Below are 57671 nucleotides of genomic sequence, written 5' to 3'. Positions count from 1 at the left end.
AGGAAAAAAACGGTTAAATTCAACTTGACACTCTTTTTCAGCATGTTACTATAGGAACCGTTGAAAGAAACGAGAACAAAAATACGAACAAATGACAGGGGAGATTTGATGGATAAAAAACAAAAAGTTGCTTTTTTAGGTGCTGGATCAATGGCAGAAGCGATGATTTCTGGTATGGTCAATGCAAAGAAATTACCTGCTGAAAATATTATCGTAACAAATCGCAGCAATGATGCGCGACTGCACGAACTTGAAAATAGATATGGTATCAAAGCAGTAAAGCGCAGCGAGCTGAAAACAGATGACATTGACGTTTTTATTCTAGCGATGAAGCCAAAAGGCGCTGAAGAGGCATTAAACGAATTAAAGCCTCAAATCAACAAAGACCAGCTTGTCCTATCTGTTCTTGCAGGGATTTCATCTTCTTACATGGAAGAGTTATTGCATGATGAACAGCAGGTCATTCGAGTGATGCCGAATACATCAAGTATGATTCAGCAATCAGCAACGGCTATATCTCCAGGTCAATATGTTGCAATGGATGCTGTGCTAACAGCAAAAGAGCTGCTTTCTGCAATCGGAAAAGTGTACGTGATTGATGAGCCTCAAATGGACATTTTCACAGGAATTGCCGGAAGTGGACCCGCTTATTTTTATTTCCTTATGGAGCATATCGAAAAAGCAGCTAAAGAAGAAGGTCTTGATCCTGAGCTAGCACGTGAAATTGGCGCCCAAACCATTTACGGTGCAGCAAGAATGATGATGGAAAGAGATGAAACGCCGACGGAGCTTCGTGAAAATGTGACGTCTCCAAACGGTACAACAGCAGCTGGTTTAGACGCCTTAGCTAAACACGGCGGCGGAGAAGCAATGATGCAAGCAGTCAAAGGAGCATCAAAGCGTTCAAAAGAAATGAGTGCTCAACTACAAAAAGTGGCAAGTACTAATTAATTCGTCACTTACCTTCTTCGTGAATTCCTCACCACAAAAAAATAATCATAAACAAGAAAACATACAGAACACACTAGGAGTGATTTGATGAGTCCCGACAATAAGAAGCGGGTTGTAATTAAAATTGGAAGTAGTTCATTAACAAGTTCACACGGTGAAATCAGCAGACGGAAGCTCGAGCGCCTTGTGGATCAAGTCGTAGACTTAAAAGATAGCGGTCATGAAGTGCTATTGGTTTCATCAGGAGCTGTAGCTGCAGGATACCGCAAGCTTGGCTGCTTAGAGCGACCTAGCTCTTTACCTGAAAAACAAGCAGCTGCCTCAATTGGTCAAGGACTGTTAATGGAGGCTTATTCAGAACTGTTTCTATCACATGGATACGTTGCTTCTCAAATCTTAATTACGAGAGACGATTTTTCAGACGAAAATCGTTACAACAATGCACGAAATACAATTAATGTGCTGTTAGAACGTGGTATCGTACCAATTGTCAATGAAAACGACACGGTAACCATCAATCGATTAAAATTTGGCGACAATGATACACTTTCAGCTAAAGTTGCTGGACTAGTGGATTCCGACCTGCTTATTATTTTATCGGATATCGATGGCTTATACAGCGCAGACCCTCGTCAGGATCCAAATGCAAAATTAGTTCCTCACGTAGGGGAAATCACGCAAGACATCGAAGAATCTGCAGGAGATTCAGGAAGTTCAGTTGGAACAGGCGGCATGCGCTCGAAAATTGACGCGTTCAAAATCGCTATGGCGTCAGGAATTCCAGCATTTTTAGGAAGAGCTGGCGTGCCAAACATTTTAACACAAGCGGTTGACGGGGATGCAACAGGAACGTATTTTGAATCTGAAGATGATTCTGCGAACCTTAATCAGAAAAAGCAGTGGATTGCGTTTAACTCTGGTCCTGAAGGGGAAATAGTAGTCGAAGATGCCGCGAAACGTGCAATTATTGAAGATAAAGAGCCTTTACTTCGCGAGCATGTTAAATATATTAAAGGCCACTTTAGTGAACGAGCAGTTGTACGTATTCTAGATAAAGATGACAATGAGCTGGCTCTTGGCGTGACAAATTATTCATCTGATGAACTTGCACTGAATGAGCCAATTGATCAACCGATTGTTGACAGCGAAGGTCTAGTGTGTCACTTAGAAATTCCAGTACCGGTCGGTTTGTAAGCAAACATGCTGTAAAGAAAAGGAGCCCTTCCTTTTCTTTGCATGATTGCATTTACCTCTTATGCCTCACACTTTAAAATCAAACAAAACTAAAACGAATCCAGGAGTGATTTGGTGTTACAAACAAACGAAACGTATTCAGTAGAAGAACAAGCTATTTTAGCAAAAAAAGCAGCTAAGCAATTAAGTTTACTAACAACAAAGCAAAAGAACGATGCTCTGTTAACGATTGCTTCTACACTTGAAAGCAACACGGAGTATATTTTAAAAGCAAATGAAGTAGACTTGAAAAACGGGAAAGAAAAAGGTTTTGACGAAGCGCTTATGGACCGCCTTGCTCTTTCAGCGGAACGTGTAAAAGAATTTGCAAACGGCCTTCGTGAAGTTGCTGAGCTAGATGATCCAACAGGCGATATTTTATCAAGCTGGACATTGGATAACGGTCTAGATGTAAAGCAAGTACGGGTGCCTCTTGGCGTGATCGGAATGATTTATGAAGCACGTCCAAACGTAACGGTAGATGCAACAGGGCTAGCGTTGAAATCTGGAAATGCTATTGTGTTAAAAGGCGGCTCTTCAGCTATTTCATCTAACCAAGCTATCGTGGACATTATTCATAAAGCTCTTGATGAAACGCCAATTCCTAAAGAAGCGGTACAGTTTATTTCAAGTACAGATCGTGCGGCTACGCAAGAATTATTTACAATGAAAGAGCATATTGACGTGCTGATTCCACGCGGAGGGGCTTCATTGATTCAAGCGGTCGTCAATAACGCAACCGTTCCCGTGTTAGAAACGGGAGTCGGAAACTGTCATATTTACATCGATGAAAAAGCTGACGTTAAGAAGGCCATTCCGATTTTGATTAACGCAAAAACAGATCGACCAGCAGTGTGTAACGCAGCAGAAACGGTTCTTGTGCACAAAAACTGGCTCGATTCTCATAAAGATGAATTGATTCAAACATTCAACGATCATAGTATTGAAGTATATGGTGACAAAGCGACAGTAGGTGAAATTCCTGGAGCAAAACCAGCGGCTGAAAAAGACTGGGCTGAAGAGTATTTGCGCTTAGCGATTGCGATGAAAGTAGTAGAAAGTGTGGATGAAGCGATTGACCATATTGAAACATATGGAACAAAACACTCCGAAGCCATCATTTCAGAAGATGAACAAGCCGTTTCACGCTTTATGTCATTAGTTGATGCAGCCGCACTGTATCATAATGCATCTACGCGCTTTACTGACGGAGGAGCTTTAGGATTTGGAGCTGAAATTGGGATTTCAACTCAAAAGCTTCATGCACGTGGTCCAATGGGACTTCCTGCACTTACGACAATTAAATATATTATGAGTGGAAACGGACAAACTCGATAAGAAATCAAAAGCGAGCCTAATCATGTGCTCGCTTTTTTTTTATGAAAAGCAAAACAAGTAAATGGAAGCTGATTTGTAAAAAATTATAAACTCTGTTATAATAGTAAAATATATAATTTTTGTGATCTTCATTTTTGTTCTTTTCAGACTATCCCGTTGTTTTAAGAAAAGCAACTGCTATCTGCTTTGTTATAACTTCATTTTTATTTTAGTCTTTCAAGACGCCGTATTATTCCTCAAAGATTGATTTACGGATGTATAGTATCACTTTATCTTGCACCATTTACCGCATTTACACGCTAAGTTAATCTTCATTTATTATCCACTTAAAAAGTACTGTTTAAAGGAGACGATGTGTATGTATAATCGTAAAAATTTAGAGCCGGCTGTTATTGAAGAAACAAAAGTTTGGGAATGTACATCAGATACGTGTAATTGTTGGGTTCGAGATAACTTTAAAAGCGGAGATCAGCCAACTTGTCCAATTTGCAAAAGCGAAATGAAGCAAGCTGTAAAAGAGCTGCAGGTTATTCATAATCCTAGAGTCATTGATTAATAACTTTTAGGAAGACGTTTTTTGAAAGGGGTTTGTGGATGTTTCTGGGAATTGATCATGTTCAGCTTCTTGGTCCAGAAGGATGCGAGCAAGAAGCAAGAAATTTTTATGAAAATCTTTTAGGAATGAAAACTGTTCTTAAGCCGGAAAATTTAAGGCACAGAGGCGGCATATGGTTTCAATGTGGGACTCAAGAAGTGCATATCAGTATTCAAGATGACTACATACCTGCTAAAAAAGCGCATCCAGCTTTTGTCGTGGAAGATATCAAGACGCTTAGACGTAAATTGGCACATTCGGGCTGCGTTCTTTCAGAAGAAGAGCCTATTGCAGGGAGAGAGCGTTTTTTTGTCCATGACCCGTTTGGAAATCGATTAGAATTTTTACAATATGACAAATAAAAGACCTCCAAGCGGAGGTCTTTTATTTTAGGGCTTTATCTAAATAGGTATATACCGTTTCTTTGCTAATTAATACTTCGTTCTCTCGGTCTTTATCTTTTTGCCATTTTTCTCGCGCTTTTGCTAATACTTCTTCGGCTTGCTCCTTGGGAATGACAATCACTCCACCGTCATCACCTGCAATAAAGTCCCCAGGACGGATTTTTACGCCCCCGCAGGAAATGATCTCGTTTACCTTTCCTTTTTCTTTTTTGCTGCTTGCTGCGATCGTAGAGCCCTTACAAAATACGGGGAAATCGAGCTTTTCGATGTCTTCTTGATCTCGTATAACCCCATCTAGTACAATACCGCTTATTCCAACAAGCTTCGCCATGGCTACTACGAAATCTCCTGCTAAGGCACGGTTACAGTAGCTTTTACCATCAATAACGAGCACACTTCCCGGCTCCGCTAGTCGAATCGCTTCAAGCACTGAGTAATTATTGCCAGCGGGCGTATCTACGGTAAGAGCCGGCCCGAATAGTTTGTAATGACGCTGCAAGGGCTTAATAGAAAAGTCTAAGTGGTTGGCACCTTCCATTGCATCTGATAAATTTGCTGTTGATAATGGGAGCTGTTCATTCAACATCATATCTCTCCTTTGTAACTTTAGTTTATCTATACATATTCATATAAGAGAAAGCTCTTATTTATGAAAGGGGGAGTATATAATATGAAGTATTGAAGACGAATTAACTACAAACGTGCAATGTTAGAAGCTTTCAGAGACAAATTTCATCCATTCATTAAATCTTTTTCCTATATGTTATTCGTTATATAAGTATATAGATCCTTTAATGTTACTGTTTGAATGTCTCTATTTCCAAGAATTTCTTGAATCTTTTTAAACTTCAACCAAGAGGGAAGTAGTTGTGGGAAGCAAAGAATGGAGTGTAACAATTGTATTCCAGGATGTTTTTTGTACAGGTTTTAATAGGGAAAGAACAGAATTTCTTCTGGAAATCTAAGAATGGAGCAGAGAAATTTTGATTATAATGAAAGGAGAGTTAGTTATTTAGGAGATGACAAGATGATTTATATTTATAACTGCTACGGAGGCACACATTCATCAGCATTGGCAGCTGCTTACCATCTGAAAAAGCTCCCTGCTAATAGAGAACCAACTGATAAAGAAATATTAAATATTGATGTTTTTAATAAATTGACTTCTAAGGATATGGGGAAGTTAATTTTTCATGGATATGATGAAGAAAAAAATGAAGTATATACATTAGGGAGAGGGTCTTCAAAAGTAGTAGTTCCTGCTATGTATGAGTTAGCCAATTTGCTAAATAAAAAAGGAGAATTACAAACGAAAATACTTTTTTCCAATACATCTCCCACCGTACCTTTATCTATGACACTAGGAGGTTTGTTTTCAAGAAGGTTAAAGATTAATGTAATAGGTGTTCCTTTATTAATAATAGGTGCTAAGCAGGCCCATAAAGACATTATTAAATTAGTGGAGCAAACAAAGAATTCTGCAAAAGTCACTACCTCAAAAATAGAAATTTTAGATAATGTTTTCGGCGAAGTGTAAAATAAGCTATATATAATAAAGATGAAGGACCTTTGTTAGTTTTATGAATGCCTTTGATTTATACTTAACTGATGTTATATAAGCACGAAATACGTGCAAATGTTTAATCCTGTGAACATTTAATGGAGCTTTATGCATTTTTATATAAAAAAGTGAAACCTTTTGGTATGATGAAACGTAGGAACATATATGGAAATCATATATGAAAAAACATATGTGACGTTAGTCATTTAGTGGAGGGAAAGCAATGATAAAAAAATTATTGGCCGCATTTATCGCATTAGCGGTTGTGTTTTCACCAATCGGTGGATCACTTATTCATGACGGTTCAAACGTAGCAAGTGCAAAAGGGTATAAATCAGGAAAGCGCTCTTTTGACAGCGGAAGCAATAACCAATCAAGCTTATTTAAAAACAATAACAGTAATTCGGTTAAGCAAAACAATACGTCTAAAAACTCATCATCTAAAAGTACAGCGGCTGGTTCAAAGCGCGGCGGCTTAATGAAAGGTCTTTTAATGGGAGGAATTGCGGGCTTATTATTTGGAAGCTTATTATCTAGCTTAGGACCATTAGGCCCAATTTTAGGCTTTATGGTAAATATGCTTGTGATTGTAGCTTTAATTCTTCTTGTAGTAAAGTTATTCCAAAGCGTACGTAGCAACAAGCGTAAAAATGAGGAAGTGAAATCTTGGAGACAATAAAAATTTCTGAACAAGATATTATCAATGCGATGTGTTTGTATATCGCAGAAAAAAAACAAGTTCAGCCTCAAGAAGTAGAGATTGAGCTAATGTATGATGATGACTACGGTTTTTCAGCAGAGTCATACGTGCATGATCGTAAACAGGTTCATATTACTTTGAACATTATCGAAGCCCTGCGCTATTGGCTGGATACGGAAATGAACGTAGACCCATACGCAGCAGGACTAGAACTGGAATTAGACGATGAAGAAGGCATTATCGCTTTTGCTAAATTAAGTCGATAAAGAAATCATAATAAAAAAACCCGCTCAAGTGAGCGGGTTTTTTTATTATGATTTTACCTGTTCGTTGGAACTGGACTTATCGCTTTTTTTAGTGAAAAACCACCAGTTGGCATCTCCAAGCAATTTCATAAGAGAAGGGACAAGAAGCATTCTGACAATCGTTGCATCGATAAATATAGCTAAAGCAATTCCTACACCCATTTGTTTAACAGGCGTTACGTCTGTAAAAGCAAAGGCTCCTGTAATGACAATCATGATTAAAGCAGCGCTCGTAATGATTTTACTAGTGGAAGCTAGGCCTTCTACCGTTGCTACATTGTTATCCTTCGTTTGATGATACACTTCGTGAATGCGTGAAATCAAAAAGACTTCGTAGTCCATGCTAAGCCCAAATACAAGGCCGAAAACAAAGACCGGCAGCACTAAAGCGATATTGGATTGGGTAAGACCTAAATGTCCATTTTGAAACAGCCATACAAGTAAACCAAACGTAGCTGTTAAGCTTAAAATATTCATAATGATAGCTTTTAAAGGAATCAGGACGGAACGAAAAGCAATCATTAAAATGACATACGTTGAAAATAAAACAAGAGCCAGGCCACAAGGCGCCTTTTTATAAATTTCATCAAATATTTCTTGTTCGAATTTTGGATAGCCGCCAATATGAACGGTGAAAGGTGAACGTTTCTCTTTCCATTTTCGAACAAAATCTTTTGCTTGATCTGAATTTTGGTCTGTATCTAGCGTAGCTTTTATGAGCATATAATGTTCGTTAATAAACGAATCTACAGCTGGCTTTGTCTGCACGCTTATCTGCGGGTTGTTCAGCATAGCTTGAAGCTGATTACTGGATTTTACGTTTAAAGCGGTAGAAATAGAATCAACTTGCTTAACTAACGAATCTTCTTTTAATTGTTTTATAAAAGTAAAGGCATTTGTTAAAGGCTTTTCCTTCAGCATATCTTGCTTAGCTTCTAACACAAAATAAACGTCTGCCGTGTTTTTATTTATAAACGTATCGTTATACGTGTCAAAAGCTTGACGAGACTCGTATTTTGTTGGCAGTGCTTCTGAAGACGGTATTTCTAGATGCATGTCTCGAACGGGAATAAGTGCTACTAACAGAATAATAAGAGAAACAATCGTCATAGCTACAGGCTTTTTCATGACAAATGTAGCGAATGAACGCCACCTAGATTGACCGCCTTGTTCACTGATTTTTAAGATGCGTAAACGATTGATGCGTGTACCTAATATAGCCAGTATGGAAGGAAGCAGCGTAAGAGCTGAAAACACAGCAATAAAAACAACAGCCATTCCTCCAAGAGCGACGTTTTGAAAAATATCAACTTGAATAAACAGCATTCCCGCTAATCCAATAAATACGCATAATCCTGAGAAGATGACCGAGCGTCCCGCTGTTTGAATGGTGATTTTGATTGCTTGTTCTACCGATTTCGTTTGAATTTCTTCTTTAAAGCGATTAATAAATAAAAGGGCAAAGTCAATACTAAGAGCTAATCCAATCATTGGAATCACGTTTAAAATGAAGATGGACAGCTCTGTGTACGGATGAAAGAAATAGACAACGCCCATGGTGGTAACGACGGTTACAATTCCTATCATAAGAGGAATTGCAGCGGCTACCACGCCGCCAAAAGCTAGAAGAAGCACAACTAAAGCAACAGGAATACCAATGGCTTCTGCTTTTGCTAAATCTGCTTGGCTTGCTGTATTCATATCTTTTTCAATAATAGGACCACCGGTTAATTTTACACTAACTTCTTTTTCTTCAGATGAAAGAGTTCTGATCTTTTCCACTCGTTTATCCATCGTTCCATCATCGTGATTAAAGTGGATAATTCCATACGCTGTGCTTCCTTTTATCATCTTGTTAGAAGCCGTTGGTATGTCAACTTTCGACGCGTCTGATTTGTCCTTTGCTTTTTGCATATACTGAGCGATCGTTTGCTGGAATTTCGAGTCAGAAACTCCGTCTTTTTTTTCAAACAAAACGATGATCTGAGCTTCGCTAACATCAAATTTATTAACTAAAAGCTGCTCGGTATCTTTATACATTCCTTTCATTTCAAATCCGTTTCCTCCAAGCACAGAAGGAAGCTTAGCCGCATAAAAGCCAAATCCGACAATTAGGATGACCCACAGTAGTAATAAAATTTTTCTGCCCGCATATAATGCGTTCGCTATTTTATTCATATTTACCTCCAATTTTTTGTACAGTTACTAGACTATTTTATACTAACAGTTATTGTAATTAGAAGAAGTATTGTGTTTTTTTGTTTTTCTTGCCTGAAAAAGCTTTTCAGATAGATGAGCAGGGGTGTTTCCTTAGCAAAATCGTGTTTATGTTTCAGGAGATTTAGGGAACACTGTACATAAATGCACGAAGGGGGATTTAAAAAGATGCAAATGAAACAGCCAGCTAAAATGACGAATAGTTATGGATGTAAAAATGAGTATGATACATTAAAACGTGTGGTCGTTTGTCCACCTACATATATGAAAATTGAAGAAATTATTAATGAAACACAAAAGCATTATGCGGACGAAAACATTGATGAGAGCTTAGCTTCAAAGCAGCACCGTCAATTTGTCGAATGTCTTCAAAAAGAAGGGATTGAAGTCATCGGACTATCTGCACAAGAGCCATTTCCAGAACAAGTATTTACACGGGATATTGGCTATACGCTCGGAGATACCGTTATTGTCACGAAAATGGGCAGCGAAATTCGAAGCGGAGAAGAACAAGTGCTAGCCGATTGGCTGCAGCAGCAAGGTATTCCTTTCCATCAGGTACCGGACCACTCCATTGAAGGTGGAGATGTGCTGATTGATGGACAAGCTATTTTTATTGCACTCAGCGACCGTACAAGTAAAGAAGGCGTGGAGCATATCCAAGAGCTGCTTCCAGCGTATGAGGTTGTTCCGATTCCTATTGATCGGTCTTATCTTCATCTTGATTGTGTGTTAAATATTTTATCACCTACAGAAGCGCTTGTATTTTCACCCGCTTTACATGAGAAAGAATTAAATTTACTTCGCATGAAATATGACTTAATTGAAGTAACAAAAGAAGAGCAGTTTACGATGGGAACCAATGTATTATCCATCGGTAATCAACGGGTGATCAGTCTGCCAATAAATACAGAAGTGAATGAAGAGTTAAGGAAACGAGGCTATAAAGTGATTGAAGTTGATATATCTGAAATTATTAAGTCCGGCGGTTCTTTCCGCTGCTGCACAATGCCTCTTGAACGAGTGTAGAAAAGCTTAAAAAGAAAAAAAGATCTAGGCGATAGCCAGGGATCTTTTTTTTTGAAGGATGTTGTATAAAATTTCAAGTGAAAGGAACATTAACCTATATAAGCTGTTGAAGGAAAGGAGTGATAAACATGGCAAATCGTAATCCTATTTTAGTTCAAGGTGCTGAACAGCTTCTTGATCAGTTAAAAACGGAAATCGCGGGAAGACTTAACGTTCAGCTTGGCGCTGAGCAGACGGCTCGCGCAAATGGTTCTGTTGGTGGAGAAATGACGAAGCATCTTGTTGCAATGGCGCAGCAGCAATTAAGCGGTGCACAAGGACACATTCGCTAGTCTGCTCTACATAAATACTTTGATGAAAAGTTCTGGCTCTTTTGAGCCGGAACTTTTTTTGTGTAGGAAACATCATTCTACTTTCTCATGGTCGCTTGATTTGAGATTTTGCTCGAAATTCTCCACTTTCAAGGTTGAAAAGTGCATAAAATGGGAAAAGAACAAAAAAAAAGAAAGTAGAGGTTTATCATGAAAAAGCTATTATCATTCGGAAAAAGTCTTGGTAAAGAAATTCAAGAAGATCAAGCAACGGGACTAGCAGCTGAGCAAGCCTATTATTATATGCTATCATTATTCCCTATGCTTATTTTACTGATATCGATTGTTCCGTATCTATCTATTAAACCGGCAGAGGCAATCGATCTTCTTCAAAGCGTTATGCCGGGAGAAACGGCTGCAATCTTTAAGGATAACGTAGCTCAATTTGTAAGCCAACCAAACGGCGGGTTACTGACTGTAGGGATTTTAGGAACCATTTGGTCCGCTTCAAACGGTATGAACGCCTTTATTCGTGCAATGAACCAAGCCTACGACGTGAAAGAACAGCGCTCGTTTATTAAAGTAAGAGGCTTGTCCATTCTTTTAACAATTGGATTAATTGTAACAATTGTTGTATCGCTTCTTTTACCAGTGTTCGGAGGGGTTTTGTTAAATTGGATAAGCGAATGGTTTTCTCTTCCTTCAGGTACAACAGTGGTTTTAAATATTCTGCGCTGGATTGTTGGTGTCGGCATTATGGTACTTGTTTTATCCGTATTATACAGATTAGCGCCAAATAAAACATTTCCTTTTGCTCATGTATGGCCCGGAGCACTCGCTGCTACGCTACTATGGCAGCTGACATCTTTAGGGTTCTCATTTTACGTAAGCAACTTTGGCAATTATTCTGCTACTTATGGAAGCTTAGGAGGCGTAATTGTTCTGATGCTTTGGCTATTTTTAACGGGGTTAATTCTCGTCATTGGAGGAGAGATTAATGCTATTTATCACCGAAACAAAACGGCTGCACCTCCTAAAGATACGTCTCAGGCGATGTAATAAAAAAGGAAACCTTTATAAAGGTTTCCTTTTTTAACGTTTAAAGCTATTCACAAGCTGTTTAAATGAGTTGGCTGTATATTTGACTGAATCTTTTTTGTACTGTATATCCGTTTTAATCGCTGCTTGTGTTACTTTTAAATGGTTTGTTTTTTCTTTAATATGATCAGTTTCGTTTTGAAGATGTTGAGAAGTGGCATTTACAGAGTTCAAAGTTGGCTTGATTTTTTTATTAAATGATACGCCTGCGTAAATAAGATACGCAAGTGATGCCAAAACAACAGCTAAGCTTATATAAACAATAATCATCATTGTTCCTCCTTTGTACGTATTTATATTTATATAGGTGAGAATAAAATATATACGAATATCATCCTCTTTATTTAATTGTTATACCCATTTTTAATTAAAGCAAACAAAAGCCTGCCGAGAAGACAATATATTGGATTTTTTCTGAAATTTCATTCATCATTACATATAGAGTTACCTTGAAAGGAGAGAGAAGAAGAATGCCGTTAGATCCGCATATTCAAATATTTCTAAATCAATATAACGAAATGCCCCGTCCTTCTTTAGAGGACGTTACACCCCTGCAGCTGAGGGAAATGGAAAAGATGTCTTTAACTCCTTCTAAAGAAGCAGTTAAAAAAGTATATAATGAAGAAATCCAATTAGATGAACGTACCCTCACTATACGAGTGTATGAGCCTGAAGGAACAGGGCCATTTCCCGCTCTTGTTTATTATCACGGAGGAGGCTGGGTATTAGGAAGCCTGGATACTCATGACTCCATATGCAGGTCGTATGCAAATGAAACAAACTGTATTGTAGTGTCTGTTGATTACCGCCTTGCTCCTGAGAGTAAATTTCCCGCTGCGGTGAACGATGCCTATGACGCCCTGGATTGGATTTCAGCTCACGCGTCTCAATTAAATATCGATTCAAACAAAATTGCCGTTGGAGGAGATAGTGCTGGTGGCAACCTTGCTGCGATTGTAAGCATTTTAGCAAAGCAAAGACAAGGTCCATCCATTGTTCATCAGCTGCTTATTTACCCGTCTGTAGGATTTAAAAATCAGCATCCTGCCTCTATGAAAGAAAACGCCGAAGGATATCTTCTTTCAAAAGATCTCATGGATTGGTTTCGCCTTCAGTACTTAAATAATAAAGAAGAAGAACAGCATCCCTATAATGCTCCGGTATTACTAGAAGATTTATCGAGTCTACCAAGCGCTACCATTATTACAGCACAGTACGACCCTCTAAGAGATAGCGGAAAAGACTACGCGGACGCATTAAAAAATCACGGTGTTCCCGTCACCTACGAAAATTATGAAACGATGATTCACGGATTTTTAGGGTTTCATGAATTTGTCCCACTTGCTCAGCAGGCGATCAATAAAAGCGCAGCTCAACTGCGTCAAGTATTTGATTCTATTTAAGTTGAAAAGATGTACAGTGTCATAAATCATATGAACTTGAGGGAAACAGCACATGGATGTGCTGTTTTTCTTTATTGATAGGTAGAAAAGATTGACAAGAATTTCAAAAAATAGCCCATTATCTCTTTTAAAGTCATTTTATTTGGAGTATAGTAGAAAAGTAGGATAAAAACATTTATTTACATTAAGTAAGGTGATTTTTTGAATGATAAAAAACAAGTAGGTCAGCTGATTCAAGATCTGCGAAAGATTGCGGAAATGACAACTGTCGAGTTATCAGAAGGAATTTGTACAGAAGAAGAGCTACATCGATTTGAACAAGGTGAAATTCATGCATGCAGTGAAGTTCTCTATCATTTATCGAAACGCTTAGGGGTTCCGATGAATTATTTCTTTGAAGCAGGAGAGCTAACGCCCAACGATTATTCAAAAGAAATTAAATCGACCATTAGGCATTATATACGAAAACGCGATTATGAAACCGTGTTACATATGGTGGACAAAGAAAAAGATAATCCTATGTTTCAAGATCCTTTTCACGCACAATTTTTCCTATGGCACGAAGCCATATGTGATTATTATATCGGAAATAAATTTGAACAAGCGCTTCGTAAATTGGAAAAAGCCATTGCGTTCACGCGTACGAGCGAACAGTTTTATTCAGAGAAAGAGATTGCTATTTTAAATAGTATTGCCATTATTTACGAAGAAGAAGGTCATTTAAAAAAAGCGTTCAGTACGTTTATGGAAGGATTGCAGCATATTGCTTTGCTTCCTAAGTTAAAAGATCCTCTTGTCAAAATTCGAATTTTATATGGATTATCACATGCGCTTTTGCAAATGGAACGTTATGAAAAGTCGGTTAAATATGCACAAGCAGGACTAGAGCTGTGTATTCAGCATGAGACGCTTTATTTATTAGGAGAACTGCACTATCAAATTGGAGAAGCACTCTGTCAGCTTGGTGAGCTTAAAGAAGGAATAGCTTACCTAGAAAAAGCTATTACTGTTTTTGAAATTGAGCAAAATGAAGCGTTTGTGACCATTATTAAAGAAGAGATGTTTAAATATCAAGAAACAAAAAAGAAGAGCTGACAGCTCTTCTTTTTTTATCTCCAATACACTGGGTGTGGGTAAAACGGACGAGGACGAGGGTAAAAGTAAGGGGGGTGGTAATAAATAGGACGTGGGTAAGGGTAAGGATAAAATGGCCGTGGGCGAGGATATGGATAATAACCATAAGGGAATCTTTCTTCAGTTTCCTGGGGATTGGAATAATAATCATAGCCATATTGATACTCTTCTAAAGGTTGTTCCGGGTAATATGGGTAATTCACTCTTTTCACCGCCTAAGTTTTTATGCTTTTTACTGTATTCAATATAGAAAGAATTGGAGTATGTACCCATCAAACTTTTAATTTGAAAAAGGGGGGAGACAAGGAGTATTTTGAAAGCAAAAACAAATTAACTTTCCTTCTCGTTTTCTTGTAAGTTATCAGCACTGGGAAGGTTGGGAGGTTCAAAGCTTTTAATAAAAGAAGCGTAAGCAATCGTGTCTTTAATAGGATTTACATAAGATAATGGTTGACCTCGATAGCTGAAATTAAATGTAATCCAAGCAAAATCTTTATTATTGTTAGAAATCAGTTTTGCATTATGTATAAAAGCAGATGCGGCAATCATCGCATCTGGGCCTTTAATTTTTTTATTGGATTCTATTTTAGCTTTTCTGCGAATTTGAGCTGCTAGCTGCGCAATTTCACTTGTAACGTCCACAATCTTATCGGTCATATCGTAAATATAATGATTTTTTACTGCTTTGACTTGAGGATTTGTTTCTACTTCCCAATGCGACAGAAGTTCCATTTGTACAACAGTAGGCATTAAAAATTCCGCATTATTTGAAATAAGTTCATTAATATATTCTACAACTTCTGGATAATTAAGCGCATGTGAAGCCCAAATGTTTGTATCAATGATTACTTTTTCACCCAACACAAATCGTTCACTCCTCTCTACTAGCCATTCGTACCAGCTCTTCTAACCCAAAAGATGAGTAAAGAGCCGCAGCTTCTGAAAGCTGGTTGCTTAATAGAAGCTTTTCATATTTAGTTAATCTAGTTTTTGCAGATTTTATAGGCTTTTCCTGTGTATCATTTAATGTTTTATCTTTTTTATCATACGTGCGTAGAACTTTATGTTGAGGTTTGTATTTAAGATTTTTCTTCTGTATAGGGGATGAGGAAGGTGATTGCGGTGAGGGTTGTGTGTAAATTTTTCTATTTATTTTAAGGTTAAAGTGCTTCTGAACTTCCTTGCTGTACGTTCCTTTTTGGTCATCTACCAAGCGCTGTGCTTTCATGATATCCCTGCCTTTTATATAAATTTATATAGTATATGTGATGAAGTTTTCTCTTACTATTCCTTTTACATAAAAAGATTAAAAAATTAGCTTCCGGGAGTTATTAAATTAACTAACGTTTGCCTGGTGAGTGATAATCTCAGCGAATACCGGACAAAGATTTAAAAACATGATATCGTGTAAGAGAAATAAATTAGTATAGGTTAGAGAAGGAACTAGGCAACAATACGGTGTTTTATTACCGATTTGGTCCGTCCTCATTTATGAGATTTTGCTAAAATGTAAAAACCTACATATTTCCTTCCGAGATCATCCATACTTTATTGACAAAGGAAAATTAATCATGGTATATTATCTTTAATTAAAGATATTCAAATTAAAGATAAATAATAAATGATAAACTAGACGATTTATCCGGAGGAATGTAGAATGAACCACTTAAAAGGAATACACCACGTAACGGCTATTACAAGTAGTGCAGAAAAGAATTATGAATTTTTCACATATGTGTTAGGCATGCGCTTAGTTAAAAAAACGGTCAATCAAGATGATATTCAAACGTATCATTTGTTTTTTGCAGATGATAAAGGCAGCGCTGGAACGGACATGACTTTTTTTGATTTTCCAGGTATTCCAAAAGGGTTTCACGGAACAAATGAAATTTCAAAAACATCTTTCCGCGTTCCAAATGATGCGGCTTTAGACTATTGGGTAAAGCGCTTTGATCGCTTAGAAGTAAATCATACGGGGATTCAAGAGCTATTTGGGAAAAAGACGCTTTCGTTTGTTGATTTTGATGATCAGCAGTATCAGTTAATTTCCGATGAAGGAAATCAAGGAGTTGAATCAGGCACTCCTTGGCAAAAAGGTCCTGTACCTCTTCAATACGCTATTACGGGACTCGGTCCTATCTTTATTCGTATCGCCGAGTTTAATTACTTTAAAGAAATGATGGAAAAAGTCCTTTTATTTAAAGAGATTGCTCAAGAAGGAAATCTCCACCTATTTGAAGTAGGAGAAGGAGGAAACGGTGCGCAAGTAGTAGTCGAACACAACGAAAAACTTCCGCAGGCTCAGCAAGGTTTTGGAACGGTTCATCACGTTGCTTTTCGCGTAGAAAATCGACAGGCTCTTGAAGAATGGATTAACCGAATGCCAAGCTTCGGTTTCCATACGTCTGGTTATGTGAATCGTCACTTCTTTGAATCGTTGTATGCAAGAGTGGCTCCGCAAATTTTATTTGAATTTGCGACAGATGGACCAGGATTTATGGGAGATGAACCTTACGAAACGCTCGGAGAAAAATTATCACTGCCTCCATTTTTAGAGCCAAAACGTGCAGAAATTGAGAAGCTCGTGCGTCCGATTGATACAGTAAGAAGTACAAAAGAGTTTGTGAAAGAATAGTATACAAAAAACACTCAAATAGCTATTTGAGTGTTTTTTGATGTTTTCTACTTTTACATATATCTGTCGCGAATGTTTACTTGAACAATGCCAATGTTTTACAAGGAAGGAGTAGGAGTGGGTTGTGCATAGCCTTCCTTATATTTTTCATCGATGTCTTTGCGAATATCTTTTATTGATTTGCCTCGGTTATAGTCGAGCATAGCTTTAGCTGCAATTTCTATACACAATCCGCATTTTGTTCCATGATCATCCCAGACAACTGCTCCATTTCTTTTGTTTTTAAAAATAAAGCAGTCATAGCTATTTTTGTGATTCGCTTCCATGCCACATCCACAGTAGCAAGGGATTTTTTCAAGTAGTTTACGATTTTTAGCAACGGATAGATAAACTAGCTTCATGTCTTTAGGCTGGTTCTTCAAAAACTGTGGTAAAACATCTGCTCCTGGAGTCTCTTCGCGAATATCAGCAACTGCAGCTTTATGATGTTCATGACCTGAATGTGCAGAAGAGTTTGTAGCAGAAGAAGTTGTTGTATTGTTTGAGCAAGCTGATAATCCAATACTTGTAGCGAGAAGCCCCAACAAAATAATTGATTTTTTCAATACAATTAACATCCTTTCATGTCAAAATAAATGATAGTTTCATCATACACGGCAGTTTATCTATGTAGATAATCAAATACCTGCTTGTTTATATCTAATTCTCTATAAGTATGCAGAGCGGTTATCGTGTATGATAGAGATGGACGAGGAAAAAACATGAAGCATGAATTTCTCATAAGGTGCGTTTTGTAAGTGATTGTACAGAAGGAGAAAGTGAACGGAGGTTAAACAGTAGTGAGTGAACAAAATCAACGTCTTTTTGAATATATTTTAGAGAATTCAGCCTCTATCAGTGAAGAATGGCTGCGCCAAAGAAGTAATATTAAAGGATCGATTTACTCAAAGGACGCAGATGCTTCAGTTGAGAAAAAGCTGCGTGAGCAGCATCTTTATACGATTGGAACAATTGCGAGCGGCTTTCTTGACGATCAAAAGATTTTTAAACAACGTATGGTGAAATGGACGACGGAAGTAGTAAACAGCAGAATTAAATTTGATACGCCGATTTACGAGGTAGTAGAAGCGCTAAGCAAAACAAGAAAAATTATTTGGACGTATGTCAAAACATATAGCCTGATACATTCATCTATTACAAAAGAAGACATACTGTCTTGGAGCGAAGTTTATCATACAACATTTGATAAACTCCTTAATGAATTCTCCGAACAGTATTATAAAATCACAAGGCAAAAAATAAGTCTTCAGCAAGAGCTAATCGACGAAACGAGTTTTCCTGTTATTCCAATTGTAGACCACATCGCGGTCTTGCCTTTGGTAGGGCTTATTGATGAAATCAAAGGTGATTCCATTATCGAGGTTGTTCCAAAAAGGTGTGCAGAAAAACATATAAGGCATTTAGTCATTGACTTATCGGGTGTAAATTATGTAGATACGTATGTCGCTCACAAATTTTTTGATTTGATTAACATTTTGCAGCTGCTAGGCATCCATGCGATTATGTCAGGAGTGAGTCCTGACATGGCTCAGACGGCTGTTAATGTAGGAATCAGTTTTAATAAAATTGAAACGTTCGGACATTTAAAACAAGCGCTCTCTTCGCTTGGTGTAAAGAAAAAAGAAGAGGAATAAAGTATAGAAATGCTAGATCGAAACGGAACTGTTTGAGACCTTTACTTTCAGTTCCGTTTTTTGTTTGTCTATATTGTGTATATGAAAATATGAAATAATATTCTGCTGCATTCAAAATTTTGTAAGCATGTCTTACAAACTCCTTTTCATATGGGGACAAATGGAAGATACTAAGGAGCAAACAAACGGCGGTTTTCTATGACAAACGTCTCGTTTAGCTCAAGAATGGAGGTGTAAAGAGAAGAATAAGAGAAGTACATAATGAGATAGTTAAAGCCTTAGCTAAGTACTGATAAGCCGTGTGATTAAGGAGGAGTTCTATGAAAATAATTTATCTTCTTTGCCTGCTTCCGTTTGTAGGAATATTAGGTTTATTGCCTTTTGTTAACAAAGTAACGCCGTTTATTTTAGGGATGCCTTTTTTTCTCTTTTGGATTGTTATGTGGGTAATCCTTACGTCTTTTATTATGGGCATTGTGTACAAGCTCGATCCTGCTGTTAAAGGAGGAGATAAACAATGAATACCGCACTGATTATTATTTTCGGTTTTTTACTTTTAGCTATTTATCTTGGAATTCGAGCTACGCGGGGCAAAAAAATGGATTTAGAACAGTGGAGCGTAGGGGGCAGAGGTTTTGGAACCGTTTTTGTATTCTTTTTGATGGCGGGTGAAATCTATACTACTTTTACTTTTCTAGGTGGAAGCGCTTGGGCATATGGGAAAGGAGGGCCGGCGTTTTATATTTTAGCCTATATTTCTTTAGCGTACGTTTTAGGGTATTGGATTGGTCCGCAAATATGGCGATATGCGAAGCAGCATAAGCTCATGTCTCAGCCGGATTTTTTTGTTTCAAAATACAAAAGTCCGTTTCTGGGTATCGTTGTTTCATGTGCAGGGGTGCTGGCAATTGTTCCTTATATTATTTTACAATTCAAAGGTCTAGGCATTATTGTATCTGAAGCTTCTTATGGCTCTATCTCTTCAACTGCAGCCATTTGGATTGGCGCCATATCATTAACGGTTTACTTAATGATATCAGGCATACATGGTTCCGCTTGGACGGCTATTGTGAAAGATATTATGATTTTTATTGTTGTCTTATTTTTAGGAATATATATGCCGTTTCATTACTACGGAGGCTTACAGCCAATGTTTGAGGCTGTGCATCAAGCAAATCCAACGTTTCTTACTCTTCCCAAGACAGGTCTAAGTATTTCGTGGTTTATTTCTACAGTCATGCTGACCGTATTAGGATTTTACATGTGGCCGCATACGTTTAATGCAACGTATTCAGCTGAAAACGAGAATGTATTTAGAAAAAATTCTATTATAAGTCCTATTTATACGTTAATGCTGCTTTTTGTCTTTTTTGTAGGGTTTACTGCTCTTATGCAGGTACCTGGACTACAAGGCGCAGAAGCGGACTTGTCACTGCTTCGTCTTTCCATTCAAACATTTGACCCGTGGATTGTCGGCTTTATTGGCGCAGCTGGTTTATTAACAGCGCTCGTGCCTGGATCGATGCTCTTGATGGCAGCTTCTACGTCACTATCTAAAAACGTTTACGGTGTGCTTGTTCCCTCAGCGACGGGCAAACAAATTTCGATACTGGCTAAATGCTTCGTACCAGTCATTGCGCTTGTTTCAGTCTATTTTACACTTCATGGAGGGAATACAATTGTAACGCTTTTACTAATGGGCTACAGCATTGTGACGCAGCTGTTTCCTGCTTTTATTTTTAGTTTAATGAAAAACAATATCGTGACTAAATACGGGGCGTGTGCAGGTATTGTTGCCGGCATTACGTCTGTGATGTATATAACGATTACTGAAACAACGCTTGGCACGTTGTTTCCTGCGTTGCCACAAATCATTAAAGATACAAATGTCGGCGTCATTTCTTTATTTATTAATTTAGTTGTATTAATGGTGGTTAGTTTAGCAACAAAAAAAATCGCCGCACAGCCGCATTTTGAAAGCGGGGCAGTAGATGGTAAACAGATTTTATGAAAATCTTTTTCCAATTGCGTTTTAAGAACATCATGAAGGGTATAAAAGTAGTGCGTCACCAAAATGTTCAATATGGCTGCAAGACGTAAGCAGCCTTCTCGATAAAATGTAACGATTGCGTTGTTTTTAAACATAGGTAACGAGTGTGAAAAACAACAAGACGTATGCCACAAGCGGTGTACGTCTTTTCTATGAAAGATATTCACCTAAAAAAGGAGATGATAACATGACATCTGAAAAAGCATTTGAGCAAAAGAAAGATCTTTTAATGAATCAAATTATTGAATCGGGTTACTTTAAAGCAGAAGACGGGAGACATTTGTACGAATTGAATTTAAGTGAACTAGAACAAACGCATCACGACCTTCAAAGCCAAAAGGTAAGAGAAGTATAATTTGAATCTTCTAGATTATTAGCAATTCAGCTGATTTCGTATATGTCTGTAAACACCAGCTGTTCAGTTTGTTCCTCCGCGATTTTTTGGTTTGAAAGCAGGCACTTTTCTTTTTCTTCCGGTGCGTTTACAACCTCGCTGTTTACAACCATATTCCTCAAACATATAACTCAACACTTAAGAAATAGGCAAATAAAAATAAAAAAAGCGCAGAAGCTGCGCTTTTTTTGTTGAGTTAAAAACGAGTGGAAGCCGCTGTTTTTTTAGGTTTGCTCATTGCTTTTTTTAATACTTCAGAAAAATAGGGCTCTCCGCTAGGATTTTGCTGTCTTAGCAAGTCAATGGTTCCTTTCACGTCATCCATAGCTCTGTGAGCGTTCTCTCTCTCAATCTTATGATGGTCAAGAAGTGTTGTTAGTTTTTTATTAGGAAAGCCGTACTCTTTCCATTTGACAGCACGCATAGAGCAGTGCCATTTTTGGTTAAATAAAGATGGATACCGTTTTAAAAGAAAACTGCGATCGAAAGAAGCATTATGAGCGATGATAGCCGAAACGCTAGTTAACAGCGATTCCACTTTTTTATCGTCTAATGTTTTATTTTTGACCATCTCATTTGTAATTCCCGTTAAGTTTGTAATATACGGGAAAATGGGAGTTGAAGGCATATTAAATTCTTCATATTCTTCTACAATGTCGATTATTTCTCCGGTAGCAGAATCATAAGAAACAACAGCAATTGCCAGTTCGATAATATCGCATGTTTGAGCACTTAAGCCCGTTGTTTCAACATCTAAAACGGCTGCTAATTTCACTTGTTCAGTTGACAACTCGTCGCCCTCCCTTTCTATTTATCATTCTATTAGCTTATCATTTTTTAACAGAAAACGTTAGTAAAAAAGATGAGCAAGCATGTACACGGGTTTATTTTATACGCCCACGTGGAAAAGGAATTCACTTTTTTAAAGTAGATGACGATAGCAAAGGAGAATAGTAATATTTACTCATCTAAATTAAGTCTTCATTGAAAATAATGAAATGAAGGAAGAAGGGGATCGTTATCATGCAATTGCTGTATATGGTACTTTTTCTTGTCTTAATTTTTTGGGGAATTACATCTTTTATTCATTACAGGAATCAAACTATTAAAGTTCGTTTGAACAAACATTATACGAATGCAGTAGAATGGATTGAAGCTGTTAAACAAGAGCTGGAAAAGCAAGGGAAATCCGTGAGTTATGAAGGGGATTTCTTGTTTAAAATTGATGAAAAACCTTATGAAATCGCAGCGCGCAATATGTCTATTTGGAGCACGTCGCTCTATCATATCTTGCTGCATCGTCAAAAAGAACATTCTTAAATTTACTTGCATACAAAGGTTATCACTTCTCGTCTATCGAGAAGTGATTTTTTTATCTTTCTGTATCCATAATGGGGAATTTTTTGTTTTTATATAATAGTAATACGGAAAAGGTGGTTCTAATTCCCTAAAAAAATACGCTTCATACAGTTTTAGTTGTGGTTATCGATTTGGCATGGAATTTGCATACGCAAGAAGGGTTTATCAGACATTTTAATTGTCAGGCAAAGAAAACTAGTTACATACTATAAAACTATTTTACATTATCTACTAGAATCAAAAAATTTTAATAATATAGTAAAATGTAGTTGACCTTCCTAGTTTTAGAATATAAAATAAATCTTGCTAATAGTTTGAAAATTCTAAAATGGAGGGGTTTACTTGAAAAGCTGGAAAAAGATTTTGGGGACATCTTTTCTTGCCACAACTGTTACATTAAGCGGAGTGGGACCAGTACTTATGAATGGAAGTACGGCTTCAGCTAAAACCGCACAATCGGTGGAACTTCCGAGTTCACCAATTGATATGAATACAGTACCGGAAGAAAGATTGGCTAACGCACTGAAAAACCAAGGAGTTATTTCTCAAAGTGCAACACCGCAAGAAGTGAAGAAAGCCGTTACTTCTTACATAAACAAAAAAGATGCACATAAAGAGAGCATGAAAGGACATAAAGCTAGCAAAATTGATTTGAAAGCGAAAGAAATGCAAACAAAACAAAAAGAAAAGTTTCAACGAGGCGAATTTGCTAACATTAAGTCTCAAGGAAACAATTCGGGGAACGGGGTAAACGTTAAACCTGCAGCTCAGGCAAAATATAACGGACAAGTGAGAAAAGATAAAGTTCTTGTACTTTTAGTCGAATACGCAGACTTTAAGCACAATAATGTCGTTCAAGAACCTGGTTACATGTATGCAAAAGACTTTAACCGAAATCACTATCAGCAATTAATGTTTGGAAAGAAAGACTTTACGCTATTCAACGGAAAGAAAATTAAAACGTTTAAACAATATTATGAAGAACAGTCTGGAGGTAGTTACACAGTAGATGGAACGGTTTCTGACTGGTTAACCGTACCTGGAAACGCAAAAGAATACGGAGCAGACAATCCAGCGGGAGGAAACGATAATGCGCCTGGATCTAAAGGGCCTCGTAACCTTGTAAAAGAAGCGCTTGCTGCAGCAGCAAAAAGCGGCATTAACCTTTCAGATTATGATCAGTTCGATCAATATGATATCGATGGAGATGGCAACCGCAATGAGCCTGACGGCATAGTGGATCACTTAATGGTCATTCATGCTGGAACTGGGCAAGAAGCAGGTGGAGGTAAACTAGGAAACGATGCTATCTGGTCTCACCGCTCTACTTTGGGACAAGTATATAAAGTTCCTGGAACAAACATGGCTGCTTATGATTATACAATCGAACCGGAAGACGGAGCAGTTGGGGTTTTTGCTCATGAATTTGGCCATGATTTAGGTTTGCCGGATGAGTATGATACACAGTATACGGGTCAAGGTGAGCCGGTAGGCGTTTGGTCAATTATGAGCGGAGGGAGCTGGGCTGGTGAAGTAGCTGGAACAGAACCGACAAGTTTCTCCCCGCAAAATAAAGAGTTTTTCCAAGCAAATATGGGTGGAAACTGGGCAAATATTCAACAAATTGACAGCAAAAACATTACAAAATCGGGCTCTGTGAGCGTGGTTGATCAAAGTGTCACAAAATCTAAACGACCAGGTATTGTAAAGATTAATTTACCTAAAAAAGCTGTTCAAGGGATTAAGCCTGAGTTTGGAAGCAACTATTATTACAGTAAACGCGGAGACGATCTGCATACGACGATGACAACGCCAGAGTTTGATTTAACAACGGCCAACACAGCTAAATTCAATTACAAAGCGTTCTATGAAGTAGAGGCAGAATACGATTACTTATATGTAAATGCGATTCTTCCTGACGGTTCAAAAGTTCTGTTAGATACAATTGGTGATAAAGCGAATAATGCAGATGGTTCTGCTGAAACATCTAACGGAAAATGGGAAGATAAAAGTTATGACTTAACGCAGTTTAAAGGTAAAAAAATCAAGCTTCAATTTGAATACGTCACGGACGGCGGACTTGCTCTTCAAGGATTCGCTCTTGATAATGCTAGTTTAGTAGTAGATGGAAAAACGGTATTCACGGACGATGCTGAAGGAGCTCCAAAAGTAACGTTAGATGGATTTGAAAAGACAAACGGCATCAGCTATAAAGATAACTATTATTACCTTGAGTGGAGAAACTATGCAGGCAGTGATAAAGCACTTCAATTCGCGCGCGGTGCAAAATATAATACAGGCATGCTGCTTTGGTACGCAGATGAAAGCTATCTTGATAACTGGGTAGGACAACATCCGGGTGAAGGATTCCTTGGTGTAGTTGATTCACATGCTCATAAAGTTCTTTACTTTAATGTGAATGGTATTAGCACTACAGCAAATTCAAGCCGATATCAAATTGCAGACGCGGCGTTCTCATTTGATAAATCACCTGCTTGGTCATATTCTCATAAAACGTGGGGAACGATTTCATCTAAAGAATCAAATGGTGTTACAAGCTTTAACGATAAAAAATCGTATTTAGATGAAAGAATTAAAGATGCAGGCCGCTTGCTTCCTCAAAACGGATTAAAATTAGACGTAATTGGTGAAGCAAAAGACAATTCAGCTGGTGCTGTATGGATTCATAAGTAAAATTGGACGTATTAAAAAGATCTGAAGAGCGTATTCTTCGGATCTTTTTTTGTATCATAAAATCAAAATAAACTATGAGCTAAATAATCAAATAAGTTAAGCCCGTTTAAAAAATAGAAAAAAGGGAATTTTCAACAGTGAATAATTGTTATTATGTCATGAAATTCATCCATATAATCAATACTAATAGGTAAAGAAAATATTGAAAAGGAGTTCTAACTATGAGCTATCGTATCGAAAGAGATTCAATTGGAGAAATTAAAGTGGCAGAAGATAAACTATGGGGAGCGCAAACGCAAAGAAGTAAAGAAAACTTTCCAATAGGGATTGAAAAAATGCCGATTGAAGTAATACGCGCTTTTGCGGTTCTGAAGAAAAGTGCGGCTATTAGCAATCATAAACTAGGCAAACTATCAGCAGGGAAATCGGAAGCCATCGTGCAAGCTGCTAACGAAATTATTGAAGGGAAATGGAATGAACATTTTCCTTTAGTAGTATGGCAGACAGGAAGCGGAACGCAATCAAACATGAATGTAAATGAAGTGATTTCCCACCGGGGAAACCAGCTAATAAACGGCGACGAAACGCTCCATCCAAATGATGATGTTAATATGTCACAAAGCTCTAACGATACTTTCCCTACAGCTCTTCATATTGCAGCTGTACTAGAAGTCGAAGATCAATTATTACCTACTCTAAAAACATTAAAAGAAACGTTTGCTGCGAAGCAAGAGCAGTTTAAAGATATTATTAAAATAGGAAGAACCCATTTACAAGATGCTACACCGCTAACACTAGGACAAGAAATTAGCGGATGGCATCATATGCTCGAAAAAAATGAAGAAATGATTAAACAAAGCGTAGAGTATATGAAGGAGCTAGCTATTGGCGGTACAGCTGTTGGGACGGGGATAAATGCACATCCTGACTTCGGCGATGAAGTAGCGAAAGAAATCAGCAGCACGCTTGGAAAAACATTTATCTCAGCACCTAATAAATTTCATGCATTAACAAGTCACGATCAAGTGGTTTATGCCCATGGTGCACTCAAAGCCTTAGCAGCTGACTTAATGAAAATCGCCAATGACGTACGCTGGCTGGCAAGCGGTCCTCGGAGCGGATTAGGTGAAATCACGATTCCTGCCAACGAACCAGGAAGTTCTATTATGCCTGGAAAAGTAAATCCAACTCAAAGTGAAGCTCTAACAATGGTTTCTGCACAAGTGTTAGGGAATGACGTGACGATTGGCATTGCGGCTAGTCAAGGAAACTTTGAATTAAATGTATTTAAGCCGGTTATTATTTATAATTTTTTACAATCAGTCAGACTGCTGACAGATTCCATGCAGGCTTTTAACGATAAATGCGCAGTAGGAATTGAACCCAACAAAGAGAAAATCCAGCATAATCTAGAAAATTCTCTTATGCTTGTAACAGCGTTAAATCCGCACATAGGGTATGAAAATGCGGCTAAAATTGCCAAGCTGGCTCATCAAGAAGGAACGACATTAAAAGAAGCAGCGGTAAAAACAGGCCTTCTGACAGAAGAACAATTTGAGCAATGGGTAAATCCAGCTAATATGATTCATCCATCAAAATAAAACAAGAAGCCAAGCAGCTCAGAATGCTTGGCTTCTTGTTTTATAATAAAATGAACATTGTTCTAAATAAATATATAAAAAGAGAAAGCGGATTAAAAGAAATTTTACACTACCTTGTACTAGATTCAAGTACATACGATTAGGGTATTTACATCTTTATAAAGGAGGGATTCAAGTGACGTACGAAGTGAAGTTTTATTTTGGAAATGAAAAATCAATCAGTACATTGGTTGAATCAGAAAATGTAAAAGAGCTTGAGGAATCTATTATTCATACGCAAGGATGGTATCGTTATTATGACAAAAAACACGAAGCTTATTTAGCTATTCAAATGAGCAACGTTTTACACATCGTTATAAAAGAATATCAAGATCCGGAAAAACAGGGGTTTTAAAATATTCGTCGTATACATAAGGAAGCTAGCAAAAGAGGTGAAAACTATGCAAAGTCGACATTCAAATAATCCTGTTATTCTCGATGTTTCTCATCATCAAGGAATCATTAATTGGAAAGAAATAAAAAACACCTCAGTGAAAGGGGTGTATATAAAGTTAACAGAAGGCGGAACTTTTGTAGACCCTAGATCTTATGAAAATTATATAGGTGCTAAAAATGCGGGCTTGAGAGTAGGGTTTTATCATTATGCTCACTGTACAAATAGCCCGGAGAAAGAAGCTGCTTTTTTTATTGCTCAGCTTGGACAAATGAAACTAGACCTTCCGCCGTGTTTGGATCTAGAAGAAGATAAGAAAAAATCCAAAGAATTTGTTTCTCGCTTTGCCGTAAGCTGGCTTGAGTATGTTCACAAAGCAACAGGGATTAAACCTATCGTATATACGAATTATCATTTCGCTAAAACTTTTTTTACAAACGAAATAAGTAAGTATCCTTTGTGGGTAGCAAGATATAGTGCAAACAACAGACAAGGCGGTATGCAGCACCCTGGTGAGCTAAGTCAATGGCAGCGATGGGCAATGTTTCAGTATACGGATTCTGGCAGAGTAAAAGGAATTTCTACAAATGTGGATATAAATGAAATGGACTGCTCATTTTTTAAAGAAGTCACAACAAATCTCTCTATGACGAATAATACAAAAGGACCATTTGTCTATTCCAAAGGTGATAGAGGGTTAGGAGTCAAACAAATTCAGCAAAACTTACTTACGCTAGGTTTTTCTCTTCCGAAGTTTGGAGCAGACGGTTTCTATGGAGATGAATTAATCGCTGCAGTGAAAAAATTCCAGAATCAGTATGGCCTTTTTTCAGATGGAATAGCAGGAGCGGACACGCTGCAGCGTCTTATTAAAGAAGTGAATAATCTGAATAATCGGGTTTGAGAGAGTACCTGAGAGGGAAAAGTTATTGTAAGATTCAAAAAGGTACAAGGAAGGAGTTATTATGAGAAAACGAAAACAAAAAGCATTGATATCAGGTATTACGCTATCAACGGTAGGAGTCGGCATTACGTCTTATCTATTAAGCGATGCTGCGAAACGACGAAAAGTAAAAGGACTTGTTCGAAGTGCCAAAGTAAAACTTTCAAGTTTATCTAAAAAACAGCAGGTAAATGCTAGCCTAAATAAAGATGCGCATTCAGATCCTACGTACGTTTCTGAAAGCAATATGATTTCAGAAGGACCTATGTATCAAGATCAGCATAGATAATAAAAAAACTAGTCTTGCCTCGGGCGAGACTAGTTTTTTTTATCAATTTCATAAATAGCAGCGCTTATTCATGTTACACTCTCTATATAAGGGAATTATTTCACGCATATTTACAAGTAAAGGAGGAATAGAAGGAGTGATTAGTAGCGGATTATTTGTTAACTTATGTATTTTTTCGTTTTTTGTCAGTATTATGATTGCGATACGAATATTTTTGCTGCAGCGTCTAGCCCATAAATACAAATGGATGAGTAGTATTTATGCAAGTATTGTTTCTGCTATTCTTATGATATATAGCGTTACGTATCAACAGATTACATATGATTTACGTTTTCTTCCTCTTATTTTGACCGTTCTATACTTTGGTTATAGAGCCGGTGCAGTTGCAGGTATCACTATGGCTGTGTACAGTATCTATTTAGAAAGTCATTGGTTACTGACTATCTTAATTTTAATCTTTACCTTTTTATTTTCCCTTCCTCTTATTCGATATAGAAAGCAGTTTTCTTTATTAAAACAATCTCTTCTTTGTTTTTTTATTCATTTTATCGTTCATGTCTTACTGACGAATTACTTCTGGAATACACCTATTCAGTCGCCGTTTTATAGCGAAATAGAATATTTAGTGTTCGGAATTCTCGGACTGGGAGTAGCTGTAGCGACGATAGAATTTTATCGTAAATTTTACGCTGTAGCAGAAGAAGCTGCTTATGCTGGATCAGATTCATGTAAGGATGAAGAAGATTCTTTTTTTGTCAGAATAATGAAAAAAGAACTGGAATATACGAAAGAACAGCTGGAGTCTTTTATTAATCATCACATGGATTCGGTGATCATAACTGATTTAGAAGGGCGGATCTTGCGAGTTAATGAAGCCTACGAAAAAGTATATGGCTGGAAAGCCCACGAAGTAGTTGGGAAAACATATTACGAAATAGCAGGGGCTTTTAGTGAGGAAGTACATGAGAATATAAAAAAGACGGTTGCTGAAAAAGAGGCAATCAATCGAGTAGAAGTTGTAAGAGCTCGTAAAGACGGAAGTTTAGTAGATCTTCGCATCACTATTTCGCCAATTTTTAATGGGAAAGATGAGTTAATAGGTTTGTCTGGAGTATGTGTGGATATATCTGAGGCTAAAAAAGCGAGAAAAGAGCTTGACTTGCTGCATCGTAAGCTTAAGGAAAGTGAGTTGAAATATCGAACGTTATTTGAATATGCAAACGACGCAATTTATTTACTTGAAATAGGTTCTAATCATTTTCCTTCTCGTTTTATCGAAGTAAATGAAGCTGGATGTAAGCGCTTTGGATATACGAGAGAAGAGCTTTTATCCATGCCATGCCAAGATATTATACCTAGAGATTCCGACATTGTTCGAAAAACGGTTGAAGAAATTCGCCAAGGAAATCTTTCTTTCACGCTGCAATCACAGTTTACATTTAAGTCTGGAGAAGTAAAAAAACTAGAATATAGTGGGAAATTGTTCAATATAGAAAACAAAAAAGTGCTTCTGATTGTTTCAAGAGACAGGACAGAATACCTAGAAACAGAAGAGCTGTTGCAGAAATCTGAGAAATTAGCAGCGGTCGGTCAGCTTGCTACAGCTATTGCTCATGAAATTAGAAATCCTTTAACGGCCATCAAAGGGTTTATGCAGCTATTAACTGAAAAAGCGAGTAAAGAAGAGTTAACCTATATGAACATTATATCCTCTGAAATTGAGCGTATTGAAATGATTACAGATGAATTCATGTCTGTGGCAAAACCACAGGCTGTAACATTTCAGTCGATTGATTTGCAGCTGTTAATTCAACAAGTGATTTTATTGCTGCAGCCTCAAGCAACCATGAAAAACATTTTTATTGAACTTCACTCATATGGAGAATTGCCTCTTGTATATTGTGAAAGCAATCAAATGAAACAGGTGTTTATAAATATTCTTAAAAATGCGATTGAAGCAATGCCTTCCGGAGGCGAAATTAAAGTTGAGCTGAGACAAAAAGACAACAATCACCTTCATATTAAAATTATTGATGAAGGTGTAGGAATTTCAAAAGATCGCATTAAACATTTAGGTGAACCATTTTACAGTATTAAAGAAGACGGTATTGGGTTAGGGTTAATGATCTGCTTTAATATTATCCAGCAGCATAAAGGAACTCTTAGTATTGAAAGTGAAGTAAACAAAGGGACGAATGCGGAAATTTGTTTACCGTTAAAATAAAAGGTAATCAGTTAAAGGCAGAAGAAATTTTGCAACAAGTTGTTTAGTAAAGTTATAATATTCTATGTTGGAGTAAAATAAGCAAAGGAGTGGTTACGATTAAACAGAAAAAGTGGATTAACATATTTCGTATTCTGTATATTATTTTTGCTATTATTGCAATTGGAGCATCTTTTGGAGACTATTCTTTCGGGCTTAATAATCCCCGCATAGTCAGTTTAACGGCTCTCGTTTTGGCGGTTATTTGTATTGTTCCGTATTACATACTTCGCTTTAAAGAACAAGCTTCTAAAAGTAAATAAGTTAATATTTGTTATCTTAAAAGAGGCTGTGACAAAAGCAGTTTAGTTGAAGGGAAATCCGAACGATGAATCGTTCGGATTTTTTCATTGGTAGGGTGAACGTAGGTTTCATCTATTTAGTTGCTTCTAGCTATTGATTGGAGTGATTTCGTTATGTCTCAATTTCTTTTTTATCGTTATAAAAGGGCGATAAATGGGCGAGCATTTTTTCTAGCCTGTACATATGCTATAGAGTAAACAGGCTACGGAGGTGAAGTGAAATGGGATTTTGTAACTGGGGTTACGGCGGTGGTTATGGCTACGGCGGTTACGGCGGCTACGGTAGTTACGGTGGCGGTTTTGCATTAATCGTTGTACTATTTGTTTTATTAGTTATCGTTGGTTGTGTATGCTTGAAATAAACAGAAAAAGCACGGATTTACAAAGATTTTAGTAGATTCGTGCTTTTTTACGTTCATAAGAAGTACAGTACTATAATAAAATAATGTTGTGCACGTACATAAAAAACATATAAAAAATTTAATTAATAGATTAAAAAAATAAAAAAAATGAAGAGGAAGAGTATATTTAAGCCGAAAAAATGGTCTGAAATTTATAATTTTCCTTATAAGTAATTTTTGTAAAATGCTTCATAGAACTGACAGTAAGAACGAATAACGCTACCTATCCTACTAGTTTTTATTAGCTGGCTAGAAGAATTATTTTACTTGTATGAAAATCAACATAAATGATTTTCATATAGTTTAAATAGGTAAAAAAGACTTATTGCAGAGGACTTATTTTTAATTTTCATAATAATAGGAATATTGAAATAATATATAGACGTAGTAATTTTTAGTTGCTATAATGTTGCTAATTATCGCAATTAACAGAAAAATTGGGGTAATTAAATTTACTAGGGATAGGGAGAAAAAAACTATGAAAAAGAAAAAACAGGCTTTAAAGGTATTATTATCAGTTGGTATTCTTTCTTCATCATTTGCTTTTGCACATACGAGCAGTGCTGCGCCAAACAATGTACTTTCAACTGAAAAGTATAACAAAGAAATTAAATCTCCTGAGTTTATTTCCGGAAAGCTCTCGGGCCCGTCATCGCAGAAGGCTCAAGACGTCGTATTTCACTATATGAATACAAATAAAGACAAATATAAATTAGGAAACGAAAATGCTCAAAACTCATTTAAAGTGACAGAAGTGGTGAAAGATCCTATTGAACAAGCAACCGTGGTACGCTTGCAGCAAGTATATAATAATATTCCCGTTTGGGGATCTACTCAATTAGCACACGTAGCGAAAGATGGAACCTTAAAAGTTGTATCAGGTACAGTAGCTCCTGATTTAGATAAAAAGGAAAAATTAAAAGACCAAAAGCAACTTGACAGCAAAAAGGCGATTCAAGTAGCTGAAAAAGACTTAGGCTTTAAGCCGACGTATGAAAAATCTCCTTCATCTGAACTGTATATTTATCAAAATGGTTCAGACACTACATACGCTTATGTAGTAAATTTAAATTTCTTAAATCCTGAACCAGGCAACTATTATTACTTTGTTGATGCTACTAGCGGTAAAGTACTGGATAAGTACAATACAATTGATTCCGTAGCTGGTCCAAAAGCCGACGTGAAGCAAGTGGCAAAGCCGGCAGCGAAACCTGTAACAGGCACAAATGCTATTGGCTCAGGTAAAGGAGTTCTTGGAGATACTAAATCCTTAAAGACAACGTTATCTAGTTCTACTTACTACTTACAAGATAATACAAGAGGCGCTACAATCTATACGTACGATGCAAAAAATCGCACATCTCTTCCGGGTACGCTATGGGCCGATACCGATAATACGTACAATGCAACTCGCGATGCAGCTGCAGTAGATGCTCACTATTATGCAGGCGTGACATATGATTATTATAAAAACAAATTTAACCGCAACTCCTATGACAATGCAGGAGCTCCGCTAAAATCGACTGTTCATTATAGCAGCGGCTACAACAATGCGTTTTGGAATGGCTCTCAAATGGTATATGGAGATGGAGATGGAACTACTTTTGTTCCGCTATCAGGAGGATTAGATGTTATCGGACATGAATTGACGCATGCGGTGACAGAAAGAAGTTCTAATTTAATCTATCAATATGAATCAGGTGCATTAAACGAAGCGATTTCCGATATTTTCGGAACGTTGGTAGAATACTATGACAACCGAAATCCAGATTGGGAAATTGGAGAGGATATTTATACGCCTGGAACAAGCGGCGATGCGCTTCGTTCAATGAGCAACCCAGCGAAATATGGAGATCCGGATCATTATTCAAAGCGCTATACAGGTTCTAGTGACAACGGCGGGGTTCATACAAATAGCGGTATTATCAACAAAGCTGCCTACTTGCTAGCTAACGGAGGAACTCATTACGGAGTTACTGTAGCAGGCATCGGCGGCGATAAGCTAGGAAAAATTTATTACCGTGCCAATACGCTATACTTCACTCAGTCTACAACGTTCAGCCAAGCGCGTGCAGGTTTAGTACAAGCTGCTGCTGATCTATACGGTTCAGGCTCTCAAGAAGTAATTTCAGTAGGCAAGTCATTTGACGCAGTTGGTGTTCAATAAGCTATAAACCAAAAGTCGCAAGATAAATGAGGTATCTGGCGACTCTCTATACTACCTAACTACCAATAAAGGAGTACTCGTATAAATATATTACAGTACTCCTTTATTTTATGTTAATAAATAAGGAAGATAGATTTCTTCCCAATCCATAAAAATCCACTTCTTATTCCTCCCTTTTATATCCATTCGAATTATACCGTTGCTTGTTAAATGAAGAGGACCCGTTTTAGTAAACGGTCTTATCATAAAATGTTATAATAAAGAAAAGGCTTGAATACATACATATGAAAAAGGAGTGGAGGAATCAATGGACAAAATTGCTGTTATTTCAGATATCCACGGAAATCTCCCTGCATTAGAAGCAGTTTTAGCTGACATACAACAACGAGATATCCATCGCATCATTTGTCTAGGTGATTTAGTAGGAAAAGGACCGGATTCAAGTAAAGCAATTGATATCATAAAAGAAAAGTGCGAAGTAACAGTAATGGGGAACTGGGATGACTTCATTACAAAGCCTGCGGAATTTGAAGCGTTAAAATGGCATCAAGAGAAGTTAAGTTCAAACCAAGAAGCATACTTAAAGGAACTTCGTTTTTCTGTTGAGTTTATGATGAGCGGGAAATTAATTAGAATGTTTCACGCTTCACCTAGAAGTCTTTATGACCGAATTCAACCCTGGGATTCACTTGAAAAGCGCCTTAGTCTATTTGCTAATACGGAATATACGGAAAATATAAAAGGATCAAGAGAACCGGATGTCATCTGTTACGGAGATGTACATAATGCATTTATTCAACATATTAAAGGGAAAACGCTGTGTAATGTAGGAAGTGTAGGAAACCCGCTTGATTTACCACAAGCTTCCTATCTTATCTTGGAAGGAAGGGATCAAGACGAAAGTCCTTCAGCATTTTCTATTCAATTTGTGCGTATTCCATACGATATTGAAAAAGCAATCGAATTGGCGAGAGCTGTAGAGATGCCGGACTTTGAACCCTACGTTCAAGAATTAAAAACAGCTCGCTATAGAGGACTAAAAAATTAAGAGTAGAATGTATCTTAACCTTCAGCATAAATGCTGGAGGTTTTTTAGTTGAGTAGATGATAGGTTTTTCAACATCATTAGTATGATACATACAAATAGAAGTTATTCAGATGAGTTTAAAGAAGGGAAAACTTGGAGAAAAACATACAGCATTTGAAAGGAAATAAATTTTATTTTATGAAGACAATATGAAGAGGGCAATTCCATTTGAACATAAAGTTATGCAAAAATGCCCCTGAAAAGCTGTTTTTAACATAACGAGTGGAGGAATACATGATGAAATTTTTTATTGATACAGCTAACCTGGAAGATATTAAAAAAGCATATAAAATTGGGGTATTATCAGGTGTTACCACAAACCCTTCGCTAGTAGCTAAAGAAGGCGTAAAGTTTGAAGATCGCATCGAAGAAATTTTAAAAACCGTCCCGGAAGTAGAATCCGTTTCAGCAGAAGTCACCCCCGACACAGTAACAGCAGAAGACATGATTGCGCAAGCAGAAAAGCTTATAAAAATTAACGGAGGAGACAAAAATATAACAATTAAACTTCCTATGACCATTGCTGGATTGGAAGCAACCCGTTATCTAGCTAAAAAAGGCGTGAAAACAAACGTAACGTTAATTTTCACAGTGAATCAAGCGCTTCTAGCAGCCCGTGCTGGTGCGACATACGTATCGCCATTTTTAGGACGCTTAGATGATATTTCAGAAGACGGTGTGTATCTGGTATCTCGAATTGCCGAGCTATTTCGAATTCAACACATTGACTCACAAATTATAGCAGCGTCAGTCAGACACCCAGATCACGTCACACGAGTAGCTCTTGCTGGGGCTCATATTGCGACCATTCCGTATGCTGTAATTGAACAATTAGTAAAACACCCGTTAACAGAACAAGGAATTGAAAAGTTTGCATCAGACTGGGAAAAAGCTGTGAAAAGTTAAATTCACTTAAGGAGAAGACATCATTTGAGTGTCTTCTCTGTTTAAAGGGTATACGAAGATTCTTTTTTCTATTTTGCAGCAAACAACTTATCATCAATAGGCGAACATCCTATACATATATACAGAGATGACATACGTTAATAGAAACGAAAGAGGTGGTAAAATGGGATGTATTATTAACATTGAGAATATCGTGACTAACGGGTTAAAAGACAATTCAAATGTAAGCGTAGGCTGTGTTGTACAAAATAGTCACACGGCCAATACAAAATCGGTAGGAGCTTGTTTTTCGTTTGGAAATGGCTCTCCTGCTATTGCCTCTATGACAAACAGTAATATCGATTTTTGCAAAGATGAAGAAAATAAAGAGCAACAATCTTAAAAACAATTCCAGAAAGAGTATTTCTGGAATTGTTTTTTGGTAAGTGATAGAGTTTTGTTAACGAGATATTTTATGCTCCAAAAGGAAAATATTCATAAAGAAGGGGAGCTGTACTATGAGCATTATTTCTATGATTTCTTATACATACGTTGAAAGAAAAATAAAACGAACAAAAAAAGTGACGATTCAGCATTCAAAAGACATGTGCTTATATACTGATAATATTGAAACAGAGAATGAGTCCTTCCACATTAACAGCGTATTTGACATCTCTTACAAATGCGTTTCAAAAGAAAGCGGCTTTTTGTACTTACATACAAATCAAGGAATGTTCGCTTATACCATACACACCGATCCTGGTGATTTTATAGCAGCATATAAAGATATAAAAAAGAAGAGGTGACGTTGCTCACCTCTTCTTTTTTTGGTTTATTATTTGATCCACTGTACAACTTGATCCATACTTCTTCTTGTTTTTTCGCGTTTAGGTTCGTGAATACGGTAGCCGAATGCAACCATAACAGAAACATCAAACTTGCCGTCTTCTAGTAATCCTTCTTCTTTTAGAATTTCATGTACTTGGTCATAGTTAAACCCTTCAATTGGGCAAGAATCAATGCCAATTTGAGCAGCTGATGTCATCATATTAGCTAGTGCAATATAAGATTGTTTGCTAGCCCAATCAAATAGTGCTCGCTTGCTTTCGAACAAGTGAAAATCATTTTCTTGGAAATCTTTGTAACGAGGCATTAATGTCTCTAATACATCCTCCGGCATTTCTTTTACGTTTTTCTGAAGATTTAACACATATTCAGAGTCATATCTTGCGTCTGTACGAGAAAGAATAATAACAAAATGACTTGCTGTAGGAATTTGGCCTTGTGCTCCCCAAGAAACAGCTTTTAATTTTTCTTTTAAATCTTCATTTTCAACGACTAAAAATTTCCACGGCTCGTAACCTACTGAGCTTGGAGATAAGCGCCCCGTTTCTAAAATGAATTGGAAATCTTCATCGGAAATTTTCTTCGCTGGATCAAACTCTTTTGTAGCATGACGAAAGTTAAATGCGTCTAAAATTTCTTGTTTCTTATCTGTATTGTTCATGTGTAAACAACCTTTCTGTAAAAATATTTAATGATGAACTGTTCAGAGTAATCTATACCCTGTATAGCTTACAACTAACAGTCAGTTAACATACAATTTGTCGTAAAATCCGTTTGCAGATTTATCATAAATCATATAATTCATCCTAACAAGTACGCACATTTTTGTTGTATAGTATACTTTTTTATACTATTGATACAGTTTCATAAGAAGCAGAAAGGAGTCAACAATCTGGGGAGTTTCGTTTTCGAAAAAGTAATTAAGATGAAGAGAGGAGAAGAGTGATCTTCTCCTTGTTAATTAAATTTTTGTATTTGACTTTTTCGCTTTGTTTTCAAGTTCACTTTTCGGTTCTGTTGAAAATTCAACATCTTTTCCGTGTCCTTGAGGGTTAACTCCAGGAGCTACTTGACCGCGGTTAGCAGATTTTTTTGTACCCATTTTCGTCACCTCCGTTCGGTTAGTATGTACAAAAAGCAAAACAAAAATTAGGAAGTAAAGCGTGGAAAGATAAATAGGAAAAGATTATCTTTAAGCATCTTCATTACATAAACAAGATAGTTACTCATTTAAACGGACATAAAAAAACACCCTTGGAAGGGTGTTTTTTGTTTAAGAATCTGAGCTTGTCGCTCTGTCTGCGTATGGATAGATAGGATCTTTTAATTGAAATTCGTAAGTCACGCCATCTACAAGTCCTATCGTTTTATTGCTATCATAAAGGTCCAGCATAAAAGCAGCCATTTCTTTTGACGTATGAAACTTAGGTACTCGTCCTTCGTATTCAAAATCACTCATATCCATCGAACGCTGTGCAAATTCTGTTTCCGTAGCCGCTGGAGCTAGAACTTTAGCCTGCATTTTTGATCCTCTTCCTTTCAATTCTTGAGAAAGACCTTCTGTAAATGCACTTACATAGAATTTTGTTGCGCAATAAGTGACTGCATCAGCAACAATGGTGTAGCCTCCTCCAGAAGAGACATTAATAAGCTGTGTACCTTCAACATTTTCATAATCTCTTACAAATAGAGAAGAAAGAATGGTTAAGGCTTCGATATTTAAGTGAAGCATTGTTTCAATTTTAGTTAATTTTTGTTCACCGACAGAAGCAAAGTTTCCAAATCCAGCATTGTTAATCCATGTTTCTAACTCATATTCTTTAAGCGACTCATAAAACGTGTGAGCATTTTCTGCCACGGATAAATCAACCGACTGGATAATAACATTTACATCTTGGTTCAGTTTTTCAATCTTTCCTTTTAACTCATCCAGCTTGTCTTCTCTACGTGCAGCTAATATAAGGTTTTTTCCGCGCGCTGCGAAAGCTAAAGCTGTTTCATATCCAATTCCCGAACTTGCGCCAGTGATTACTGTATATTTCATGTTAATTCCTCCATTTGCGATGTTTTCGAATTGATTATAATTGTTAAAGTGTACTTTAAGTCAAGCGTTTATTCGATTTATTTTTCCCTTTATCAGTCTGATTGTAAACATTTGAAGTTTGGTGCTAAACTTCCTTTTTTTTATGCTAAACTTAAAACAAAAGACGGTATTTTATTTCATTATTAATTCCTTAAAAGGAGGAATGTATGCGTTCTCTTTACGTGAATAGAAGACTTAGTTTACTTGCCCAAATTACATTACTCATCACTGTAGTTATTCTTGTTAGTACCGTCCTTGTATGCATCTTATTTTCTGCAATGGTAGATGAAATTGTCGAAAAATATATAGGTAATCAAGCTATGACAGTAGCAAAATTAGCTTCTGAAGATAAAATGATTGTAAAAGCTTTTAAGCAGAAAAATCCTTCTGAGCACATCCAACCTGTTGCTGAAAAAATAAGAAAAACCACAGGGGCAGATTATGTCACCATCGCCAATGATAAAGGAATACGCTATTCTCATCCCAATAGTAGTTACATTGGAAAACATACCAAAACAAGCAATGAAGCTTCTTTAAAGAAGCATCAATCCATTATTTATAAAGGAAAAGGAATTTCAGGCTTTGCAATTAAAGCCAAAACCCCCATATGGGATAACCAAGGAAACGTTATAGGTGTTTCTTCGGTAGGATTTCTTGTAAGCAATATAGAAAAACAGATTAATGATTATAGAATAAAAATTATTAAATTGTCCTGTATTCCTTTTCTTATTGGAGCATTTGGAGCTTTCTTTATTGCAAGGCGGGTAAAAAGACTAATATTTGGACTGGAACCAGAGGAAATTTCCTTTCTTTTTAAAGAAAAAGAGGCTACCCTTGAATCTATTCGAGATGCTACTGTTACTGTAAATGTCGAAAAATATGTAACGTCGATGAATAGAAGGGCTAGAGAGCTCTTTGATAACCTTCATTTAGCAATAGGAGGAGAGATAAAGAACACCCGTTTAGGACAGCTAATTGATCAAGCAATAGAAGAGAAATGCGTGTATTCTAACCAATCCCTTCTACTAGATGGTCAGCAGTATATTTTAGATTTATCTCCTATTGTAAGAAAAAAAGAAGTGCAAGGTATCGTTCTTACCATAAGAACTTTATCACAAATTGAAGAATTGACTGAAGAGATTTCTAAAATTAAAATGTTCTCTGATAATTTACGCGCTCAAAATCACGAATTTTTAAATAAGCTGAACGTGATTTACGGGTTATTAAGGTTAAAGAAATATGAGCATGTCATGCAAATGATTTCATCAGAGGTAAAGGAACGCCAAGATATTCTTTCTTTTTTAATGTCTTCTGTGAAGGATCCTTTGATTGCTGCCTGCTTACTTGGGAAAATCAATCGTTCGAAAGAATTAGACGTCACTTTAGAAATTGATCAAGATAGTAACTTAACAAGTACTTTAGATATCGAAGAGGCAAAAAACGTTGTTTCCATCTTGGGGAATTTAATTGATAATGCGCTCGAGGCTGTGCGAGAACATAAAGGGAACGTGCTAGTATCTTTTACAGATGTAGGAAACGACCTGATTTTTGAAGTTGAAGACAATGGACAAGGGATATCAAAAGAAGTAGAAAATATGATTTTTATAGATGGTTACACAACGAAAAAAGGTGAAAATCACGGGATTGGATTGACCATTGTTAAAAGATCTGTAGAGTTGCTTAAAGGTGAACTATACATAAGCAAAAGTATGTTACAGGGAGCAAGATTCACATTAGTTATCCCAAAGCTATTAAATAATGAAAAGGAAGAATCGATATGACTGAAAATCAAATTAATGTCATGATTATAGAAGATGATTCTACAGCTGCACAAATTTATGAACAATTTACTAAGAAACTAGAGCATTTCACTGTTGTTGCGACAGCAGGATCTGGAGAACAGGCTTTAGAATTACTGACAATATTTACACCGCAATTAATTTTATTAGATGTCTTTTTGCCAGATATCAATGGAGTAGAACTGCTATGGGAAATTAGAAAGAAGTATCGAGGAATCGACATTATTTTAATAACGGCAGCCAATGATGTTGAAACAGTAGGAGAAGCAATAAGAGGCGGAGCGTTTGGTTATTTGGTGAAACCTGTAATTATTGATAAATTTTTATCTACTTTAAAACATTATCAGTCTACGAGAATAGAATTAACTGAAAATAAAATGATTAATCAAGAAAAAATAGACCATTTATTTAGAACACATCATAGTCGCCGCGATCAATCAGCGGCTGCAGTAACAGCATTTCCTAAAGGTATTGATAAACATACTCTTCGTTTGGTAAGAGATAAAGTTTGCAAAGTTCAGGAAAGCTTGAATGTAGATGAGTTTGCTCAATTAGTCGGTATCAGTTATTCAACAATGAGAAGGTATTTAGAGTATCTAGTATCGTGTAAGGAAATGCAGGTTGAAATAGTGTATGGAAGTGTAGGGAGGCCCGAACGGAAATATCGAGTAACTAATCTTACATAAAAACGAGATAGTGGGTTTTTATCCGCTATCTCGTTTTTATGTAGAAATGATGCATGAAAAAAATGAAAAAAATTACTTTTATAAAAGATATTAAACTTATGTTGGTTATCTATGAACCAGCTTCAACAAGTGATACCTTTTTAGTAACGTGTAGCAAATAAAAATGAAAACGTTATCAAAAAAGGAGGAAAAATATCTGTGCTTTCTTTATTAGGATTTTTAATGGTTGCAGTCTTCATGTATTTAATTATGTCAAAACGACTTACCCCAATGGTTGCTCTTATCATTATCCCCATCATATTTGGTCTAATAGGCGGTTTTGCTAGTGGAATGGGACCTATGATGCTCGAGGGTGTAAAAGACATTGCGCCTACAGCTATTATGATTTTATTTGCTATTTTATATTTTGGGTTGATGATTGATTCAGGATTGTTTGACCCTCTTGTTTCATTCATTTTAAAGGTTGTAAAAGGAGATCCTCTAAAAATCGTTGTAGGAACTGCTGTGCTTTCAATGATGGTTGCTTTAGATGGGGATGGAACTACTACATATATGATAACGGTTTCTTCTTTGCTTCCGCTATATAAACGCTTAGAAATGAATCCACTTATCCTTGCAGGAGTAGCGATGCTATCTATGGGAGTTATGAATATGACTCCGTGGGGAGGCGCTTCTGCTATGGCTATGAGTTCATTAAATTTGGATTCATCTCAGTTGTTTTTGCCTTTGATACCTGTAATGGGTTTTGGGCTTCTATGGGTTCTATTTGTTTCTGTTGTACTTGGAAGAAGGGAAAGAAAAAGGTTAGGAGTTATCAATATTAAACATTCTGCAAATGAAATTGCACACGCACATGAAGTAGAGGGAACAGTGCAATATTCAGACTATCGACGTCCTAAGTTAGTATGGTTTAATTTTCTGCTTACCGTTAGTCTTATGGTGTGCTTAATTATGGACTTCATGTCGCTGATGCTTTTGTTCATGGTAGCATTCGCTATTGCATTACTAATAAATTATCCAAACATCAAAGATCAACAGCAGCGAATTTCATCTCATGCAAATAATGCGGTAGCCGTCGTTTCAATTGTTATTGCAGCAGGTATTTTTACAGGAATTATGTCTGGAACAAAGATGATTGATGCTATGGCAAATACACTTGTAGGAATAATTCCAGATGCAATGGGCCCTTTTTTGCCAGTTGTAGTAGCATTTTTAAGTGCTCCTTTTACATTTTTTATGTCTAATAATGCTTTTTATTTTGGCGTATTGCCGATTATTGCTCAAGCTGCCGAAAGTTATGGCATTAGCGCAGCTGAAATTGGAAGAGCTGCTATCTTAGGACAACCTGTTCACGTGATAAGTCCCTTGGTAGCAGCAGCTCACTTATTAATTGGAATGGTAGGAATTGAATTTAGTGATTTGCAACGATTTTTAATTAAGTGGGCGCTAGGAACTACGGCGGTGATGACACTAGCTGCATTAATCTTAGGTGTTATTTCTATTTAATAAAAAAAGACCCCTCGGGGTCTTTTTTTATATTCTTAATCTTAAGTTGAACTAGACTGTTCGCTGCAGCTGCTCTTTTTAAAATAGAACTTATAAATTAAAAATCCGCATACAGCCACTACCGCTGCAATTAGAATATAAGTTTGTGCATCTGAGATAAAAGACTGAATGGACTTAAAGTTTCCGATTTGTCCTAGCCAAAGCATGGCAATATTCAAAGGAAAGATACCAAGAAATGTGAGCAGAGCAAACGGCATAGGTTTTACTTTAGATAGCCCTGAAAGGTAAGAAATGTAGTTGCCGAGCCCTAAAGGACGAGCAATCGCAATACTCCATAATCCGCATTTTTTAAACCATTTTTGCGATTTCTCAAATGCTTTTTTCTTTTTTGATAATTTTTTCTTTACCTTATCTTCTAATTTATAGCCTATCCCATACGGTATAAAGCTAAAAGCTGTATAAACGGCGCTTCCTGCAAGAGCGATTAATAATAATTTCACTATGTGCATGTTTAATAAGTATCCGTAGGTAAGGGTGAGAAGAGAACCAGGAAACGGCAGGGAGGAAGCCTCAATGGCCAGTCCGCTTAAAAGTCCCCAAATTCCAAATTGTTTCAGTAAGTCTGTTATGAAGTGTAGCATAAGATCGCCTCTTTTTCTGTGTCATAACATTCAAATACCCATCTATATGTTCGGAAAAACTTATAAGAAAAAAGAAAATAAAGGAAGAGCGCGGGATATAACAGAAAAAAACTTAGCTTGTACAAGGAAAAAAGAAGGAAGTATATTTTATAGCTTCTACTCAAAGTAAAATTATAGGAAAAAAATAATTGAGTTTGAATTTTTAAATAAACTACGACTTTTATTCATAGTTTTGATTCCTTTTATTCATTTTACTTATAAAAATAACGGGTGTAAACTTGTTGTGTTGTGAAATAATCCATTATGTATATGTATTAAAAGGAAAGGAGGTTACCGTGTGGTTATTATTGTAGGATTGTTATTGTTGATGTTTTTTGCTTATCTAGGATGGTCTATTATCTGGGTGGCACCTGTTGTCGCTACGTTTGTTGCTTATTTTAGCGGTTTAAAAGTACTGCCTACTTATACAGATGTGTATATGGGAGGGTTTGTAGATTTCGCTGCAAAATGGTTCCCCATCTTTTTATTAGGAGCCGTCTTTGGAAAGCTAATGGAAGATACAGGCGCAGCTAAGTCGCTAGCGCAGCGCATTGCTAAATTGTTTGGAAGTAAAAGAGCCATTTTAGGGGTGCTGATTGCTTCAGCCATTTTGACATACGGCGGAGTCAGTTTATTCGTTGTTGTCTTTGCGATTTATCCTTTAGCAATCGTATTATTTCGAGAAGCTAACGTATCGCGAAATTTACTGCCAGCAACCATTGCACTCGGAGCATTTACATTTACAATGACAGCGATTCCAGGTACGCCTCAAATTCAAAATCTGATTCCGACTGCTACATTTAAAACCAATGCAATGTCCGGTTCGATTATTGGAATTGTCTCAGGTCTTATTATGGCAGTGGGAGGCTATTTATGGTTAGCTTATCGCGATAAAAAATTAAAAGCTAAAAATCAAGGGTTTACTGAGCCTAATGAATCATCGGTTGCCGCAAGTGAAGAGCAGGACTCGATGAATGTAATGTTAGCTATTTTACCGCTGATTATCGTTGTCGTGACATTAAACGTTTTAAAATGGGAGCCTATCGTATCATTATTAATTGGTATTTTTTCTATTTTACTTATTAATTTCAAACACTATAAGACGTTTATTTCTTCTATAAATGAAGGAGCAAAAGGATCCGTAATGGCTGTTATTAACACGAGTGCAGCAGTAGGCTTTGGCTCGGTTATTACAGCAGTTCCAGAGTTTAAAGATGTCACGCACGTACTACTAAACATTTCGAGTAATCCGCTCGTTTCAGAAGCGTTAAGCGTTCAAGTGCTAGCGATGATCACGGGTTCAGCATCCGGTGGTATGGGTATTGCGCTTCAAGCATTAGGAGATACGTGGTATCACTTGTCTCAAACGACGAATTTAAGCGCCGATGCGCTTCACCGTATTGCAAGCGTTGCGTCAGGTGCATCTATTTTACCGCATAACGGTGCGTTGTTAACGCTATTAGCTGTAACTGGTCTTCGGCATAAAGAAACGTATAAAGACGTATTTGTTGTTGCATTTATCATCCCGACAATCGCTTTATTTGCAGGAGTCGCATTAGCGGCAGCCGGTATTATTTAAAAACAGGAGGAGAATACACATGGTTGAAAATCAAGTAATTGTAATCACAGGAGCAGCAAGAGGAATTGGATTTGAAATAGGTAAACGATTCGCTGAAAACGGCGGGAAAATTGTGTTATCTGATATTGATCAAACTGCCGTAGAAGCTGCAGCACAAAATCTTCGTGAAGCTGGATTCGAAGCACTTGGTGTCAAAGCGGATGTAACAAAAGAAGAAGAAATCAAACATTTAATTGAAACAGCAAACGCACATTTTGGAGCGGTTCATACGTTCATTAACAACGCTGGTTTGCAGCATGTTTCTCCAATCGAAGAGTTTCCAACTGAAAAGTATGAGTTAATGATTAAAATTATGCTAACAGCTCCATTTATGGCGATTAAGCACGCATTTCCGATTATGAAAAAACAAGGGTTCGGACGTATTATTAACGTTTCTTCTATCAACGGTTTAATCGGTTTTGCAGGCAAAGCAGCTTATAACAGTGCCAAACACGGTGTAATTGGGCTAACAAAAGTAGCTGCTCTTGAAGGTGCAGCACACGGTATTACGGTTAATGCACTTTGTCCTGGTTATGTGGATACACCACTAGTGAGAGGTCAGTTAGATGGTTTAGCTAAAACAAGAAACGTACCATTAGAAAGCGTTCTTGAAGAAGTTATTTATCCTTTAGTCCCTCAAAAAAGATTACTAGACGTGAGCGAAATTGCTGACTACGCTATCTTCTTAGCGAGTGATAAAGCAAAAGGTGTAACTGGTCAAGCGGTAGTAATGGACGGCGGATATACAGCTCAATAAAAATAGAACAAATCATTAAAAGCATAAATGAGTCCAACGGGCTCATTTATGCTTTTTTAGGTTATATCTATTCTATTGAGTTAATCAACGTTAAAATATAACTAGGCGATACATAAAAAAAGCCTCATATGCTATTTCTACTGTCAAGATAAATAGTAGGATAAAAAAGCGTACAGATTAGAAAGGATGATACATATGGTGCAAACAGTAAATGAATTAATTAAACATCCGGTTTTCTATTTCTTTAACGAAATCTCAGCTATTCCTAGAGAATCTGGAAATGAAAAAGAAATTAGTAACTATTTAGTTTCTTTTGCAAAAGAAAGAAGCCTTGAGGTTATCCAAGACGAAGCTTTAAATGTAATCATTAAAAAGCCGGCAACTAAAGGATATGAACATGCTCCAGCTATCATTTTGCAAGGACATATGGACATGGTATGCGAGTTAAATAAAGGAACTGTCCATGACTTTGAAAAAGATCCTCTTCAACTGCGAATTGTTGAAGATATGCTTTATGCAAATGGTACTACGCTAGGAGCTGATAACGGGATTGCCGTTGCATATGCACTGGCTTTACTAGATGCTCAAAATATAGCGCACCCCTCTCTTGAAGTAGTCATTACCACTGAAGAAGAAACGACTATGGGCGGAGCCATTGCTGTAAATCCAGCTTATTTTGAAGGGAAAATCTTTATTAACCTTGATACAGAAGAGGACGGAAAGCTCCTTGTCAGCAGCGCAGGCGGGGTAAAAGGCGTGCTTCGTATTCCTCTAAACTGGGAGTCGTCTTCCAATAACTCAGAAACATATAGCTTAAGCATCGGAGGACTGCGCGGCGGACATTCCGGAATGGAAATTGACAAAGAAAGAGGAAATGCGAATAAACTGCTAGGGAGAGTTTTATATGATTTACAACAAGAACTTCCCTATTCTTTAAGCAGCATTAGCGGAGGATTAAAATCAAATGCAATTCCCCGTGAATCAGAAGCAATTCTATCAGTTGAGCCTTCTGAGGTAGGAAAGCTAGAAAATAAGATTCGTGAGTGGAACGAAATAGTAAAAAATGAATTACAAGCGGCTGATCCGAGCGTATATGTAAAAATAAACAAATTTTCTTCCGTTGAGAAATGTTTTACAAGAGAAACGACAGAACGAATTGTACAAGCTATTATGCTAACACCAAACGGCGTTCAAAGCATGAGTATGAATATTGAAGGATTAGTAGAATCTTCTACCAACTTAGGTGTGATCACGACGACAGAATCTGAGGTTGTTTTTCAAAATGAAATTCGCAGCTCAGTAAAAAGCTTAAAAGAAAAAATAGTAAGTCAAGTGCGCATACTTGCTCAGGTAGTCGGGGGAAGAGTTGAAACAAAAGGTAATTATCCTGAATGGGCGTACAATGGAGATTCAAAAATTCGCGAATTATGTAAAAAGGTTTACAAAGAAAAGTATGGTGAAGAGGCGGAGATCATCGCCATCCATGCTGGAATTGAATGCGGTATTTTCTTAGAAAAAATCCCTGGATTAGATGCCATTTCGCTCGGACCCGATATGTACGACGTTCATACACCTGATGAACACCTGAGCATTCCGTCTACTCTTAAGACATGGGAATACTTATTAGCAGTATTAAAAGAGGCAAATAAGATATAAAGTTATCAGCATTCCTATAATCTTAAAAAGAGAGCTTCTGTAAAGGAGCTCTTTTTCATTCGTCATTTATCAGATAATAAATAGGGTTCCATCAACGCGTCAGGCAATTGAGAACATTTATGTAAGCGTTTTACAAATAAAGGTTTTAAAACGGTCCTAGAAGAGGTAAACAATTATTAAAACGATAGACAAATGAATTCAAAACAAGCTCTGCAACTAATAAATTAGTAGGGAGAGAATGTATATGAATGATAATAGTCTTATCAAAGATCCTTTTTTAGAAAAAGGAGAAATTGAATTTTTAGAATTAAAGAAAGACGAAATACGTTATCTAAAGTTCGATCGATTTTTAAAAGTCATTAAAGCACTTAATCAACGCAGTGATAAAGGCTACCAGAGTCTTATGCTTTCCGTTGATGGCTTTAAAGGTACTTCAAGAGAATTATATGAGATAGAGGAGTTTCGCAGGTATGTAAATTTGTTAATTAATCAAGTTCCTCAAATGTTATTTTATATTCATGATAAAAACAAAATGACCAATCAAATTTTAAAAAGTCTATCAAACAATAGCAGCCAGCCGGCCTCTATAGATCCTAAAAGAGCACGTTTAATGATTGATGCCATACAAGAGCAAGTAGCGAAAACAGAGGATAAAGAGATAAAGGAGAATCTTTCTGAATTCGTATGTAAAATCCAGAGCTTTGTGAATCAGTATTAACAGTTCCCAATAGAAAAGCAGAATCCATATTATAAAAAAGTACGAGAACTTAAAGCTTCTCGTGCTTTTTTTGTTGGGAAAACTGTAGAAAAAGAAAAGGATTATCAACATATATTGATAAATAATAAAAGTAAAGCTTCATATTTGGCAGTGAAATAATCAGGAGGGATGAACATTGAATCATATTGAAATAAGAAGACCAAAAATAGAGGACAGCGCAGAACTCCACGAGCTTTTTAATGAAGTGATCACAGATACCTTTCATAGAGAGGGTCTATCTGACATGGTGAACGATATACAAATAGAAATTGAAAGTAAAGAACAATATTTAAAAAGTGACCTTGATAGCGATGGGAAATGTCGATTCTTTTGGCTCGGAATAGATACGTGCACCAATAAGATTATTGGCTGCATTGAATATGGCCCTGTTAGTGAATTAATTATGGCGTGTACAAAAGGGGAGCTGCAAGGATGGATTGAAATCGGCACAGTTTTTGTTCATCCAAAGTACCAAAGAAAAGGGGTAGGAACACTGCTTATACATATTATGCTGCTTACGCTTCAAAGCAGAGAAATTAAAAAATTTTGTTTGGATAGCGGATACAAGAATGCTCAGAAAGTATGGAAAAACATATTTGGAATTCCCGATTACTTAGTAAAAGATTACTGGAGCAAAGGATATCATCACATGATTTGGAAAATAGAAACAGAACGTACACCGATGGTATTTAAGTTCAGTCATAACGGATAATAAGATGTCTTCTAGAAAATAGCCGGTAGAAAGGTACCGGCTATTTTCTACTGATTGAGCTACGATTATTTAAAGATAAAAAAGACCTCTCTGAAGGTCTTTTTTTTATGGACATATAACAATTCTTTTTAAGAGCGAGCAGGATAGTTTATTAGAGAGCTAGAATACATTCATAATACGAACGATTACGGCAACAAGCTGAATATGAGAAAAACATATTCGTATCTTTGAATAATAAAGCTTTTATCACTTATGTGGAGGAGTATGGAAATGTCTATATATGAAATTTGGAATGAAGTGGATCTTTATATGAATGATAAGCTCATACAACCTGACCCTATTCTTGATGAGGTATTGAAGGCAAATCAAGAGGCTGGATTACCTGCCATCGACGTATCGCCTAGTCAAGGAAAGTTTCTGCATTTGTTAGCTTCATTAAAAGGGGCTAAACGCATTTTGGAAATTGGTACTCTTGGAGGGTACAGCACGATTTGGCTAGCCAGAGCTCTTCCGAAAGATGGACAGCTGATTACGCTCGAATTAAGCGCTCAGCATGCAGAAGTAGCACGAGCAAATTTAAAAAGAGCGGGAGTAAGCCACTTAGTAGAAGTCATTGTCGGCCCCGGGCTTGATACATTAGCTGTATTAAAGGATAAGGGAACAGAGCCGTTTGATCTTATCTTTATTGATGCTGACAAGCCGAATAACCCAAATTACTTAAAGTGGGCTCTAGAATTATCGAAACGAGGAAGTACGATTATTTGTGATAATGTTGTTCGTCAAGGGCATGTGGTGAACTCAGAAAGTGAAGATGAAAATGTAAAGGGAATTCGACAATTTATGGATGCTCTGGCTCAAGAAAAACGAATCAGCGCCACGGCTATACAAACCGTTGGAAGCAAAGGCTATGATGGATTCATTGTAGGGATTGTTGAATGATAGAACTCGTGTTACATATAAAGAGGCTGGGACAAAAGTAGTTTTGGTGAAGGGAAATCCGACCGATGAATTCAAATTCTTGATGGAGAATCTCGATTCCTCGGTCGGATTTTTTCATGGTGATAGTGAACGTAAATTTCATGTGTGTAGGCGTAGGTGCTTCTAGCTGTGGATTGATTTCGTTATCTCCCAGCCTCTATTTAATTTGCGTCCAACTTATTTGTTATTTGCTTTGCTGTCAGAAAATTAATCAACTCTCTTACAGCGAATGAACTGTAGCGTTCTTTTAACAGAATAATTCCAAGTTCCCACATCATTTCAGGATCCGCAATAGGTACCGTAATAATATTGGAATCTTTCACTTTGGCATAAAGCGATTCGGGTAAAATAGCAATACCTAGTTCTGCTGCTGTTAATTCAATAATTAAATCCCATTGAGAACTTTTATATGCGATAGAAGGCACAAATCCTGATTTTAAAGCATCTTGAATTAACCGGTCGTGCAGCGTAAATTCTTCACTGAACATAATGAATTTTTCATGCTCCAATTCTTTCATCCAGACGGAAGAACGTTTCGCTAAAGGATGGTTTTTATGGGCGTATAAAAGGAATCTCTCCTTAACGAACGGGTATACGTGAAAATGCTCATCATGACCGCTTGTGAGAGGAAGCATAACAATCCCCATATCTACACCAGCCTCTTCCACAAGGGCTTCAATTTTTTTTGCTCCAAATTCAATAAGCTCTAGAGATACTTTAGGGTATTGTTCATTAAATGCTTTTGCAATCTTCGGGAAAAACAAGGTCCCGATGAGCGGAGGGATTCCCATCTTGATTTGCCCTGTTTGCAAGTTCATTAAATCGCCCAACAAGTGAGGCATGTCTTTTAACACCGACAGCGCTTTAGTTGCCTGATGATACACGACTTCTCCTGCATCGGTTAGCTTTAATTCTCTTGTTGAACGGTCAAGAAGCTCAAATCCTAGTTCATTTTCTACTTTTTTGACGGCTTTACTTAAAGCCGTTTGTGACAAATGAACTTGCAGCGCTGCCTTTGTAAAATTTTTATGATTCGCTACCTCTATAAAGTATTCTAAGTCTCTGATTTCCATGTGAAACTCCATTTCTGCAAACTGCTTATCCTTTTTTTTTACTCTTTATTTTAACCATTAAATTATTTACTGTAAATGCGCTGATTAAAAAAGGGAGCTATCCAATGAATAAAAACGAGGAAAGGAAATGAACTAAAGTTTCTGTCGAAATTGATTTATAAAACCAATAATCTTTTTATAGAGAAACATAGATTTTGCTACTAGCTGATGAGGAATATAAAGATTTTTGCCTGTACGTTCGGGCAAAAATGCAAAACTTATCAAAATAACTGAAAGCCCAAAGGCTGCAGCTGTAATCTCTATCCAAGAAAACACCATATCATTCCTCCTTTTACAAACCTATTAATAGAATATGTAAAAGTTTGAAAGGAGGTTGTACGATAGACCTATAAAGAGCGTCGTCATTAAGCTCTCTCAAAATAAAATGACGTCAAAGAACGCAGGGCCTGTGCCAAACGTTCTTTGACGTCATTTTATTTTCGCTCTTCAGCTTGATGCTCTTGTTTGTTTTGCTCAGTGAGACGTTTTTGATGAGCTTTTGTTTCTGCACTTACGTGATTCGCATCATTCGGTTGATTCTTCTTTGAACCTCCTGCAGCGTTACTCATTAGACGACACCTCCAGTCCGGTTATGAAACATACCTATAGAATGTGCGTATTTACAAACTTTATACACGGCTATCGATATTACTGCACACTAAAAAAGCAAAGGGAGAGTCACTAAGACTGTTCCCTTTGCTTTTTTACTAGGCAACTTTATCGGTGGTGATAATTTTGTTAATCCAGTCTTTTCCTTCTGTAAACCTTGTAACAAGCATCGCTGTTACTGTATTTCCCGTACTGTTTAAGAGCGTAGCAGGGGCGTCAATAATTGTGGAAATGACCGCAATGATGGGCAGAACTTCTGGCGAAAATCCGTAAATTGTAATGATTAACATTTCGCCAATCATACCGCCTCCAGGAATTGCTCCCATTACGGCTCCAACTAAAAAGGCTACGCCTAATATGCTCAAAATACTCGTAGCAGACGTCATATCTTTGCCGAACAAACTGAATAAGAAAACAATTTTTAGAATACCACCGATAACAGAACCATCTTTATGGGTGTTTGCTCCTAATGGAATCACTGTTTCAGCAATATCCAGCGGCACACCCATTTTCTTTGTTGCGTCTAAATTGACTGGAATAGATGCCGCGGAAGAACAGGTAGCAATAGCAGTGATAGAAGGAGCAGCTGCATTTTTCCAAAACAGCTTAATTCCTGCTTTACCGCCAGCAATCCATGCGTATAGCGTAAAGAAGCCAAAATAGTAAACGATTGCAATTAATAAATAAAGAATAAATGCTCTAGCATACCCTTGCAAGATCTTTGGTCCAAGTTCTCCTACTACAGTAGCAAAATAGCACCCTAAACCAATTGGAGCATAGTACATGACAATTTTAACGACTTTCATCGATACTTCTTGACCCGAAGTCAGAAATTTCGCCATAGGCTGTCCTTTTTCACCAGCCATCGTGGTAGCAATACCGAAGATAACGGCAAAGACAATTAATTGTAAAATATGCTCTTTCGAAAATAACTGAACAAAATCAGGTACAGTAAATGTACTAACAAGCTGATTTAAAAGCGTCATTTTTTCAGCTGTATTTTCACTGTCACCCATTAATTCTTTAATGGCAGAAGTATCTACGTTGTGCAGCGGATTGTAAAGTGATGCGCCTAAAAAGCCTAGAACGGCTGAAACAGCAGCAGTGGCGACAAACACAACGGCGATACCTAGCATAATTTTACCAAGACGTTTCATTTCGTTCATGTTTGCGATCGCCGAAGCCACACTAAAAAAGACAAGGGGAACGATAATCATGAACATTAAATTAAGAAACAAATCACCAAAGGGCTTTACGACTGCCACATCGGGCCCGATAGCATATCCTGCTATCCCGCCAATTAAAATAGCGAGAAGCAGAATAAGCGATGATCTGTACGTTTTAAATACACTTAAAACCATATAGATTTCCTCCAAACAACAATAGCTTCTTTACTACGCAAGAACAGCTATCATTTGCTCATTGCATACGTAGTAACGACTGGCTTTACATCTTTACGCACCAAATCTTCGTATGTTTCTCGCTCTACAGCAAGACGAGCTTCTCCATTTTTCACAAATACAACAGCAGGGCGCGGAATACGGTTGTAATTGCTAGCCATTGAATAGTTGTAGGCACCTGTAGAGGATACTGCTAGTAAATCTCCTTGATTAACGCGCGGTAAATCGATATCCCAAATAAGCATATCTCCTGATTCACAGCATTTCCCCGCAATTGATACTGTTTCATCTTTTTTATCCGTCACTCTATTAGCCAAGACAGCTTCATGTTTTGCATCGTAAAGAGCAGGACGGATATTATCGGTCATACCGCCATCAATTCCTACGTATTTGCGTACACCTGGAATTTCCTTCGTTGAGCCGATTGTATAAAGCGTTGTACCTGCTTCTCCTACGATGCTTCTTCCAGGCTCAATCCAGACTTCCGGAAGGGTATAATTCTGTTCAGTTAACGTGCGGCTTAGCTTTTCTGTCAGTGCATCTACATAATACTCAACTGGAAGTGGAGAGTCGCTTTCGGTATAACGAATACCAAAACCACCACCTACGTTTAAAACTTTTACTTCAAATTCCATTTTATCACGAATACTGAATAAGAAATCAGTTAAAATATCAATGGCGCGAGAAAAACCATCTACTTCAAAAATTTGCGAACCAATATGACAATGAATGCCTAAAAGATCGTAGTAAGGCTTTTCTAATGCAGAACTTACCGCTTTCATAGCCTGGTCATTGGAAAGACCAAATCCAAACTTGGAGTCTTCCTGTCCGGTCATAATATACTCATGTGTGTGGGCTTCAATCCCTGGAGTAACACGCAGAAGAATAGATGCTTTCTGTTTGCGCTCAGCTGCTAAGGCATGTAAAACTTCAAGTTCGGTAAAGTTATCCACAACAAAACAGCCAATATTCGCATCAAGAGCCATTTCAATTTCTTCAATCGTTTTGTTATTTCCATGAAAATGAATGCGTTCAGCTGGATATCCCGCTTCAAGAGCTGTAAATAATTCGCCTCCTGAGACCACATCTAATGACATATCAAGCTTCGTTAAAAGGCTAGCCATTTCCATACAAAGAAACGCTTTCCCTGCATATGCGATTTGATATGAAAATCCGCTTCTTTGAAAGGCTGAATGGAAGGCCTTGCATTTCGTCTCAATTAATTCTTGATCGTAGATGTATAGGGGAGTGCCGTATTGTTTTTTCAGTTCGACCGTATCGCACTGCCCAATTTCTAAATGATTGCTGCTGTTAATTTTACTCGTTCCATGTAAGTACATAATCCGTATCCCTCCATTTAAATCATTCAACTATAACTTTGATGGTCAGTAGAAAAACACAAAAAAGACCCGTGAAGTGATGTTCACGCGTCTTGGTTTCATAATAATAAAGTATTATTACATTCTAGGCATCAACATCTCTTCAATAGCTCTCCACAAACCAAGTGGTTTGTGACAGCTCAGCATTTATTCAATACTGAACCAGTATATGAACACAATGGATGTTTATATACTTCGGCACGAAATCCCTTTTACTTATCTTCACAGACTCCATTAGTCTCCAATAAGTGACTCTTGATTTCATGCACCTCTATTCTCAGAGAGGAAAATTATATTTAAATGTAACTCCTATTATATTTCCTTTTCCTCCGTCTAGTCAATGAAAAGTTAAGGCATAGGAATATCAAAGAAGATAAATAAAAAAGCTATGAAGCTTCCAGATAGAATCCAAGCAGCCAGCGCTGTCTTCTGATGAATGACTAAAAGTGAGAACGTGACAATATTGAAGAGAAAAGAACATAGCAGCGACCATCCATAATGATGAGTGATACTGTGATTAACATAAGCAATGAACTCAATCACAGTAAATAAAAGCGCCCACAAAAGAATCCACCACAGCCGGCCGCTTACATGCAGCGGCAGCCTTCCTAAAAAAACCGGTATAACAAACGGATAAATAATTAAGGTTATTCCAAGAGAAACCATTAGGTGATCGGGTAGAAAAAGATGATCAATACCAACAGGGTGAAATACCCATACGCGGTGATGAAACAGCAGCACTTCATAAAGCAAATTCCCCGTGACCCAAAACAGCAAAGTAGGGTAGTATTCTTGATACCTTCGCCACTTGCCAAATAGTAAACCAAGAATGATAAAAAATAATACAAATGAAGATTGCATACGCTCTCCTTAAAATAATGGTTATTTCTTTTTATTTACATATTATAGTGGTTTTATTCTTTCATTTTTTTATTCAGCACCTATAATAGAAAAGCCGTAAGCCACAGCGTTAAAGACGTATTACCACTATTTACGGCTTTCTTCACCCTGTTATAATCTTGGTAAAAGAACTTCTACCGCTTTTGTTTACGAGACGAAAGGAGCTATATGTCAAAGTCAGCAAGGCTTAAAAATAAGCTTAAAATAGCTTCGCCTAGTATGTGACTTCTTTTTTTGCTATGCTAAAATTGCATACATATAGCATGAGAATACTAGAAGAAAGAAAAGGGTGTTTTGGTATGAAAACATACATCGTAGTTGGAGCTGGGGTACTTGGAGCTTCTACGGCATATCATTTAGCAAAAGCAGGAGCAGATGTGACATTGATAGATCGCAAGGATGCTGGTCAAGCTACTGATGCAGCAGCAGGAATTGTTTGTCCGTGGCTTTCGCAGCGTCGAAATAAAGCATGGTACCGATTAGCAAAAGGCGGCGCCAAGTACTATCAAACATTAATTCAGCAATTAGAAGAAGATGGAGAAACGGATACGGGATATAAGCGAGTAGGAGCAATTAGTTTACACACTGATGAACAAAAGCTTAAAAAAATGGAGGAACGAGCATATAAGCGTCGGGAAGAAGCCCCCGAAATAGGCGAGATTACACGTTTATCCGCTAAAGAAACACAGGCTTTGTTTCCGGCTCTTTCGGAAGAATACAGTTCAGTTCATATTAGTGGAGCCGCTCGCGTTAACGGAAGAGCTCTTCGAAACGCACTTGTGAATGCAGCGAAGAAAAACGGTGCAAAAATAATAGAAGGAAACGCAGAACTACTTTATGAAAATAATCAAGTAACGGGCGTTGCCGTAAATGGACAAACCCTTCTAGCAAGTACAACAATCGTGACAGCAGGAGCGTGGGCAAATCAATTACTAGAGCCTCTTGGAGTGAAATTTTTAGCAAGCTTTCAAAAAGCGCAAATTGTCCACTTGCATCTTCCTGATTTAGATACAAAAGACTGGCCCGTTGTAATGCCTCCAAGCGACCAATATATTCTTTCGTTTGAACAAGGTCAAATTGTCATAGGAGCAACACATGAAAACGACACGGGTTATGACTTGAGAGTAACGGCTGGGGGGCTTCATGAAATTTTTTCAAAGGCCTTATCAATTGCTCCTGGCTTAACAGAAAGCACAGTCTTAGAAACAAGGGTAGGGTTTCGACCATTTACTCCAGGCTTCTTGCCAGTCATTGGGGCTCTTCCAGCTTACGAAGGAATACTAGTAGCGAATGGTCTCGGAGCTTCAGGCTTAACGTCGGGCCCTTATCTTGGTTCAGAGCTGGCTAAATTAGCACTTGAAATGGAAATGGAAATTGATCTTAGCGATTATGATGTAAGAGGAGCTATTGAGTCCTAAGCAAATAGAATGAATGAAAACAAATAGAAGTTCGCAAACTATAACTACTATATGATGAAAGGAAGTAGATTGTTTGCGAAAGATTATGATAAGTGCAGCAGCAGCTTTTTTATTTATGAGCGCGACACCTGTATTAGCGGAAAACAATCCTCAGCCAGAAACAAAAGACGTGCAGCTGACGTCTCAGCAAAAGCAGGAATTATCCGTTCTGTACAAAGAAATGTTCGAAAAAAAGAAAGAAATACTTTCAAAATATGTGGAGTACGGCGTGCTAAGCAAAACGGAGAGTCAAAACATTTCTTCACATATGGAAAATCGCTATCAGCATATGGAGCAAAATGGTTTTGTCCCGAAGCGTCACTGTCATAAAATGCATCATTCAAAGTAATTCCTATTCACATAAAAAAGCGCCTATACAGGCGCTTTTTTATGTGAATGAATGGAAAATATCCGCTTCTTTATCTAGTAAATTTTAAACACCTCATGTAAAATTAAGAGAATGAGAACGAGTAGGAAAGATGCTAGTGAGGGGTAGGTAAATATGAACGATGAACGAAAATAAAAAAATAGTCCGATTACATGCAGAAAATCATTCAGCTGAGGCTCTAGGAATCATATTTGCTTACAAACAAAAAGGTGACCATCTTGTTTACAGTATGTATCAAGGAGAAAGCGTTTCTGAGCAAAAAATACCTCTAGAAGAATGGGTCTCGTATGAGCATTTTTTTGAAGCGCTAAATAAAAAGAAAAAGCTTATGTACGAGCTTCAAATAAATGATAAACGCTATGTAGTAAACTTAACCCCTTTATCTTACACAGAAAAACCTGAAGTTATGGGACATTGCGTGAATATAACTAGTTATCAGGAGAAAAAAGAACAGATTCAGCCTTTTATTTATCATAACGCAGATGCTGTTGCTATCGTTGACTTAGAGGGTAAAACGCTTCAAGTGAACCCTGCGTTTGAGAATACATTTGGCTGGACGTTTGAAGAAATTCATCAAAAGCCTCTTCCGATTATACCTTCGTTTTTAAAGGAGCCCGTGTGCGAACTTCATAAGACTATTCAATCAGGGGAATCGAAAACAGAATTTGAGACGGTCAGACAGCATAAAGACGGGCATTTAATTAATGTAAGCGTCACACTATTTCGCGTTGAAAATATGAATGATTGGCCGTTATGCATTGCGTTTGTCTATCGAGATATAACATCGCGCAAGCAGGATGAGACGGCTTTAAAAGAAAGCGAACAGCGCTACCGAAGTTTGATTGAGTTATCCCCGGAAGCAATTATCGTTC

At 37.2% G+C, this 57671-nt stretch carries 62 protein-coding genes, 1 pseudogene and 1 riboswitch (1 of these 64 running past the window's edge); of the genes and pseudogenes, 44 read left to right on the top strand and 19 right to left on the bottom strand.

All coding sequences use genetic code 11. The annotated features are described in order from the left end of the window. Positions 1–108 precede the first annotated feature (108 nt). The 5 genes from proC to WKH56_RS17190 all read left to right on the top strand — a co-directional run bounded on the left by proC (position 109) and on the right by WKH56_RS17190 (position 4479). Positions 109–951, top strand: a complete 843-nt coding sequence (gene proC / locus WKH56_RS17210) for a pyrroline-5-carboxylate reductase (RefSeq protein WP_255900833.1) — start codon at positions 109–111, stop codon at positions 949–951. A gap of 87 nt (positions 952–1038) precedes the next feature. Further along, positions 1039–2145, top strand: a complete 1107-nt coding sequence (proB, locus tag WKH56_RS17205; RefSeq protein ID WP_028413398.1) for a glutamate 5-kinase — start codon at positions 1039–1041, stop codon at positions 2143–2145. A gap of 114 nt (positions 2146–2259) precedes the next feature. Next, a complete protein-coding gene (locus tag WKH56_RS17200) occupies positions 2260–3522 on the top strand; it encodes a glutamate-5-semialdehyde dehydrogenase (protein ID WP_168760751.1) in 1263 nt (420 codons plus the stop codon). A 358-nt stretch (positions 3523–3880) separates the two neighbouring features. Further along, positions 3881–4078, top strand: a complete 198-nt coding sequence (locus WKH56_RS17195; protein WP_013056990.1) for a cold-shock protein — start codon at positions 3881–3883, stop codon at positions 4076–4078. Positions 4079–4116: 38 nt separating this feature from the next. After that, the gene (locus WKH56_RS17190) at positions 4117–4479 is read left to right on the top strand and encodes a VOC family protein (protein WP_013056991.1); all 363 of its coding nucleotides are present in this window, start codon (positions 4117–4119) and stop codon (positions 4477–4479) included. Between the two features lie 22 nt (positions 4480–4501). Here WKH56_RS17190 and WKH56_RS17185 read toward each other — a convergent pair whose 3' ends face one another. Continuing rightward, complete coding sequence (locus tag WKH56_RS17185) at positions 4502–5107, bottom strand: RraA family protein (RefSeq protein ID WP_034266024.1); 606 nt, start codon at positions 5105–5107, stop codon at positions 4502–4504. A gap of 441 nt (positions 5108–5548) precedes the next feature. Between WKH56_RS17185 and WKH56_RS17180 the strand changes: the two genes are divergently transcribed. The 3 genes from WKH56_RS17180 to WKH56_RS17170 all read left to right on the top strand — a co-directional run bounded on the left by WKH56_RS17180 (position 5549) and on the right by WKH56_RS17170 (position 7048). After that, entirely contained in the window at positions 5549–6058 is a 510-nt protein-coding gene (locus WKH56_RS17180) for a DUF3189 family protein (protein WP_043982658.1), read from the top strand. Positions 6059–6305: 247 nt separating this feature from the next. Then, positions 6306–6761 (top strand): hypothetical protein, encoded by a 456-nt coding sequence (locus WKH56_RS17175; RefSeq protein ID WP_310884440.1) that lies wholly within the window; start codon positions 6306–6308, stop codon positions 6759–6761. After that, on the top strand, positions 6749–7048 hold the full coding sequence (locus WKH56_RS17170; protein WP_014460159.1) for a YxcD family protein: 300 nt from the start codon (positions 6749–6751) through the stop codon (positions 7046–7048). The genes WKH56_RS17175 and WKH56_RS17170 overlap by 13 nt, the downstream gene beginning before the upstream one ends. 45 nt (positions 7049–7093) lie before the next feature. Here WKH56_RS17170 and WKH56_RS17165 read toward each other — a convergent pair whose 3' ends face one another. Beyond that, positions 7094–9265, bottom strand: coding sequence for an MMPL family transporter (locus WKH56_RS17165; protein WP_310884441.1), 2172 nt, complete (start codon positions 9263–9265; stop codon positions 7094–7096). A 207-nt stretch (positions 9266–9472) separates the two neighbouring features. Here WKH56_RS17165 and WKH56_RS17160 point away from each other — a divergent pair, with 207 nt between their 5' ends. From WKH56_RS17160 to WKH56_RS17150, 3 genes are all read left to right on the top strand, one after another. Next, positions 9473–10333: a dimethylarginine dimethylaminohydrolase family protein gene (locus WKH56_RS17160; RefSeq protein ID WP_034266049.1), complete on the top strand. Its 861-nt coding sequence runs from the start codon at positions 9473–9475 to the stop codon at positions 10331–10333. 128 nt (positions 10334–10461) lie between these two features. Next, positions 10462–10665 carry an alpha/beta-type small acid-soluble spore protein gene (locus WKH56_RS17155; protein ID WP_013056997.1) on the top strand — a complete coding sequence of 68 codons (204 nt, stop codon included), beginning with the start codon at positions 10462–10464 and terminating at the stop codon, positions 10663–10665. A gap of 189 nt (positions 10666–10854) precedes the next feature. Then, complete coding sequence (locus tag WKH56_RS17150; RefSeq protein WP_033578946.1) at positions 10855–11703, top strand: YihY/virulence factor BrkB family protein; 849 nt, start codon at positions 10855–10857, stop codon at positions 11701–11703. A 33-nt stretch (positions 11704–11736) separates the two neighbouring features. Here WKH56_RS17150 and WKH56_RS17145 read toward each other — a convergent pair whose 3' ends face one another. After that, positions 11737–12012: a DUF948 domain-containing protein gene (locus WKH56_RS17145; RefSeq protein ID WP_310884442.1), complete on the bottom strand. Its 276-nt coding sequence runs from the start codon at positions 12010–12012 to the stop codon at positions 11737–11739. Positions 12013–12212: 200 nt separating this feature from the next. Here WKH56_RS17145 and WKH56_RS17140 point away from each other — a divergent pair, with 200 nt between their 5' ends. Continuing rightward, on the top strand, positions 12213–13145 hold the full coding sequence (locus WKH56_RS17140) for an alpha/beta hydrolase (RefSeq protein WP_310884443.1): 933 nt from the start codon (positions 12213–12215) through the stop codon (positions 13143–13145). A 201-nt stretch (positions 13146–13346) separates the two neighbouring features. Next, positions 13347–14240 (top strand): helix-turn-helix domain-containing protein, encoded by an 894-nt coding sequence (locus WKH56_RS17135; RefSeq protein WP_310884444.1) that lies wholly within the window; start codon positions 13347–13349, stop codon positions 14238–14240. A 369-nt stretch (positions 14241–14609) separates the two neighbouring features. On the opposite strand, the gene WKH56_RS17130 is transcribed toward WKH56_RS17135, so the two are convergent. Further along, complete coding sequence (locus WKH56_RS17130) at positions 14610–15143, bottom strand: PIN domain-containing protein (protein WP_310884445.1); 534 nt, start codon at positions 15141–15143, stop codon at positions 14610–14612. Positions 15144–15150: 7 nt separating this feature from the next. Next, positions 15151–15507: a hypothetical protein gene (locus WKH56_RS17125; protein ID WP_063248021.1), complete on the bottom strand. Its 357-nt coding sequence runs from the start codon at positions 15505–15507 to the stop codon at positions 15151–15153. Between the two features lie 429 nt (positions 15508–15936). Between WKH56_RS17125 and WKH56_RS17120 the strand changes: the two genes are divergently transcribed. After that, positions 15937–16914 (top strand): ring-cleaving dioxygenase, encoded by a 978-nt coding sequence (locus WKH56_RS17120; RefSeq protein ID WP_168760757.1) that lies wholly within the window; start codon positions 15937–15939, stop codon positions 16912–16914. A 98-nt stretch (positions 16915–17012) separates the two neighbouring features. Here WKH56_RS17120 and WKH56_RS17115 read toward each other — a convergent pair whose 3' ends face one another. After that, positions 17013–17519, bottom strand: coding sequence for a PCYCGC motif-containing (lipo)protein (locus WKH56_RS17115; protein WP_310884446.1), 507 nt, complete (start codon positions 17517–17519; stop codon positions 17013–17015). Between the two features lie 234 nt (positions 17520–17753). On the opposite strand from WKH56_RS17115, the gene WKH56_RS17110 reads away from it, so the two are divergent. The 4 genes from WKH56_RS17110 (at position 17754) to WKH56_RS17095 (ending at position 21013) form a co-directional block, all read left to right on the top strand. Next, positions 17754–18608, top strand: a complete 855-nt coding sequence (locus tag WKH56_RS17110) for an STAS domain-containing protein (RefSeq protein WP_048020957.1) — start codon at positions 17754–17756, stop codon at positions 18606–18608. A 320-nt stretch (positions 18609–18928) separates the two neighbouring features. Next, positions 18929–19129 (top strand): DUF3311 domain-containing protein, encoded by a 201-nt coding sequence (locus tag WKH56_RS17105; RefSeq protein ID WP_033578956.1) that lies wholly within the window; start codon positions 18929–18931, stop codon positions 19127–19129. Further along, positions 19126–20619: a sodium:solute symporter family protein gene (locus tag WKH56_RS17100; protein ID WP_063248020.1), complete on the top strand. Its 1494-nt coding sequence runs from the start codon at positions 19126–19128 to the stop codon at positions 20617–20619. The genes WKH56_RS17105 and WKH56_RS17100 overlap by 4 nt, the downstream gene beginning before the upstream one ends. Before the next feature lie 226 nt (positions 20620–20845). Next, positions 20846–21013 carry a Fur-regulated basic protein FbpA gene (locus WKH56_RS17095; RefSeq protein WP_080754423.1) on the top strand — a complete coding sequence of 56 codons (168 nt, stop codon included), beginning with the start codon at positions 20846–20848 and terminating at the stop codon, positions 21011–21013. A 26-nt stretch (positions 21014–21039) separates the two neighbouring features. Here WKH56_RS17095 and WKH56_RS17090 read toward each other — a convergent pair whose 3' ends face one another. Beyond that, the gene (locus WKH56_RS17090; RefSeq protein ID WP_255293420.1) at positions 21040–21165 is read right to left on the bottom strand and encodes a hypothetical protein; all 126 of its coding nucleotides are present in this window, start codon (positions 21163–21165) and stop codon (positions 21040–21042) included. An 83-nt stretch (positions 21166–21248) separates the two neighbouring features. After that, the gene (locus tag WKH56_RS17085; protein WP_063248019.1) at positions 21249–21842 is read right to left on the bottom strand and encodes an exonuclease domain-containing protein; all 594 of its coding nucleotides are present in this window, start codon (positions 21840–21842) and stop codon (positions 21249–21251) included. A 233-nt stretch (positions 21843–22075) separates the two neighbouring features. Between WKH56_RS17085 and WKH56_RS17080 the strand changes: the two genes are divergently transcribed. The 10 genes and pseudogenes from WKH56_RS17080 to WKH56_RS17035 all read left to right on the top strand — a co-directional run. Continuing rightward, entirely contained in the window at positions 22076–22372 is a 297-nt protein-coding gene (locus tag WKH56_RS17080; protein WP_028413377.1) for a hypothetical protein, read from the top strand. A gap of 381 nt (positions 22373–22753) precedes the next feature. Continuing rightward, positions 22754–25105 carry an immune inhibitor A domain-containing protein gene (locus WKH56_RS17075; RefSeq protein WP_310884447.1) on the top strand — a complete coding sequence of 784 codons (2352 nt, stop codon included), beginning with the start codon at positions 22754–22756 and terminating at the stop codon, positions 25103–25105. A 221-nt stretch (positions 25106–25326) separates the two neighbouring features. Next, complete coding sequence (fumC, locus tag WKH56_RS17070) at positions 25327–26706, top strand: class II fumarate hydratase (protein WP_048020951.1); 1380 nt, start codon at positions 25327–25329, stop codon at positions 26704–26706. Between the two features lie 175 nt (positions 26707–26881). Further along, on the top strand, positions 26882–27100 hold the full coding sequence (locus tag WKH56_RS17065; protein WP_108674720.1) for a hypothetical protein: 219 nt from the start codon (positions 26882–26884) through the stop codon (positions 27098–27100). A 46-nt stretch (positions 27101–27146) separates the two neighbouring features. Next, the gene (locus WKH56_RS17060) at positions 27147–28043 is read left to right on the top strand and encodes a GH25 family lysozyme (protein ID WP_310884448.1); all 897 of its coding nucleotides are present in this window, start codon (positions 27147–27149) and stop codon (positions 28041–28043) included. Positions 28044–28104: 61 nt separating this feature from the next. Further along, positions 28105–28371 (top strand): hypothetical protein, encoded by a 267-nt coding sequence (locus WKH56_RS17055; RefSeq protein ID WP_028413373.1) that lies wholly within the window; start codon positions 28105–28107, stop codon positions 28369–28371. A gap of 136 nt (positions 28372–28507) precedes the next feature. Then, positions 28508–30595, top strand: coding sequence for a PAS domain S-box protein (locus WKH56_RS17050; RefSeq protein ID WP_310884449.1), 2088 nt, complete (start codon positions 28508–28510; stop codon positions 30593–30595). Between the two features lie 89 nt (positions 30596–30684). Further along, the gene (locus WKH56_RS17045; RefSeq protein WP_013083131.1) at positions 30685–30897 is read left to right on the top strand and encodes a hypothetical protein; all 213 of its coding nucleotides are present in this window, start codon (positions 30685–30687) and stop codon (positions 30895–30897) included. 260 nt (positions 30898–31157) lie between these two features. Further along, a complete protein-coding gene (yjcZ, locus tag WKH56_RS17040; RefSeq protein WP_048020947.1) occupies positions 31158–31298 on the top strand; it encodes a sporulation protein YjcZ in 141 nt (46 codons plus the stop codon). Between the two features lie 607 nt (positions 31299–31905). After that, positions 31906–33504 (top strand): annotated as a pseudogene (locus WKH56_RS17035) (M4 family metallopeptidase); the annotation flags it as partial. Between the two features lie 108 nt (positions 33505–33612). Here WKH56_RS17035 and WKH56_RS17030 read toward each other — a convergent pair. Beyond that, a complete protein-coding gene (locus tag WKH56_RS17030) occupies positions 33613–33750 on the bottom strand; it encodes a hypothetical protein (RefSeq protein ID WP_342836108.1) in 138 nt (45 codons plus the stop codon). A 61-nt stretch (positions 33751–33811) separates the two neighbouring features. Between WKH56_RS17030 and WKH56_RS17025 the strand changes: the two genes are divergently transcribed. From WKH56_RS17025 to WKH56_RS17010, 4 genes are all read left to right on the top strand, one after another. Next, entirely contained in the window at positions 33812–34552 is a 741-nt protein-coding gene (locus tag WKH56_RS17025; protein WP_310884451.1) for a metallophosphoesterase family protein, read from the top strand. Between the two features lie 276 nt (positions 34553–34828). Beyond that, entirely contained in the window at positions 34829–35497 is a 669-nt protein-coding gene (gene fsa / locus WKH56_RS17020; RefSeq protein WP_028413368.1) for a fructose-6-phosphate aldolase, read from the top strand. A gap of 163 nt (positions 35498–35660) precedes the next feature. After that, on the top strand, positions 35661–35879 hold the full coding sequence (locus WKH56_RS17015) for a spore germination protein (protein WP_028413367.1): 219 nt from the start codon (positions 35661–35663) through the stop codon (positions 35877–35879). Between the two features lie 115 nt (positions 35880–35994). Further along, on the top strand, positions 35995–36282 hold the full coding sequence (locus WKH56_RS17010; RefSeq protein WP_048020944.1) for a hypothetical protein: 288 nt from the start codon (positions 35995–35997) through the stop codon (positions 36280–36282). A gap of 29 nt (positions 36283–36311) precedes the next feature. On the opposite strand, the gene WKH56_RS17005 is transcribed toward WKH56_RS17010, so the two are convergent. The 3 genes from WKH56_RS17005 to WKH56_RS16995 form a co-directional block, all read right to left on the bottom strand. Next, positions 36312–36983, bottom strand: a complete 672-nt coding sequence (locus tag WKH56_RS17005; protein ID WP_047750986.1) for an NAD(P)H-dependent oxidoreductase — start codon at positions 36981–36983, stop codon at positions 36312–36314. Between the two features lie 300 nt (positions 36984–37283). Beyond that, positions 37284–37424: a small, acid-soluble spore protein L gene (sspL, locus tag WKH56_RS17000; protein WP_013057030.1), complete on the bottom strand. Its 141-nt coding sequence runs from the start codon at positions 37422–37424 to the stop codon at positions 37284–37286. A 171-nt stretch (positions 37425–37595) separates the two neighbouring features. After that, positions 37596–38366 (bottom strand): SDR family NAD(P)-dependent oxidoreductase, encoded by a 771-nt coding sequence (locus tag WKH56_RS16995; protein ID WP_310884452.1) that lies wholly within the window; start codon positions 38364–38366, stop codon positions 37596–37598. A gap of 206 nt (positions 38367–38572) precedes the next feature. On the opposite strand from WKH56_RS16995, the gene WKH56_RS16990 reads away from it, so the two are divergent. The 3 genes from WKH56_RS16990 (at position 38573) to WKH56_RS16980 (ending at position 42396) form a co-directional block, all read left to right on the top strand. Beyond that, positions 38573–40186 carry an ATP-binding protein gene (locus WKH56_RS16990; protein WP_342836107.1) on the top strand — a complete coding sequence of 538 codons (1614 nt, stop codon included), beginning with the start codon at positions 38573–38575 and terminating at the stop codon, positions 40184–40186. Beyond that, complete coding sequence (locus WKH56_RS16985; RefSeq protein ID WP_310884454.1) at positions 40183–40890, top strand: response regulator; 708 nt, start codon at positions 40183–40185, stop codon at positions 40888–40890. The genes WKH56_RS16990 and WKH56_RS16985 overlap by 4 nt, the downstream gene beginning before the upstream one ends. Before the next feature lie 198 nt (positions 40891–41088). Further along, the gene (locus tag WKH56_RS16980) at positions 41089–42396 is read left to right on the top strand and encodes a CitMHS family transporter (RefSeq protein ID WP_034266108.1); all 1308 of its coding nucleotides are present in this window, start codon (positions 41089–41091) and stop codon (positions 42394–42396) included. Between the two features lie 41 nt (positions 42397–42437). On the opposite strand, the gene WKH56_RS16975 is transcribed toward WKH56_RS16980, so the two are convergent. Then, positions 42438–43037 carry a DedA family protein gene (locus tag WKH56_RS16975; RefSeq protein ID WP_014460120.1) on the bottom strand — a complete coding sequence of 200 codons (600 nt, stop codon included), beginning with the start codon at positions 43035–43037 and terminating at the stop codon, positions 42438–42440. Positions 43038–43374: 337 nt separating this feature from the next. Between WKH56_RS16975 and WKH56_RS16970 the strand changes: the two genes are divergently transcribed. The 6 genes from WKH56_RS16970 to WKH56_RS16945 all read left to right on the top strand — a co-directional run bounded on the left by WKH56_RS16970 (position 43375) and on the right by WKH56_RS16945 (position 49515). After that, a complete protein-coding gene (locus WKH56_RS16970) occupies positions 43375–44655 on the top strand; it encodes a GntP family permease (protein WP_342836106.1) in 1281 nt (426 codons plus the stop codon). A 19-nt stretch (positions 44656–44674) separates the two neighbouring features. Further along, a complete protein-coding gene (locus WKH56_RS16965; protein WP_028413363.1) occupies positions 44675–45451 on the top strand; it encodes a 3-hydroxybutyrate dehydrogenase in 777 nt (258 codons plus the stop codon). A 195-nt stretch (positions 45452–45646) separates the two neighbouring features. After that, positions 45647–47107, top strand: a complete 1461-nt coding sequence (locus tag WKH56_RS16960) for an aminoacyl-histidine dipeptidase (RefSeq protein ID WP_310884455.1) — start codon at positions 45647–45649, stop codon at positions 47105–47107. Between the two features lie 244 nt (positions 47108–47351). Beyond that, positions 47352–47825 (top strand): hypothetical protein, encoded by a 474-nt coding sequence (locus WKH56_RS16955; protein WP_033578967.1) that lies wholly within the window; start codon positions 47352–47354, stop codon positions 47823–47825. A 175-nt stretch (positions 47826–48000) separates the two neighbouring features. Continuing rightward, a complete protein-coding gene (locus tag WKH56_RS16950) occupies positions 48001–48576 on the top strand; it encodes a GNAT family N-acetyltransferase (RefSeq protein WP_310884456.1) in 576 nt (191 codons plus the stop codon). A gap of 252 nt (positions 48577–48828) precedes the next feature. Continuing rightward, positions 48829–49515, top strand: a complete 687-nt coding sequence (locus tag WKH56_RS16945) for an O-methyltransferase (RefSeq protein ID WP_034266120.1) — start codon at positions 48829–48831, stop codon at positions 49513–49515. Between the two features lie 200 nt (positions 49516–49715). On the opposite strand, the gene WKH56_RS16940 is transcribed toward WKH56_RS16945, so the two are convergent. The 6 genes from WKH56_RS16940 to WKH56_RS16915 form a co-directional block, all read right to left on the bottom strand. Continuing rightward, entirely contained in the window at positions 49716–50627 is a 912-nt protein-coding gene (locus tag WKH56_RS16940) for a LysR family transcriptional regulator (protein ID WP_028413358.1), read from the bottom strand. A 132-nt stretch (positions 50628–50759) separates the two neighbouring features. Next, positions 50760–50945: a hypothetical protein gene (locus WKH56_RS16935; protein ID WP_028413357.1), complete on the bottom strand. Its 186-nt coding sequence runs from the start codon at positions 50943–50945 to the stop codon at positions 50760–50762. A 155-nt stretch (positions 50946–51100) separates the two neighbouring features. Next, complete coding sequence (locus tag WKH56_RS16930; RefSeq protein WP_013057043.1) at positions 51101–51235, bottom strand: hypothetical protein; 135 nt, start codon at positions 51233–51235, stop codon at positions 51101–51103. Between the two features lie 138 nt (positions 51236–51373). Beyond that, on the bottom strand, positions 51374–52636 hold the full coding sequence (locus tag WKH56_RS16925) for a dicarboxylate/amino acid:cation symporter (RefSeq protein WP_033578970.1): 1263 nt from the start codon (positions 52634–52636) through the stop codon (positions 51374–51376). Positions 52637–52686: 50 nt separating this feature from the next. Beyond that, on the bottom strand, positions 52687–54015 hold the full coding sequence (gene lysA, locus WKH56_RS16920; RefSeq protein ID WP_014460106.1) for a diaminopimelate decarboxylase: 1329 nt from the start codon (positions 54013–54015) through the stop codon (positions 52687–52689). 138 nt (positions 54016–54153) lie between these two features. After that, positions 54154–54336: riboswitch (Lysine riboswitch) on the bottom strand. Positions 54337–54402: 66 nt separating this feature from the next. After that, positions 54403–54915, bottom strand: coding sequence for a CBO0543 family protein (locus WKH56_RS16915; protein WP_025751926.1), 513 nt, complete (start codon positions 54913–54915; stop codon positions 54403–54405). A 338-nt stretch (positions 54916–55253) separates the two neighbouring features. Between WKH56_RS16915 and WKH56_RS16910 the strand changes: the two genes are divergently transcribed. The 3 genes from WKH56_RS16910 to WKH56_RS16900 all read left to right on the top strand — a co-directional run. Continuing rightward, entirely contained in the window at positions 55254–56372 is a 1119-nt protein-coding gene (locus WKH56_RS16910; protein WP_048020930.1) for an NAD(P)/FAD-dependent oxidoreductase, read from the top strand. A gap of 73 nt (positions 56373–56445) precedes the next feature. Further along, positions 56446–56760: a YckD family protein gene (locus tag WKH56_RS16905; protein WP_048020928.1), complete on the top strand. Its 315-nt coding sequence runs from the start codon at positions 56446–56448 to the stop codon at positions 56758–56760. A gap of 160 nt (positions 56761–56920) precedes the next feature. After that, positions 56921–57671, top strand: the beginning of a protein-coding gene (locus WKH56_RS16900; RefSeq protein ID WP_063248007.1) for a PAS domain-containing sensor histidine kinase. Its footprint extends 974 nt past the window's final position; the window shows 751 of its 1725 coding nt (coding positions 1–751); the start codon lies at positions 56921–56923; its stop codon lies off the right edge, out of view.

It is taken from the genome of Priestia sp. SB1, assembly GCF_038898415.1.
Note: the sequence above shows the minus strand (reverse complement) of the source record. Positions and strands in the feature narration are given on the sequence as shown.

What these genes read in the sequence shown, in the direction of transcription:
- proC (WP_255900833.1), top strand. Translation starts at nt 109, where the DNA reads ATGGATAAAAAACAAAAAGTTGCTTTTTTAGGTGCTGGATCAATGGCA.
- proB (WP_028413398.1), top strand. Translation starts at nt 1,039, where the DNA reads ATGAGTCCCGACAATAAGAAGCGGGTTGTAATTAAAATTGGAAGTAGT.
- WKH56_RS17195 (WP_013056990.1), top strand. Translation starts at nt 3,881, where the DNA reads ATGTATAATCGTAAAAATTTAGAGCCGGCTGTTATTGAAGAAACAAAA.
- WKH56_RS17190 (WP_013056991.1), top strand. Translation starts at nt 4,117, where the DNA reads ATGTTTCTGGGAATTGATCATGTTCAGCTTCTTGGTCCAGAAGGATGC.
- WKH56_RS17185 (WP_034266024.1), bottom strand. Translation starts at nt 5,107, where the DNA reads ATGTTGAATGAACAGCTCCCATTATCAACAGCAAATTTATCAGATGCA.
- WKH56_RS17180 (WP_043982658.1), top strand. Translation starts at nt 5,549, where the DNA reads ATGATTTATATTTATAACTGCTACGGAGGCACACATTCATCAGCATTG.
- WKH56_RS17175 (WP_310884440.1), top strand. Translation starts at nt 6,306, where the DNA reads ATGATAAAAAAATTATTGGCCGCATTTATCGCATTAGCGGTTGTGTTT.
- WKH56_RS17165 (WP_310884441.1), bottom strand. Translation starts at nt 9,265, where the DNA reads ATGAATAAAATAGCGAACGCATTATATGCGGGCAGAAAAATTTTATTA.
- WKH56_RS17160 (WP_034266049.1), top strand. Translation starts at nt 9,473, where the DNA reads ATGCAAATGAAACAGCCAGCTAAAATGACGAATAGTTATGGATGTAAA.
- WKH56_RS17155 (WP_013056997.1), top strand. Translation starts at nt 10,462, where the DNA reads ATGGCAAATCGTAATCCTATTTTAGTTCAAGGTGCTGAACAGCTTCTT.
- WKH56_RS17150 (WP_033578946.1), top strand. Translation starts at nt 10,855, where the DNA reads ATGAAAAAGCTATTATCATTCGGAAAAAGTCTTGGTAAAGAAATTCAA.
- WKH56_RS17145 (WP_310884442.1), bottom strand. Translation starts at nt 12,012, where the DNA reads ATGATTATTGTTTATATAAGCTTAGCTGTTGTTTTGGCATCACTTGCG.
- WKH56_RS17140 (WP_310884443.1), top strand. Translation starts at nt 12,213, where the DNA reads ATGCCGTTAGATCCGCATATTCAAATATTTCTAAATCAATATAACGAA.
- WKH56_RS17125 (WP_063248021.1), bottom strand. Translation starts at nt 15,507, where the DNA reads ATGAAAGCACAGCGCTTGGTAGATGACCAAAAAGGAACGTACAGCAAG.
- WKH56_RS17120 (WP_168760757.1), top strand. Translation starts at nt 15,937, where the DNA reads ATGAACCACTTAAAAGGAATACACCACGTAACGGCTATTACAAGTAGT.
- WKH56_RS17105 (WP_033578956.1), top strand. Translation starts at nt 18,929, where the DNA reads ATGAAAATAATTTATCTTCTTTGCCTGCTTCCGTTTGTAGGAATATTA.
- WKH56_RS17100 (WP_063248020.1), top strand. Translation starts at nt 19,126, where the DNA reads ATGAATACCGCACTGATTATTATTTTCGGTTTTTTACTTTTAGCTATT.
- WKH56_RS17095 (WP_080754423.1), top strand. Translation starts at nt 20,846, where the DNA reads ATGACATCTGAAAAAGCATTTGAGCAAAAGAAAGATCTTTTAATGAAT.
- WKH56_RS17090 (WP_255293420.1), bottom strand. Translation starts at nt 21,165, where the DNA reads ATGGTTGTAAACAGCGAGGTTGTAAACGCACCGGAAGAAAAAGAAAAG.
- WKH56_RS17080 (WP_028413377.1), top strand. Translation starts at nt 22,076, where the DNA reads ATGCAATTGCTGTATATGGTACTTTTTCTTGTCTTAATTTTTTGGGGA.
- fumC (WP_048020951.1), top strand. Translation starts at nt 25,327, where the DNA reads ATGAGCTATCGTATCGAAAGAGATTCAATTGGAGAAATTAAAGTGGCA.
- WKH56_RS17060 (WP_310884448.1), top strand. Translation starts at nt 27,147, where the DNA reads ATGCAAAGTCGACATTCAAATAATCCTGTTATTCTCGATGTTTCTCAT.
- WKH56_RS17055 (WP_028413373.1), top strand. Translation starts at nt 28,105, where the DNA reads ATGAGAAAACGAAAACAAAAAGCATTGATATCAGGTATTACGCTATCA.
- yjcZ (WP_048020947.1), top strand. Translation starts at nt 31,158, where the DNA reads ATGGGATTTTGTAACTGGGGTTACGGCGGTGGTTATGGCTACGGCGGT.
- WKH56_RS17030 (WP_342836108.1), bottom strand. Translation starts at nt 33,750, where the DNA reads ATGATAAGACCGTTTACTAAAACGGGTCCTCTTCATTTAACAAGCAAC.
- WKH56_RS17025 (WP_310884451.1), top strand. Translation starts at nt 33,812, where the DNA reads ATGGACAAAATTGCTGTTATTTCAGATATCCACGGAAATCTCCCTGCA.
- fsa (WP_028413368.1), top strand. Translation starts at nt 34,829, where the DNA reads ATGAAATTTTTTATTGATACAGCTAACCTGGAAGATATTAAAAAAGCA.
- WKH56_RS17015 (WP_028413367.1), top strand. Translation starts at nt 35,661, where the DNA reads ATGGGATGTATTATTAACATTGAGAATATCGTGACTAACGGGTTAAAA.
- WKH56_RS17010 (WP_048020944.1), top strand. Translation starts at nt 35,995, where the DNA reads ATGAGCATTATTTCTATGATTTCTTATACATACGTTGAAAGAAAAATA.
- WKH56_RS17005 (WP_047750986.1), bottom strand. Translation starts at nt 36,983, where the DNA reads ATGAACAATACAGATAAGAAACAAGAAATTTTAGACGCATTTAACTTT.
- sspL (WP_013057030.1), bottom strand. Translation starts at nt 37,424, where the DNA reads ATGGGTACAAAAAAATCTGCTAACCGCGGTCAAGTAGCTCCTGGAGTT.
- WKH56_RS16995 (WP_310884452.1), bottom strand. Translation starts at nt 38,366, where the DNA reads ATGAAATATACAGTAATCACTGGCGCAAGTTCGGGAATTGGATATGAA.
- WKH56_RS16990 (WP_342836107.1), top strand. Translation starts at nt 38,573, where the DNA reads ATGCGTTCTCTTTACGTGAATAGAAGACTTAGTTTACTTGCCCAAATT.
- WKH56_RS16985 (WP_310884454.1), top strand. Translation starts at nt 40,183, where the DNA reads ATGACTGAAAATCAAATTAATGTCATGATTATAGAAGATGATTCTACA.
- WKH56_RS16975 (WP_014460120.1), bottom strand. Translation starts at nt 43,037, where the DNA reads ATGCTACACTTCATAACAGACTTACTGAAACAATTTGGAATTTGGGGA.
- WKH56_RS16965 (WP_028413363.1), top strand. Translation starts at nt 44,675, where the DNA reads ATGGTTGAAAATCAAGTAATTGTAATCACAGGAGCAGCAAGAGGAATT.
- WKH56_RS16960 (WP_310884455.1), top strand. Translation starts at nt 45,647, where the DNA reads ATGGTGCAAACAGTAAATGAATTAATTAAACATCCGGTTTTCTATTTC.
- WKH56_RS16955 (WP_033578967.1), top strand. Translation starts at nt 47,352, where the DNA reads ATGAATGATAATAGTCTTATCAAAGATCCTTTTTTAGAAAAAGGAGAA.
- WKH56_RS16945 (WP_034266120.1), top strand. Translation starts at nt 48,829, where the DNA reads ATGTGGAGGAGTATGGAAATGTCTATATATGAAATTTGGAATGAAGTG.
- WKH56_RS16940 (WP_028413358.1), bottom strand. Translation starts at nt 50,627, where the DNA reads ATGGAAATCAGAGACTTAGAATACTTTATAGAGGTAGCGAATCATAAA.
- WKH56_RS16935 (WP_028413357.1), bottom strand. Translation starts at nt 50,945, where the DNA reads ATGGTGTTTTCTTGGATAGAGATTACAGCTGCAGCCTTTGGGCTTTCA.
- WKH56_RS16930 (WP_013057043.1), bottom strand. Translation starts at nt 51,235, where the DNA reads ATGAGTAACGCTGCAGGAGGTTCAAAGAAGAATCAACCGAATGATGCG.
- WKH56_RS16925 (WP_033578970.1), bottom strand. Translation starts at nt 52,636, where the DNA reads ATGGTTTTAAGTGTATTTAAAACGTACAGATCATCGCTTATTCTGCTT.
- lysA (WP_014460106.1), bottom strand. Translation starts at nt 54,015, where the DNA reads ATGTACTTACATGGAACGAGTAAAATTAACAGCAGCAATCATTTAGAA.
- WKH56_RS16915 (WP_025751926.1), bottom strand. Translation starts at nt 54,915, where the DNA reads ATGCAATCTTCATTTGTATTATTTTTTATCATTCTTGGTTTACTATTT.
- WKH56_RS16910 (WP_048020930.1), top strand. Translation starts at nt 55,254, where the DNA reads ATGAAAACATACATCGTAGTTGGAGCTGGGGTACTTGGAGCTTCTACG.